General features: G+C 70.5%; 35 protein-coding genes, 4 tRNA genes and 1 pseudogene (1 of these 40 running past the window's edge). 18 read left to right on the forward strand and 22 right to left on the reverse strand.

The window, feature by feature from the left end:
* Positions 1-147: 147 nt before the first annotated feature.
* A pseudogene (locus AB0I54_RS07590) lies at positions 148-1,168 on the forward strand (tyrosine-type recombinase/integrase); the annotation flags it as partial.
* Positions 1,169-1,276: 108 nt separating this feature from the next.
* Here the strand turns inward: AB0I54_RS07590 and AB0I54_RS07595 are convergent.
* Positions 1,277-1,861 (reverse strand): suppressor of fused domain protein, encoded by a 585-nt coding sequence (locus AB0I54_RS07595; protein ID WP_363294998.1) that lies wholly within the window; start codon positions 1,859-1,861, stop codon positions 1,277-1,279.
* A gap of 65 nt (positions 1,862-1,926) precedes the next feature.
* Entirely contained in the window at positions 1,927-10,533 is an 8,607-nt protein-coding gene (locus AB0I54_RS07600; protein WP_363294999.1) for a ricin-type beta-trefoil lectin domain protein, read from the reverse strand.
* A gap of 333 nt (positions 10,534-10,866) precedes the next feature.
* On the opposite strand from AB0I54_RS07600, the gene AB0I54_RS07605 reads away from it, so the two are divergent.
* On the forward strand, positions 10,867-14,787 hold the full coding sequence (locus AB0I54_RS07605) for a LamG domain-containing protein (RefSeq protein WP_363295000.1): 3,921 nt from the start codon (positions 10,867-10,869) through the stop codon (positions 14,785-14,787).
* Positions 14,788-15,209: 422 nt separating this feature from the next.
* Here the strand turns inward: AB0I54_RS07605 and AB0I54_RS07610 are convergent.
* Positions 15,210-15,281, reverse strand: a tRNA-Ile gene (locus AB0I54_RS07610).
* A 368-nt stretch (positions 15,282-15,649) separates the two neighbouring features.
* Here AB0I54_RS07610 and AB0I54_RS07615 point away from each other — a divergent pair.
* Positions 15,650-18,067, forward strand: coding sequence for a helicase C-terminal domain-containing protein (locus tag AB0I54_RS07615; protein ID WP_363295001.1), 2,418 nt, complete (start codon positions 15,650-15,652; stop codon positions 18,065-18,067).
* 117 nt (positions 18,068-18,184) lie between these two features.
* Here the strand turns inward: AB0I54_RS07615 and AB0I54_RS07620 are convergent, their stop codons facing one another.
* The 5 genes from AB0I54_RS07620 to AB0I54_RS07640 all read right to left on the reverse strand — a co-directional run bounded on the left by AB0I54_RS07620 (position 18,185) and on the right by AB0I54_RS07640 (position 19,513).
* Positions 18,185-18,592 (reverse strand): PIN domain nuclease, encoded by a 408-nt coding sequence (locus AB0I54_RS07620; protein WP_363295002.1) that lies wholly within the window; start codon positions 18,590-18,592, stop codon positions 18,185-18,187.
* Positions 18,589-18,822 (reverse strand): type II toxin-antitoxin system VapB family antitoxin, encoded by a 234-nt coding sequence (locus AB0I54_RS07625; RefSeq protein WP_363295003.1) that lies wholly within the window; start codon positions 18,820-18,822, stop codon positions 18,589-18,591. Before AB0I54_RS07625 ends, AB0I54_RS07620 begins: the two co-directional genes overlap by 4 nt.
* 298 nt (positions 18,823-19,120) lie before the next feature.
* A tRNA-Ile gene (locus AB0I54_RS07630) sits at positions 19,121-19,194 on the reverse strand.
* A 168-nt stretch (positions 19,195-19,362) separates the two neighbouring features.
* Positions 19,363-19,435: transfer RNA gene (locus AB0I54_RS07635), tRNA-Asn, on the reverse strand.
* A 5-nt stretch (positions 19,436-19,440) separates the two neighbouring features.
* Positions 19,441-19,513: transfer RNA gene (locus tag AB0I54_RS07640), tRNA-Asn, on the reverse strand.
* Between the two features lie 156 nt (positions 19,514-19,669).
* Between AB0I54_RS07640 and AB0I54_RS07645 the strand changes: the two genes are divergently transcribed.
* The 4 genes from AB0I54_RS07645 to AB0I54_RS07660 all read left to right on the forward strand — a co-directional run bounded on the left by AB0I54_RS07645 (position 19,670) and on the right by AB0I54_RS07660 (position 25,375).
* Positions 19,670-19,975 (forward strand): YtxH domain-containing protein, encoded by a 306-nt coding sequence (locus tag AB0I54_RS07645; RefSeq protein WP_263208446.1) that lies wholly within the window; start codon positions 19,670-19,672, stop codon positions 19,973-19,975.
* A 147-nt stretch (positions 19,976-20,122) separates the two neighbouring features.
* Positions 20,123-21,574, forward strand: coding sequence for an FGGY family carbohydrate kinase (locus tag AB0I54_RS07650; RefSeq protein ID WP_363295004.1), 1,452 nt, complete (start codon positions 20,123-20,125; stop codon positions 21,572-21,574).
* Between the two features lie 139 nt (positions 21,575-21,713).
* On the forward strand, positions 21,714-23,447 hold the full coding sequence (locus AB0I54_RS07655; protein ID WP_363295005.1) for an ABC transporter ATP-binding protein: 1,734 nt from the start codon (positions 21,714-21,716) through the stop codon (positions 23,445-23,447).
* Positions 23,447-25,375: an ABC transporter ATP-binding protein gene (locus tag AB0I54_RS07660; protein WP_363295006.1), complete on the forward strand. Its 1,929-nt coding sequence runs from the start codon at positions 23,447-23,449 to the stop codon at positions 25,373-25,375. The genes AB0I54_RS07655 and AB0I54_RS07660 overlap by 1 nt, the downstream gene beginning before the upstream one ends.
* A 49-nt stretch (positions 25,376-25,424) precedes the next feature.
* On the opposite strand, the gene AB0I54_RS07665 is transcribed toward AB0I54_RS07660, so the two are convergent.
* From AB0I54_RS07665 to AB0I54_RS07685, 5 genes are all read right to left on the reverse strand, one after another.
* Positions 25,425-26,729, reverse strand: coding sequence for an RNA polymerase sigma factor (locus AB0I54_RS07665; RefSeq protein ID WP_363295007.1), 1,305 nt, complete (start codon positions 26,727-26,729; stop codon positions 25,425-25,427).
* A gap of 104 nt (positions 26,730-26,833) precedes the next feature.
* Entirely contained in the window at positions 26,834-28,747 is a 1,914-nt protein-coding gene (dnaG, locus tag AB0I54_RS07670; RefSeq protein ID WP_363295008.1) for a DNA primase, read from the reverse strand.
* 61 nt (positions 28,748-28,808) lie between these two features.
* Positions 28,809-30,074: an FAD-dependent oxidoreductase gene (locus tag AB0I54_RS07675; RefSeq protein ID WP_363295009.1), complete on the reverse strand. Its 1,266-nt coding sequence runs from the start codon at positions 30,072-30,074 to the stop codon at positions 28,809-28,811.
* A gap of 135 nt (positions 30,075-30,209) precedes the next feature.
* Positions 30,210-31,493, reverse strand: coding sequence for a deoxyguanosinetriphosphate triphosphohydrolase (locus AB0I54_RS07680; protein WP_363295010.1), 1,284 nt, complete (start codon positions 31,491-31,493; stop codon positions 30,210-30,212).
* Positions 31,494-31,637: 144 nt separating this feature from the next.
* Positions 31,638-32,495 (reverse strand): sirohydrochlorin chelatase, encoded by an 858-nt coding sequence (locus AB0I54_RS07685; RefSeq protein WP_363295011.1) that lies wholly within the window; start codon positions 32,493-32,495, stop codon positions 31,638-31,640.
* A 159-nt stretch (positions 32,496-32,654) separates the two neighbouring features.
* Between AB0I54_RS07685 and AB0I54_RS07690 the strand changes: the two genes are divergently transcribed.
* Both AB0I54_RS07690 and AB0I54_RS07695 read left to right on the forward strand, forming a co-directional pair.
* A complete protein-coding gene (locus AB0I54_RS07690; protein ID WP_363295012.1) occupies positions 32,655-33,335 on the forward strand; it encodes an ElyC/SanA/YdcF family protein in 681 nt (226 codons plus the stop codon).
* A 123-nt stretch (positions 33,336-33,458) separates the two neighbouring features.
* Entirely contained in the window at positions 33,459-35,633 is a 2,175-nt protein-coding gene (locus AB0I54_RS07695; protein WP_363295013.1) for a molybdopterin oxidoreductase family protein, read from the forward strand.
* Positions 35,634-35,689: 56 nt separating this feature from the next.
* Here the strand turns inward: AB0I54_RS07695 and AB0I54_RS07700 are convergent, their stop codons facing one another.
* From AB0I54_RS07700 to AB0I54_RS07720, 5 genes are all read right to left on the reverse strand, one after another.
* Positions 35,690-37,519 carry an SPFH domain-containing protein gene (locus tag AB0I54_RS07700; protein WP_363295015.1) on the reverse strand — a complete coding sequence of 610 codons (1,830 nt, stop codon included), beginning with the start codon at positions 37,517-37,519 and terminating at the stop codon, positions 35,690-35,692.
* Positions 37,516-38,949, reverse strand: coding sequence for a TIR domain-containing protein (locus AB0I54_RS07705; RefSeq protein ID WP_363295016.1), 1,434 nt, complete (start codon positions 38,947-38,949; stop codon positions 37,516-37,518). Before AB0I54_RS07705 ends, AB0I54_RS07700 begins: the two co-directional genes overlap by 4 nt.
* 142 nt (positions 38,950-39,091) lie before the next feature.
* Complete coding sequence (locus AB0I54_RS07710; protein WP_363295017.1) at positions 39,092-40,156, reverse strand: hypothetical protein; 1,065 nt, start codon at positions 40,154-40,156, stop codon at positions 39,092-39,094.
* Between the two features lies 1 nt (position 40,157).
* Positions 40,158-40,745 carry a toll/interleukin-1 receptor domain-containing protein gene (locus tag AB0I54_RS07715; RefSeq protein WP_363295018.1) on the reverse strand — a complete coding sequence of 196 codons (588 nt, stop codon included), beginning with the start codon at positions 40,743-40,745 and terminating at the stop codon, positions 40,158-40,160.
* A 46-nt stretch (positions 40,746-40,791) separates the two neighbouring features.
* The gene (locus AB0I54_RS07720) at positions 40,792-41,205 is read right to left on the reverse strand and encodes a gamma-glutamylcyclotransferase family protein (RefSeq protein ID WP_363295019.1); all 414 of its coding nucleotides are present in this window, start codon (positions 41,203-41,205) and stop codon (positions 40,792-40,794) included.
* Positions 41,206-41,344: 139 nt separating this feature from the next.
* Between AB0I54_RS07720 and AB0I54_RS07725 the strand changes: the two genes are divergently transcribed.
* Together AB0I54_RS07725 and AB0I54_RS07730 are read left to right on the forward strand one after the other, a co-directional pair.
* A complete protein-coding gene (locus AB0I54_RS07725; RefSeq protein WP_363295020.1) occupies positions 41,345-42,988 on the forward strand; it encodes a M4 family metallopeptidase in 1,644 nt (547 codons plus the stop codon).
* A 39-nt stretch (positions 42,989-43,027) separates the two neighbouring features.
* The gene (locus AB0I54_RS07730) at positions 43,028-43,273 is read left to right on the forward strand and encodes a hypothetical protein (RefSeq protein WP_363295021.1); all 246 of its coding nucleotides are present in this window, start codon (positions 43,028-43,030) and stop codon (positions 43,271-43,273) included.
* A gap of 100 nt (positions 43,274-43,373) precedes the next feature.
* Here the strand turns inward: AB0I54_RS07730 and AB0I54_RS07735 are convergent, their stop codons facing one another.
* On the reverse strand, positions 43,374-44,870 hold the full coding sequence (locus AB0I54_RS07735; protein ID WP_363295022.1) for an MFS transporter: 1,497 nt from the start codon (positions 44,868-44,870) through the stop codon (positions 43,374-43,376).
* A 203-nt stretch (positions 44,871-45,073) separates the two neighbouring features.
* On the opposite strand from AB0I54_RS07735, the gene AB0I54_RS07740 reads away from it, so the two are divergent.
* The 6 genes from AB0I54_RS07740 (at position 45,074) to nirD (ending at position 51,728) form a co-directional block, all read left to right on the forward strand.
* A complete protein-coding gene (locus AB0I54_RS07740; RefSeq protein WP_363295023.1) occupies positions 45,074-45,805 on the forward strand; it encodes a TetR/AcrR family transcriptional regulator C-terminal domain-containing protein in 732 nt (243 codons plus the stop codon).
* 289 nt (positions 45,806-46,094) lie between these two features.
* Positions 46,095-46,631, forward strand: a complete 537-nt coding sequence (locus AB0I54_RS07745) for a hypothetical protein (protein WP_363295024.1) — start codon at positions 46,095-46,097, stop codon at positions 46,629-46,631.
* A 110-nt stretch (positions 46,632-46,741) separates the two neighbouring features.
* Positions 46,742-47,362, forward strand: a complete 621-nt coding sequence (locus tag AB0I54_RS07750) for a class F sortase (protein WP_363295025.1) — start codon at positions 46,742-46,744, stop codon at positions 47,360-47,362.
* 189 nt (positions 47,363-47,551) lie between these two features.
* A complete protein-coding gene (locus AB0I54_RS07755; RefSeq protein ID WP_363295026.1) occupies positions 47,552-48,772 on the forward strand; it encodes an FAD-dependent oxidoreductase in 1,221 nt (406 codons plus the stop codon).
* A complete protein-coding gene (nirB, locus tag AB0I54_RS07760) occupies positions 48,772-51,381 on the forward strand; it encodes a nitrite reductase large subunit NirB (protein WP_363295027.1) in 2,610 nt (869 codons plus the stop codon). Before AB0I54_RS07755 ends, nirB begins: the two co-directional genes overlap by 1 nt.
* Complete coding sequence (gene nirD / locus AB0I54_RS07765; RefSeq protein WP_363295028.1) at positions 51,378-51,728, forward strand: nitrite reductase small subunit NirD; 351 nt, start codon at positions 51,378-51,380, stop codon at positions 51,726-51,728. The genes nirB and nirD overlap by 4 nt, the downstream gene beginning before the upstream one ends.
* A gap of 25 nt (positions 51,729-51,753) precedes the next feature.
* On the opposite strand, the gene AB0I54_RS07770 is transcribed toward nirD, so the two are convergent.
* Positions 51,754-52,680 (reverse strand): oxidoreductase, encoded by a 927-nt coding sequence (locus AB0I54_RS07770; protein ID WP_363295029.1) that lies wholly within the window; start codon positions 52,678-52,680, stop codon positions 51,754-51,756.
* Between the two features lie 215 nt (positions 52,681-52,895).
* Between AB0I54_RS07770 and AB0I54_RS07775 the strand changes: the two genes are divergently transcribed.
* Positions 52,896-53,438, forward strand: coding sequence for a DUF4232 domain-containing protein (locus AB0I54_RS07775; RefSeq protein WP_363295030.1), 543 nt, complete (start codon positions 52,896-52,898; stop codon positions 53,436-53,438).
* Between the two features lie 126 nt (positions 53,439-53,564).
* On the opposite strand, the gene ppdK is transcribed toward AB0I54_RS07775, so the two are convergent.
* The gene (gene ppdK / locus AB0I54_RS07780) at positions 53,565-56,285 is read right to left on the reverse strand and encodes a pyruvate, phosphate dikinase (protein WP_363295031.1); all 2,721 of its coding nucleotides are present in this window, start codon (positions 56,283-56,285) and stop codon (positions 53,565-53,567) included.
* Between the two features lie 448 nt (positions 56,286-56,733).
* Positions 56,734-57,671, reverse strand: the 3' portion of a protein-coding gene (locus AB0I54_RS07785; protein ID WP_363295033.1) for an ROK family protein. It continues 283 nt past the right edge of the window; the window shows 938 of its 1,221 coding nt (coding positions 284-1,221); its start codon lies beyond the right edge, outside the window — the gene reads right to left on this strand; it ends in the stop codon at positions 56,734-56,736.

The raw sequence follows: 57,671 nt of genomic DNA on the forward strand, positions 1-57,671 counted from the left end.
AAGCGAACAAGCCCCACGGGGCTCCGTATGTTGTCTAGGCCCACCGTCAAGCATCACCTGGGACCGGAACGTCAAGCATCAGCTGGGATCCGACAACCCTGACCAGCGTCCCGGCGCGGCGGGTCAGCGGCCCCGCCCGCCGCCGCCCACACCCGCTACACCGCCGTCGTGCACCAGTACCTCGTACCGGGCCTGGGCAGGAAGAAGCTCGCCAAGCTCACCGCCAAGGACATCCGCACCTGGCTCAACGAACTGCGGACCGTCTGCCAGTGCTGCGCACGCGGCATCGACGCCGGACGCGACCCGCAGGCCCAGGCCAACCGGCGTCCGCGCTGCTGCGCGATCGGCAAGTGCTGCCGCAAGCACCTCTCCCCGGTCACGCTCGCCTACATCCACTCCGTGCTCAAATCCGCGCTGGAGCACGCCGTGCGTGAGGAGGAGATCCCTCGCAATGTCGCTCGCAACGTCCGCACCGGAACCCCTCGCCCCCGCCGCTTCAACCCACTCACCGCCCACGAAGCGCGGCAGTTCCTCGCCGCCACCCAAGGCCACCGACACGCCGCCCTGTTCGAACTCGCCCTACGCACCGGCCTGCGCAAGGGCGAACTCCTCGGCCTGCGCTGGGAAGACCTCGACCTCGACAGCGGCACCGCCACCATCCGCCGCACCCTCCAACGCACCACCAGCCGGGGCCTGACCACCCTGCCGACCAAGACCATCAGCTCCGAACGCCGCATAGCACTGCCGGCCTCCTGCGTCACCTCGCTTCGCGCACACCGCGAGCATCAGGCCCAGGAGCGGGACCGGGCGGGCTCGGTGCGGCAGGTCAGCGGGCACGTCTTCACGCGGCCGGACGGGCACCCGATCGAGCCCGCCACGCTCACCCGGCACTTCAACACCCTGCTCCGCGAAGCCCACCTGCGGCCGATCCGGTTTCACGACCTCCGCCACTCGACGGCGACGCTCCTTCTGGAGCAGGGCATCGAACTCGTCGTCATCAAGGAGTTGCTGGGACATGCCCACATCGGGGTGACCGCGACGGTCTACGCCCACGTCCGACTCCGCCTCCAGCGCCAGGCCATCGACCTCCTCAACCATGCGCTGGGCAACCTCGCCCGAGCCCGACGACGGCGACGATCCGCCGGTTTGCGCAGCACCCGTCCGCTGACGTTGCCGTCAACTACTGCCGTCAGACACCCCAGAGGCCTCACCGGAATTACATCCGGTGAGGCCTTCTCTACAGCTTCCAGGAATCTAACAAATAGACCGCACCCACTCAAGCAATCGGTTCACGCAATGGATCAAATCGATCCCATTCGAGTTCCCAGAATGCTTTAAATCCATTCTTCTTCACAAACTCTCGCTCGGATGAGTAGATTGGATAGACGCCCACAAAGTCCACCACACCCTCACCCTTGCCCCCCGACTCGACCGGGCCCACGCTAAACGGGACGAGCCCCAGGGTACTCGCCGGATCTCCCAAGAGAAGGCTCGACATCCCCGACTCTTCGACAAATCGCTGCGCATAGCCAATCGCGCGACCAGGATCAAACGGCGAAAGTCCGCGCAGCGCACCGACAGCCCTAGCCGGAACACTAGCCCAAGACAAATCCCGGCTTCGCAGTGTAATGACCATTTCGTGACGACTGGCCACCCCGCCTCCGGGGCTTGAAAGCGAGAGCCCGTACGTAATCCCAGTCAGGAGACCGGGGCCCGGCACGTCCCTGTATCCGAGGGATAGAACGCGGCCATCGCTCGGGTCACGCGGCTCGACCTCCTCAATGATCGGGTCTTCACCCGTCACGGCACGCAGGTGCGCCAGGTACAGGGCAAGCCGCTCAGCGGTGTCACGACCAGTCACTTCAGACGCTCCGCAAGGAATAGACAGTGTGGCGAATGATAGCCGCTCCGATCCCTTCTATGGAGCTAGCCGAGATCACCCTCATCCCACCACCCCTGATAGGAAGGCACCCATTTGGTTCGAGAATGATCAATAAATGAATTGAACTCGTCAGCCCGCCCCGCTGGAATCCTGAACTCAGTTACACCCTGGAGGCCATTCTTGTTCTCAAGGGGGAATTCAAGATCTCCGAATGTCTTTTCCATAGTTCCTCCTGCATTCGAATCCAGGAATGCAGAATCCATATAGAATACATGGAATCCGGGATCGTGCCCATTCCCCGCATACTGCGCCGCGCCCTCCGGCATGTTGGAGAGGTAAATAGTCGCATGATTTCCGCTGTGATTAGCAGGGTTCAAACCATTGGCTTCACTCGCTTGATTTCCCACTCCAGGAGATCGGTAGAGTGGGATCGTACATCTCTCACCGCCACCCCCTTCGGTATTATGCACCAATATCGGCGTGCCGCCTGCCAGCACATAGTACGTGTGGAGTTGCTGGACGGTGAGGTTCCAGCGATCGGCAGTACCGGGAGTGGGCCGGGTGACGACGACAGGGGCGTGGTGGCCGGTGGAAGTGTTGAGCCTGTCGCCGGGGTGGAGTTTGCCGGCAGGGACCCAGGTGTGTGTGGTGTCGTCCCAGAAGGGGTGGTTGGCGGTGGTGTGGATGGTGGCGCTGCGGCCGTCCTTGGTGCGGATGGTGACGTCGAGCAGGTCGTGGTCGTGGTTGATCCACACGTGTTGGACCGCGCGCGAACCAGCGTGCTTGCCGGTCTTCTGATCGGCTGATTCGACCTTGTCGCCGACCTTGATCTTGCCGATCGCCTTGGTCTTGCCGCCGGCCATGAGGACGGGCGTGTCAGGGGAGAAGCTGCACCGGGCTGCCGATTCCGCGGGCTTCGTGCCCGCGTTACCCGCTTCCGGCTTGCTCGGCCTGGTCGCCTTCGCGCTCGCCTCCGAGGCATGCTCCTGTGCGTTCGCCCGCTTCAGCGCCGCCAGGTCCGCCGCGTCGGTCGCGGCCTCGTCGACGGCCTTGGCGCTCGCGCCGGCTGCTGCCGCCGCGTCGGCGTCCGCTCCGGCTCTGGCCGTGTTGACCAGCGCGCTATCACCTTCGCCCACGGCACCGCGCTCGAGAGCTCCGACGCCGCCACTGTCCATGCCTCCGGAGTAGACGCCGCCGGCTATCTTGCAGGCCTGCTCGTGGTCCGCTCCCCCTCCCGTGAGCCAGAACTCGCAGACGGATAGGGAGCGGATCGCCACACCGAAATCCAAGAAGATGCTGTAGATGGAGTCGCCGCCGGCGTTCGGGTCGGGCGGTGTCGCGGGCGGCGTGACCCCGGGAGAGGGCTGCGGGGTGGAGCTGCCGTTGCCGCTGCCGCTGGAGGTGCTGGTGGCCGCGGGCGCCGGTGACGGGGAAGGCTCCGGATCGCAGTCGATGACGCACTTGTTCATCGACGGGTCGTTGTACCAGTCGTCGTAACCCGTGGGGTCGCTGCTGCTGGCGGGGTTGTCGGCGGCGTAGGTGTAGCCGCCCATCTGGTTGGGGTCACCGGCCTGGAAGAGCGGGTCGGGGGTGAGGAAGCGGCCGATGACGGGGTCGTAGTTGCGGGCGCCGAGCAGGTTGAGGCCGGTGACGGGATCGGCGGGCTGGCCGAGGAAGCCGTGGTTCTCGTCGGGTGACACCCAGGAACTGGGCTTGGTGCCGCGCGGGTTGCCCCAGGGGTCGAAGGAGCGGCGGGTGGCGACCAGCGTGGCGGCGTTGACGGCGGTCAGGGCGGTGCCCTGGCCGTTGGCGACCTGGTAGGTGACCGTGCCGCTGCTGGAGCGGGTCACGGTGGTGCCGTCCGGGCCGGTGATCTTGCGCAGGCCGGTCCAGGTCTTGGCGGCGACGTTGAGGGTGATCTGCTCGGTGCCGCCGAAGAGGTAGAGGATGCGGGTCTTGTCCACGCCGTCGACCGCGGCGGTCTGCTCCAGCAGACCGCCCTTGGCGTCGTACAGGTACTTGCTGGTGTTGGTGTGGGTGCCGGAGGTCGTGGCGACCGTGGCGGTGCGGCCCTCGGCGTCGTAGGTGAAGGTCTGGGTCTGGCCGGCCGGTACGGCACCGGTCGCGGCGTTGGTCCAGGTCTGGCCGCTGCCGCCGCAGGTGGCGATGGTCAGCTGGGTGCCGTTGGTGGCGGAGGCTGCCGGGTCGGTCAGGCACATCGCGCTGTTGGCGGTGTTGACCAGGGTGCCGGTGGTGGTGACCTTCCATTTCTGGGTGGCGGTGGTGCTGCTGCAGGTGTCGATCACCACGAGGGTGCCCGAGGCGGTCGCGTTGGCGGAGGTGTCCAGGCACATGCCGAGGACCTTCACCGTGCCGTCGGTGCCGATCGTCCACTTCTGGCTGGTGGACCCGTTGCAGGTGTAGATCTGCACCTTTGTGCCGGCGGTGGTCGACCCGCCCGCGTCGTCGACGCACCGCTTCCCGCCGCCGGAGATCGTGAAAGCGGTGGACAGCGGGCCGGTGGTCGTCACCTTCCGGCTCATGGTGTCGCCCGCGTTCACGTTGCCGTGGGCGGGGTCGGTGTACGTCGACGTGATGGTCGCGGTACCGGCCGGGTTGGTGAGGGTGGCCGCCCCGGCCTGGTCGGGCAGCGTCGCGCTCGCCGTGCCGTTGACGCCGGGGTAGGCGATGCTCTGGGTGGTGTCGTTGAGCGCGTTGCCGGTGGTGTCGTGGCCCACCATGCCGGTGCGGTCGCCGAGCTGGTCGTAGGTGTAGGTCTGCCAGTACGGGGCCGGACCGCCGATGGTGCCGGCCGTGATAGGGGCCGTGGTGGTGGTCTGTACCCGCGCGGTGGTGCAGCCGCCGACGGCGCCGACCGTGGCCGCCGTGGGGTCGGTGATGCCCGCGGTGTCCGTCCAGGCGGCGGTCAGCCGCTGGAAGGAGTCGTAGGTGAAGCACTGGGTGTCGTGCGTGGTGTTGTTCTGCAGGTCGTCGGTCGCGGTGAGTTCGCCGGCCTGGTTGTAGCGCATGCTGACGACGTCCAGGGCCGTGGCCGAGGTCTGCACCATGCTGCTGGTCTGGGTGACGCGTCCGGTGGTGGTGTCGTACTGGGCGAAGGTCGCCAGTTCCTTGCCGGTGGGGCCGTAGTTGGCCTGCAGCACGCGGCCGAACGCGTCGTGGACGGCGGTGTCCAGGTAGGCGGGCGTGTTGGCGGAGTTGATGAAGCCGCCGATGCCGTCGAGGTTGCCCTGCTGGGTGTAGCCGTAGTCGATGTCCTCGGCCGGGAGGTTGCCGTCCGCCTGGTAGTGCGCGGTGGAGAGCAGCCCGACGTTCGGGGTGTAGCGGGCGGTGGAGGTGTAGGTGACGGTGCCGCTCGTGGGCGCGCTGCTCTGTCCGGCGGCGGCGAAGCCGTCCGCGGCCGGGATCGTCAGTGTGGTTCCCAGCGGCTGGTAGGCCGTGTTGTAACCGGTGACGGCCTGGGTGTACACGGACCCCGAGGCGCCCCCGACATAACGGGTGGCCGAGGTCTCGTAGCCCTTCTCCAGCGTGTCGTACACATGGGACGCCACCAGCTTGGACGGGTCCGGGGTGGCGGACCAGGCGGCGGCGTACTCGGCGGTGGGGCGGTTGTCCCAGTCGTAGGTGTAGGACAGCGCCTGGCCGCGCGGGTCGGTGGTCTGCAGCAGGTTGCCGGCCACGTCGTACTTGTCGTACGTGGTCCTGCCGGCGTTGGGGTCGGTCTGGGTCAGCTTCTGGCCGAGCAGGTTGTAGGTGTACGACCAGGTGTTGCCCGCGTTGTCCTTGATCGACTCGACCTGGCCCGCGGGGGTGTAGGTGTAGCGGGTGGTGGCGTCGGCGGCCGGGACGGCGTTCGCGGTGCCCTGCTTCCACAGCACGGAGCCGCCCGAGGAGACGACTACCGCGGTGGAGTCGTTGCGCACCCGGAAGGTGGAACCGGTGGTGGCCGCCAGGCCGGTGGTCCACAGCTGGGCCGCGGCCGTGCTGTAGACGACCAGGTTGCCGTCGGTGCCGAACTTGGCCCAGGCGCCGGGGTGACCGCCGGTGCCGGAGGACCAGATGGTCGCGCCGGTCGCCAGGGCGGAGAGCACGAGGTTGCCGTCCGCCTGCATCGTCAGACGCACGCTGTTGGAGGTCAGCGAGGTTCCCGAGGGGATCACCGAGCCGCCGGGCAGGGTGACCGTGGAGCCGGTGTTCTTCACCACGGTGCTGGTGGTCTGGCCGATGGCGTTGGTGTAGGAGGCGGTGGAACGGCCGCCGACGGGTGCCGTGTTGTCGACCTCGTCGGCTCCCGGGTAGCTGACGGAGGTGTGCCACTGCTCGACGGCCTGGTGCCAGAGGGTCCCCTTGAGGGGGCGGCCCTGGCCGTCGTAGGTGGTGGTGGTCTCCGAGGGGATCTGGTTCTCGTTCGCCGCGTAGAGCGTGGTCGAGGGGAAGTTGTTCGGCTCGGAGTACGGCGCGTAGGACGCGACCTGCCAGCCGTGCGAGTCGTAGAAGGTGTCCGAGATGACGCGGCCGGAGTTGGAGTCGCCCATCGCGGTGGACTGGGTCTGCCGCGGTTGCAGCATGCCGTCGTAGATCGTGATCGAGGTGGCGTATGTGCCGTCCTCGCGCAGTGTCTTCGAGGTGACCGACGTCGGTGCGCCGGGCTGGGTGATCGTGTCTCCGGGCGCGGGTACGGCGCCGGGGTTGATGGAGTACTCGAAGGTGCGGTCCGCGCTCTGGCCGGCCGCCTTGTCCCGGCCGGGCAGCCACACCGCGGTGCGCCTGCCGAGCGCATCGTAGGTCATGTCGGTCTTGCGGCCGTTGGCGTCGACGTTCTCGGTAGGCAGTCCGCGCAGCGGTTCGAGGGTGGACGTGACCGTCCAGTTCTGGGAGTTGGTGGTGGTGATGTCGGTCGGGTTGGTGTTGCCGCCTGCCGAGGTCCAGGGCGGGGTGAAGGCCGTGTGGGTGTTCTGCCCGGTGACGTCCAGCGTGTCGGTGACGCGCCCGGCGCCGTCGTACTTCATCGCCGAACTGGTCTGCCAGTTCTCCGTGGTGCCGGTGTAGCCGGTGGCCGTGCGCACGGCGGTGACCCGGCCGATCGCCGTGCTGCCGGTCTGGTCGAGCTGCCCGAAGGTGCCCAGGTCGGTGAGGCTGCCGTCGCCGTCGTAGTAGAACTTCCTGTCGGCCAGGAGCGTGCTCGCGCTCGGCGCGGTGTCGCACGGGCCGTTGACGCTGGTGACCTGGTCCGGGTAACCGAGGGTCATCGCATTGCCGGACGCCGGCGCCGCGTAGGTCGTGGTGGTGCACTTCTCCTGGTTCGGGTCGACGCCGTCACCGTGCTCGTTGACGGTGGACAGGCGGCCCTGGCTGTCGTACGCCGTGTCGGTCTTGGTGTGCCGCCAGGTCCCGTTGGACAGGAGTACGTACTTCAGGGAGCTGCTCGACTTGATCCGGTGGGCGGTGAGGTCGGGCAGGGTGGACAGGGCCGGCTCGGTCTCGCCGGGGTTGTCCTCCTGGGTCCAGTCCGTCCAGGGTGTCCGGTTGGCGGAGGCGGTGGTGGTGAAGGCGAACGGGCCGTTGACGTTGACGGCGTCGGCCGTGCCGCCGGCCTGGGTGTAGGTGGCGTCCTGGAGCGCGGTGCCGGACAGCTGGTCCGAGTCGGTGACGCTCAGCACGGTGTTGCCGCCGACCTTGGCGTCGACGGTGACGGAGCGACGGCTGCCGTCGGCCTTGTAGTCGCCGTCCATGCCCTGCAGATAGGTGGTGGTCCGCTGGGTGACCGGTTCCGGAGCCTGGCCGGTCTGCACGGTGACGGTGCGGAAGCCGCGGAACTGGTCCCAGGTGCGGTACTGGTCGTCGGTCTGGGCCGAGTCGTCGCGGTGCCAGGCCGGGCCGGTGTAGCTGTAGCGGGAGATCTGGGTCTCGGAGCCCGCCGGGTTGTTCTGGGCATCCGGCTGGTACTGCCCGGCGATCGTCAGGTCGGAGACGGCCACGCTGTTGACCGTGACCTTGTTGAACCAGTCCGCGATCGGCTCGGAGGCGCCGGGGACGGTCCAGTAGACGGGATAGCAGGAGTTGGTGTTGCCGTCCGCCTGGGAGATCGAGAGGGTCTTACCCGCGCACGGGGCCGGGTTGTACTCGACCGCGATCGACTCGCCGGTCTCGGTCTGCACGCTGGAGATGCGCGGCCGGTACAGCGGCGGTGCGGACGGGGAGTCGTCGTTGACCCGGTTGTCGATCTCGGTGCCGGTGAACGACACCTGGTTCAGCGTGATGTCGCTGTTGCCGTTGTCGTAGGTGTCCTTGCCGGTGTGCTTGATGGACTGCAGCCACATCACGGCCTGCAGCATTCCGGCGTCCTTGGGGTCCACCGTGGTGCCGGTGACCGGGTCGACGGTGCCACCTGCGTCCGAGTAGATCTGGCCCAGCTTGTAGGAGTCGACCGCGGTGAGCTGGTCGGTCGCCTTCACATGGACCTTGGTGGTGATGGAGTCCAGCCTGGTGGTGGTCCAGAAGCTGGGTCCCGACGTGATGCACACGTCGTCGGGGACGGTCGTGGCGCCGTCCGGCAGTTTGGTCTTGTCCGTCGAGTCGCAGTGCAGGTCCCACGGCACGTCCGGCCAGTGCGTGGCGGTGCTGTCCTTCAGGTTCGACGCCGAGCAGTCGGTGAACGTGTCGGTCGTCTGGCACCGCTGGGCGAGGCCGAAGTCCACCTGGGCCGCCGGGGTCCGCCCGGCCTGCTCGTCCGCCAGCGTGTATCCGTACGAGATCAGCGTCAGCGCGCCGCCCCGGGTGTACGAGGTGAGGGTGCCGGTGTCGTCGGGGTCGTCGGTGGCCGCCGTCTGGCCGCCGCCGAGGTCGTAGTAATTGGATTCGGTGGTGTAGTCGTAACGCTGCACGAATCCGGCCGGCGACACCACGAAGTCGAGGTTCCAGCGCCAGCCCTCCGGCTTGTCGCACTGGGATGCCTTGCCCTTGGTGTCGTCGTGGCAGGGGTCCGTCGAGCGCGGGTGCAGGACGGGGACGCCCCAGGCGGAGTGCGTGGAGGAGTCGGCGGGGTTCGCGGGCATGGTGGCACCGGTGCCCGCACCGCTCGGGGAGTGGTCGGCGCCGAAGTAGGCGGCGGTGCCGTCCGTGGTCAGGACCCGGTAGTAGACACCGTCGTGCAGGCCGTTGTCGGCGCCGGACAGCTCCTGCACGAGGGTGCCGTCGTCACCCTGCAGCCGCCACTGCCTGATCTCCCCGGGCACGTTCGAGTCCACCCCGTCGGGCACCAGCACGCCGGAGTGCGAGCCGAAGGACAGCGTGGCGTTGTCCCCGCCCCAGCACTCGTCGCCGGAGCCCTTGAGGATCTTGTTGTCGTTGGCATCGAGGAGGGAGCCGCACCTGCGGTAGGCCCGTTCCACGGAACCGACCTGATAGGTCCAGCCGTCTCCGACCCACGAGGTCTGGGAGTTGCGGGCGGTGGTCTCGCCGTCGACGGTCTGCGAGTCGTAACTCAGGCCGACGGACGGCGCGTTGCCACCGATCCCGGCCGGCACCGAGATCGGGTAGGAGTAGGTGAAGGAGCCGGTTGCGGAGGCCTGCCAGGTGCCGGCGGCCGACAACTCCGTTGCCCCGTAGTCGCCTTGGGAGCCCGAGGTGCCCGAGGTCACGGCGAGCGCCGTGGTGCCGGCGGCAGCGGTCGCGCTCAGCGGCGCGGTGCGGGCCGACATCGCCTCCGGCCCGTTCGCGCTCTCGGACGGCTTCGGGGATCCGCTGCTCCGGGCCGGCTCGGGAGACTGCACACTCGGGGTCGGCGTGGCGGCGGCGTTCGGGGACTGGGACGGGGAGGCGCTCGCGGTCGGCTTGGAACTGGCCATGCCATCAGTCGACTTGGAGTCGGACGCGTCATCGACGGAGGCGGATCTCATGGTGACGGTCGCCGTCAGTTGCTCGGCGGAGGCACGGTTGGTGAACTTCAGCGGGGTGGCCTTCTGGCACTCCGCCTTCTGCGGGGTGGTCAGCGCGCATCCGGGCAGCTGAACCAACCGCAGGCGGGAGCCGTAACCGCCGCCGTAAGCGCGGGCGATCGCCGAGTAGTCGATGACCACCTTGACCCGGCCGTGGGCGGACGTCGTGCTGGAGGGGGTGATGCCCAGGAGCATGCCGTTGGCGCCGGTGCGCAGCGTCTGGGTGTGGGACGCGGCCTGCACTCGCACGGCGTCGACGCCGTGACTGGTGCCGGCGGGCGCCACCCAGACAGGCAGTGAACCCGCCTTGACCGGCTTGGACTTGTTCTGCGGGCTGAGGTCGACGACGGCGGTGCCGGCCTTGGGCCACCGGGCCGTCGTCGCCCGGTACGTGCCCAGCGGCTTGTAGCCCTTGGGGTGCCGTTGCGTCTTCGGCTGCAGGAGGTGCGCCCCTACGGCCTTGGCGGCGGGCAGTTTCTTGGGGCGCCACACCTCGCCGTCGAACCTGAAGCCACCGTGGTGACCGAAGCCGTCACCGCCGTCGTGGCCGGCGAGGAAGCCTGGCATGCCGAAGCCCGAGGCGATCGCCACCGGCAGCAGCAGCGCGAGCAGAGCGACCGGAATGGTCCACAGCCCGAGTACGCCGAAGAATCTCCGGTGCCACGTTCCCGCGAACCAGCGCCGTCTGCCATTCACGTGTAACCCCCCACAGAACAGCCCACTTGAGGGGCCGTCACACAGTCAGATCACAGGTGAGTGATCGACCGGAGGCTAGGTAGGGCCGTGATCACTACTCAAGACGCTTTGCAATTTCCAGAGGAAGACCATGCGTGTCCATGACAGATGCTGTGTAGGTTCTGTGCCGAAATTGATCACTTCTCAGATCTCTGTGGCAACCGGGCTTCCCCCACCCCGCTGCCCGCGACCCGAAGGAAGCCCGCCCACGTGCCCAGACCACCGATACGCACCGGCCACAGACGCGCCGCTCCGGGGCGGAGACTGGCCCTATTCGCCGCCGCTGTCGGCCTGTTGACGGTTCTTCCGGCACTGCCCGCCGTGGCCGACGACTTCAGTGCCACCCCGAGCGATCCGCTCCTAGCAGCCCAGGCGCAGGCCGAGTCCACCGGTAAGTCCGTCCCGGTGGACGCGCTGACCACGGAGGTCTCCACCACCGAGGCGCTGCCGGACGGCACCTTCACCAACACCACCAGCGTGCTGCCGACCCGGGTGTTCAAGGACGGCGAGTGGACCCCGCTGGACGCCACCCTGGTCTCCGACGGCCATGGCGGCTACGCGCCGAAATCCACCCCGAACGGGGTCACTCTCTCCGGTGGCGGCGACGGCCCGCTGGTCACCCTCACCCACGCCGACGGCCCAAGCATGGCTCTGACCCTGCCGTTCACGCTGCCGAAGCCGGACGTCAGCGGCGACACCGCGGTGTACCCATCGGTGCTGCCCGGCGTCGATCTGTCGGTGTCCGTCACCGACCAGGGCGGCTTCAGCGACGTCCTGGTCGTGCACGACGCGGACGCGGCGGCGAACCCTCAGCTGAAGAAGCTCACGCTCGCCGCCGACACGCACGGCCTCTCTCTGTCCACCGCTGACGGCGACACCATGACCGCCACCGCGGCCGACGGCGATCTGGCCTACACCAGCCCGCAGCCGGTGATGTGGGACTCCGGCACCACACCCCCGAAGACCGACGGTCCGGCCGCCGGCACGGCCTCCTCCGTGGACGGCCCGGGCCCCGGAGCCGACACCGAGCCGGTCGCCATGACCGCCACGAGCAAGGCCGTGACGCTGACCCCGGACGCGGGCATGCTCACCGACTCGGACACCACCTATCCGGTGTACATCGACCCATACACCAACCCGGTCTCCTCCACCGCCGGCCACTACACCGAGGTCTACTCCAGCTCGGCCTGCGACAACTCACCGCAGTACGACAAGGCGCAGACCAACGGCCAGGGCGTGGGCTACCAACGGTGGGGCGGCGCCTGCGGCGTCGGCCTGGAACGCTCCTACTGGGCGATCAACACCAGCGGACTGCACTCCTCGTTCGTCGTCTACGACGCCTACGTGAAGATCTCCACCACCTTCGCGGCGAGCTACAACTGCAGCCAGAACCAGCCGCTCACCCTCCACACCACCAACGCGATCAGCTCCAGCACCGACTGGCTGTCCCGGCCCGGCGTCCACGACACCGCCTTCCCGCCGGTGACGGACACCGTGCCCAGCGGCGCCAACTCCGGCAGCTCCTGCAGCAACAGCACCGCCACCTTCCACGTCAAGGACCAGGCACAGAAGATCGCCGACCAGGACGGCAACGGCTACGACGCGAACGGCACCTTCGGTGACGGCACCAACACCTGGACCATCGGCCTGTACGGCAACGAGTCGCAGACCTCAGGCAACGACGACTACCTGCGCATGTCGACCACGCTGACCCTCACCACCAAGTTCGACATCCCACCGGGCATACCGAGCAACCTGCACACCACCCCGCCGGCCACCGGCGCCTCGGCCGCCTGCACCACCAGCGGCGTGGGCTGGATCGGCGCCACCACCTACTCGGACGCCGGCAGCGACATCACCCTGCACTCCACCGTCACCTCCCAGATCTCCGGCGAGAACGTCAGGGCGCACTACTACGTCTGGGACCGCACGGTCGACCCCGACGGCGACGGCAACGGCGCCTCCGTCTCGACCCCGGACAGCGGGTGGCTGGCCTCCGGCACAGACGCGGCGATGCAGATCGGCGCCACTCTGAAGGACGGCCACCAGTACGGCTGGGACGTCTACGCCGAGGACGACTCGCCCGACCAGAACCTGACCTCGGGCAAGTCCGACCACTGCTGGTTCAACACCGACTTCACCGCGCCGCCCACCCCGGACATCTCCGGCAACCCCGCCTTCCCGCAGGTCGGAACCGCGCGTGAGGGCGACCCCGTCTACGCGGGCCCGGGCAAGACCACCGACTTCACCGTGGCGGGCACCGACGCCCCCTCCAGCGACGACACCTGCGACCCAGGCGCCTGCAAGTCCAGCGGCATGGGGTCCTTCATGTGGCAGCTCGACTCGCCGCCCACCGCCGCCGACGGCCAGACCGCCGCGGTCTCCGGCACCGACAGCCAGGGCCGCTCGACCGCCACCATCCCCGTCCCGATCCGTGACTGGGGCGTGCACACCCTCTACGTCGCCGGCGTCGACAAGGCCGGGAACATCTCCACCAGTCCCGCCGGCTACACCTTCACGGTGCCGTGGGATCCGGCGACCAAGATCAAGCCGGGTGACATCTCCGGCGACGGCGTGCCCGACCTGCTCGCCACCACCAAGACCGGCGACCTCGACCTCGTCCCCGGCAACCAGGACCCCGCCCAGGCCACCGCCCCGGTCCACAGCGACCCCGTCTCCGGCACCCCGCCGGCCGTCACGGGCCCGGTCACCGTGTCCACCAAGGAGGACTCCCCCGACGGCACCGGCTGGAACAACTACGTCATCGCCCACCGCGGCAACCTGCACGGAGCGAACGGCGACGACCTGTGGGCGTACAACAAGACCAGCAAGAACCTCTACATCGTCAAGAACGACCTGGACCCCATCGACGACGCGTCCTTCCCGGCATCGCCCTGGTCCACCTTCGGCGGCTTCGCAGGCAAGCGGTTCGACCTCGTCGTCAAGGACACCTGCGCACTGCCTGACGTCGTCGCGGACGACACCCGCTGCCGCAGCACCGACTACGACAGCAAGAACTGGAACGTCAGCCAGCTCATCGCACCGGGCAACGTCTTCGGCAACACGAACGACTACCCCGCCGTCATCACCGTCGAGAACAAGGAGCTCTGGATCTACCAGTCCGACGGCGGCTACCACCTGAAAAACCCGATCCTGCTCGGCGACGGCGACTGGACGACCCAGACCCTCATCGCCGCGGGCACCTTCAACAACAAGCCGGTCCTGTGGTCCCGCGACAACGCCACCGGACAGTTGTACAGCTACCCGATCACCATCGACCCGACCACCCTGGTCCCGACCCTCCTCCACCCGGGCACGCACACCAGCCTCGGGCTCACCCTGTCGCCGGCCCTCTACCCCATGGTCGCCTCCCCGGGCGACGTCAACAGCCCGGTCCAGACCGGCGACACCAATCCCGGCGCCCCGGACGGCAACCCCGACCTGTACGCCGTCGGCCCGTTCGGCCAGCTCGTCGAATACAACTACCGCCAGAGCCCGGTCCTGACCTCCCCGCCCACCTACGGCTTCGCCCCGCCGGTCTCGCTGGGCTCGGTCACCGACACCGCCACCCACTGGTGGAAGCTCACCGAAGGCAGCGGTACCGCCACTGCCGACAGCACCGGCACACTGAACGCCACTCTGTCCGGCGGCTACTCCTGGACCACCGACACCACCCGCGGAAACGCCGTGACCCTGAACGGCACCACCGGGTACGCCGCCACGACCGGCCCGGCCGTGGACACCTCCAAGAGCTTCACCGTCTCCGCCTGGGTCAAGCTCAACTCAACGACCGCCAACAGCACCTTCCTCTCCCAGAACGGCACCACCAACAACGGCTTCCAGCTGTACTACTCCTCCGGCGCCCAAGCCTGGGCGTTCGGCCGGCACAGCACCGACGCCTCTGGCGCCGTGTGGCGAGCCGCCTACGGCAGCAAGGCCACTACCGGTCAGTGGACCCACCTGGTGGGCGTCTACGACGCCAACGCCAAGGAGCTCCGCCTGTACGTCAACGGCAAGCTCACCGCCACCAGGGACTGGACCTACACCCCCTGGAACGCCACCGGCCCCGTCCAGATCGGCCGCAAGCTCTCCTCTGGCACCTACGGCGAGTACGCCAACGCGGCGATCAGCAACATCCGCGTCTATCCCACCGCCCTGCCCCCCGCCGACGCAGCGACCACCGGTGACAACCCCAAGGTCGTCCAGCTCGACTGAGCACCACGGTCGGCGCTCGCCCAGGGCCCGTCCCGGCTTGACCGGGGCGGGCCCGCGCGTCACGCCAGGACATCCGCTGCGGCCGGACTCCGCTCGAGCGGAGGTGATCCAGATTCCCCAGCAACCCTGTCCCAGGTCGCAGCACCGTCGCCCCGGCAGCCGGATCTGCCGAGCTGGCCTCGCAGGCAGCTCCTCGCCAGACCTGCGTCCTCACAGCGTCCCCAATGGCGCCTTCGGCTCCTCGTTGAGGCCGCGAGTGCCGCTCGCTCACCGTGATCCAACGTATTCACGCAGGTCAGCCTGGTGTCGACCCACCGTGAGTGGAGGTGCCGTTGAACTCGAGCAGCGGATTCGGTCCGCTGGGCCGGAGTTGATGCTCCAGCACACGACGAGGAACGTTTCCGCAGGTCAGGGCACGTTACTGGTGGGGCGGGTGGGACTCGAACCCACGGCCGACGGATTATGAGTCCTTGCAGGTGTTTCGCTCCCGCCCCGATTCCTTCCCTGATCTTCCTGTTTGTTCAGGTCAAAGGGGTGACGACCGCCGCTTCCCGCTGCGGTCCTCCTGATCGTTGCCGATCCTTCCGTCCACTGCGTGTCCACTACGGGCCCACCGTGCGGCCCTCCGCACAGCTACGGTCCATCTGGCCCTTCGGAGAAGGGTCCCCCTCCGGCCCCTCCAACTGTCACACGGCGGCGACTTCGTGGGGGAGAACCAGTGCGGCCCCGTCCACGAATCTCTGGCGACGGCGCATACGGCACCCGCCGGATGCGCCATGCTTGGAGGCCGTACGGCACACCACGTGTTGCCCGGCCTGCCGGCGCGAAGCGTGGCGTTTCCCTCAACGAGGTGCACTGATCAGTGAAGTCCGGTAAGTCGACCCTCGCAGGGTGGCTACACCTCCTCGACGCCGAACACCTGAAGCAGGTACTCGCGGCACGGCCGGACGCGGTGGCCCCGCCGGAGCTCCGCTCGGTGAGCGAACTGGCCGAACGCCTGCAACGCCCGGGCTCGGTCGCCCTCGCGCTGCCCCGGCTCGCGCTGCCCGCCCTGCAGGCAGCCGAAGCACTGGCGGCGCTGAGCGCGTCGGCCTCTCGGGACGTCCTGGCGAACCTGCTGGACGCGACGGAGGACGAGGCCGCACGCGGCCTGGAAGCGGCGCTCCAGACGCTGTCCACGCATGCGCTGGTCTGGCCGGACAGCGAGGGAACACTGCGCATGGCCGCGCCCCTGCGGCAGGCGTGGGACACGCCGCTCGGGCTGGACCAGCCGCTGGCGACGCTGTTGAAGGACACGACCTCCGACGAGTTGCGCCGCATGCTCACGGCTCTGGGCGTGCGGCCTCCCGGCACCAAACCCCAGCGTCTCGCGACGCTCGTGGAGCACCACAGCGACCCGGCACGTGTCGCCGCGGTGGTCGCACATGCGCCGACCGACGCCCGGAAACTGCTGGAACGCCGGGCGGACCCCGCATACCGACCGCAGGCATTCATCACCTTCGGGGGCCAGTCCGCCCCCGAACCCGGTGCGCGCTGGGCGCTGGAGCGGGGACTGCTGGTCCAGGGTCGACACAGCTACGGCCCCGTACGGTTGCCCGCCGAGGTGGCGCTCGCGCTGCGCGGGCCAGGCTGGCACGCTCCGTTCGACCCCGCGCCGCCCGTCACACTGCTGGTGCCCGTCAGCCCGGCAGAGGTCGACAGTGAGGCGTCCGCCGCGGCCACGGCGTTCGCCGCCCACGCCGCCTCGGTCCTGTCGGTGTGCGCGACGACTCCACCCGCCCGGCTGAAGTCCGGCGGCGTCGGTACGCGCGAACTGGCCAGGATCGGCAAGGCGGCACGCTGCGAGGAGGCCGTCGTACGCCTCACCCTTGAGACGGCGTACGAGGCCGGTCTCATGGCCCGTGACGGTGACCGGGTAGCGACGACGGACGCCTACGACACCTGGGCCGAGTCGGAGCCCGCAGAACGGCTCCCGGTATTGCTGCACGCTTGGTGGGTACTTGGGCTCACCCCCTCGCAGGCCCGTGACGAGGACGACAAGGCGCTGCCCGCCCTGGCCGGGACCCCGTCCTGCATCGGCTGCCTCCAGGCCCGGCAGGGGCTGCTTACCGCCGCTTCCCGGCTCCCGGCCGGGCAGGGCGCGAAGAACGCGGCCGAACTGGGTCCTCTTACCCACTGGTCACGGCCGCTCGCCGAGGTGCTGCCGCAGGACGCGACGCCGTTCGCCACCGTGATCCGGGAGGCGGAACTGCTCGGTGTCCTGGCACGCGGCACCCTGTCCTCGATCGGCGCCGCTCTGCCGGCCGACAGCACCGAGGGACTGGCCGCCGCCTGCCATCGCCTGCTTCCCGCCGCCACCGCGACGGCCCGCTTCGGCGGCGACCTGACCGCCGTCGTCACCGGCACACCGGCCGCGCGGCTGGTCACGCTGCTGGACTCGGTCGCCGATCGGGAGACCAGCGGCACGGCCTCGGTATGGCGGTTCAGCCCGGCGAGCGTCCGCCGCGCCCTGGACGCCGGCCGTGGCCCGGACTGCATCGAGGCCGACTTGGCTGCCGCCGCCGTCAACCCGCTGCCCCAGCCTCTGTCGTACCTGATCATGGACACGGCGCGCAGCCATGGGCGGATCCGCATCGCCTCGGCCGCCTGCGTCGTCCACGGCGAGGAACCCGCCCTCCTCACCGAGATCGCCGCCCACCGCAAACTCTCCAAGTTGGGCCTCCGGCACCTCGCCCCGACCGTCCTCGTCAGCCGCACCCCGCTGGAGAAAACCCTCGCCGCACTGCGGACCGAGGGATACGCGCCGGTCGCAGAAACAGCCGACGGAGCCGTGCGGATCGAACGGCCCCGCAGCCACCGGGTGACCACGCCGGTACCGCCTCCGCGCAGAGCGGTCGGCGGGCCCGGTGTCCGGTCCCGTACGACCGCTGCCCCGGAGCAGGCCGAGCTGACCGCGCTGGCCGCCCGACTCGCGGACGCCCCGCTCGCCCGTCCCGGCCCCGACCCGCACAACGGCGTCCCCTTAGCCACCGATACCGAAGAAATCATCGCCGGATACGCGACCCAGCTCCCCCACGCAGATGTCCGTCAACTCGCCCACGCCGTCGACGACGGCACGGCGGTCACCATCGACTACGTCGCCACCACGGGCAGCCGCACGATCCGCACCATCAGCGGCCTCGAGCTCGACCCCCCGTATCTGTACGGGTGGTGTCATCTACGCAACGCGGAGCGGGTGTTCACACTGTCACGGATCCACGGCGTGATGCCCCCGGCGTAGCGCCGGGGCGGCGGGCCAGGTTGCGCGAGGCGCCGTACACATCCCGAAGGATTGCCAGCAGGAGCACGATCTCGCGCTGCTGGTGGCCTGTGGGGCCCTGTCGCAGCGTCGCCGACGTCAGGCGCGTGCGTCCCGCTGCTGCACTTCCTTCAGGACCGCCGCCACGGTGGTGAAGTCGTTGTCCACATGGAGCACCGTGTGACCGCGGTGTACCGCAGTGGCGCACACCAGGAGATCGATGGCCCCCGCGGAGCGGTGCTGCCCCCGCTGCGTGAGCTTGTACTGCGCGGTGTCCACCCAGCGCCATGCGTTCTTCGGCACGGGCGAGAGCCGGCACAGCGCATCCAACTCCTCGGCAAGCTCGTCGCGGTGAGCCGGGCCGGTGGCGGAGTAGAGGAACTCCGTCCTCGTGGGCTCACAGATATGGAACACGCCGGCGGCGATGTGCCCTTCCCACGGGCGGATTGCTCCGGGAGTACGGAACAGATGCCACAGGGCAGAGGTGTCGAGCAGATACGTGATCACTCGAAGGCTGCCTGCCGTGCGCGCTTGGCGGCGTCATGCGCGGCCGCCGCAGCCTCGAACTCACCCCGCTCGCCGCGCGCAGCCAGCTTCTCGGCCGCCTCAAGCCGCTTGATGCGCGCCACGTAGTCCCGGAGAGCCGCGTTGACTGTGTCCTTCTTCGTAGTGGAGCCCATGAGACGCATCGCCTCGGCGAGTGCGTCATCGTCCAGGTCGATCTGCGTTACAGACATCTCCGCCACCACCCTGAAGTACCTGATGTACAAAAGAATGATACATCACCAACATCAGCCCGGCGCGACATGCTCGACGGGCAGTACCACCGTCAAAGCAGGACGACACCATTGACGCCACGCCCGACTGGCTGATGCGGCAAATTTCGGTCATGACTCACATGTCGCCCGCACCGCGTCCACTACGTGTCCACTGGATCTTGGTCTGATCGAATGAACGAGGGTCGCCACCCTGGAGTGGCGACCCTCGTTCTCACGCTTATGCAGGTAGAAACGCTTCTGCGCGTGTAACGCCCAGTGGGGCGGGTGGGACTCGAACCCACGGCCGACGGATTATGAGTCCGCTGCTCTAACCGGCTGAGCTACCGCCCCATAGCGGCGTGTCGCGTACATGTGTGCGCGCCGTCTGCCGCAGCATAGCCGCTCATACGATCTCCTGCTTCGCATGGTCGGCTTCACATGACCTTGAGGACTCCGCACCGGGCCGGGTGGTTCCCTCGGACATGAAAAAGGACCCCGGCGGGGTCCTCGTTCAGCATGCTCCCCCGACTGGACTCGAACCAGTAACCTGCCGGTTAACAGCCGGCTGCTCTGCCAATTGAGCTACGGAGGACCGAGCTCCCCCGACTGGACTCGAACCAGTAACCTGCCGGTTAACAGCCGGCTGCTCTGCCAATTGAGCTACGGAGGAATGCCTCGTTGCATCGAACGTACCTACCTGGGTATTCGCCAGGGGGCGCCCGCTCGCTGCGACACATACATTAGCGCAAGCAGGGGGGTGCTCCGCCAATCGGTTCCCCCGCGCCAACGCCGCACCGCAGACCTACGCAAGGGAAGGGTGGCCGCCATGCGCTACCGGCTCACGTTCATCGCCGGACTCGCCCTGGGTTACGTCCTCGGCACGAGGGCCGGGCGCGAGCGCTACGAGCAGCTGAAGAAGTCCGCACGGCAGGTCGCGCAGAACCCGGCGGTCCGCAACACCGCGGAGTCGGCCGCCCAGCAGGGGCGGGTCCTGGCGGGCCGGGCGGCTCACGCGGTGGGCGAGAAGGTCAGCGATCACGTACCCGACGCGGTGACCCAGCGCATGCGCGCCATGCGGGCCCACCACCCGAACGGCGCAGGCACGGACGACTGGGGCACGAGCAACACGTAGCGGGACTTCTCGACCCCGTTCGGCGCCACCCACCACGGGCGCCGGGAACCGCGCGACCGGCCCGGGACGGCCCGCACCCGCGATACGACGTCACCCCAACGGCGCCCAGCGGCCAAACCCGGCGCCGCGGTACGGCAGAATTTTCCCATGGGGATAGTCGCCGGGTTGGACAGCTCGCCCGATTTCACTCGCATCGTCGTCTGCGACACGGACACCGGAGCCGTGCTGCGGCAGGGCTATGCGCCGCACCCGGTGGACAACCCCGAGAGCGGCCGGCCCTCCGACATCGATCCGCAGGCCTGGCTGCTCTCCCTCGGCGAGGCCGCCGGCGGCGGGCTCCTGGAGGGTGTGCAGGCCATCGGGGTCTCCGCCCAGCAGAACGCACTCGTACCGCTGGACGCGCAGGGCAACACCGTGCGGCCCGCCATGGTCGGCGGCGACAAGCGGGCGCAGGTCGCGGCGGCCGACCTGGTCGACGCGCTCGGCGGCCGCGAGGCGTGGGCGCAGGCGGTGGGCTCGGTGCCGCAGGCGGCGCAGTCGGTGACCAAGCTGCGCTGGCTCGCCAAGAGCGAGCCCGAGAACGCCCGGCGGACGGCGATCCTGCTCCAGGCGCACGACTGGCTCGTCTGGCAGCTGCTCGGGCGGCCGGTGCGAAGGACCACCGACCGCGGCGGGGCCTCCGGCACCGGGTACTGGTCGGCGGCCATCGGTGGCTACCGGCCCGAACTGGTCGAGCTGGCGCTCGGTCACCAGGCCATGCTGCCGGAGGTGATCGGTCCCTCCGACGCGGCCGGTACGACCCCGGAGGGGCTGCTGATCTCCGCCGGGACCGGCGAGACGATGGCCGCCGCGTTCGGGCTCGGCCTCGGGCTCGGCGACGCGGTGGTGTCGCTCGGCGCCTCCGGGTCCGTGATGGCGGTGCACCCCGAGGCCCTCGTCGACCAGACCGGCATGATCACCTCGCTGGCCGACGCGACCGGCATGCACCTGCCGGTGGTGACCACGCTGAACGCCGTGCGGACCCTGCGCGGCACCGCCGAACTCCTCGGGGTGCCCGACCTGGAGAGCCTGTCCGACCTGGCGATGAAGTCCACGCCCGGGTCCCACGGACTGGTCCTGCTGCCCTATCTGGAGGGCGAGCGGACGCCGAACCTGCCGCACACGGCGGGCACCCTGGCGGGCCTCAGACGCGAGTCCATGAGGCCCGAGCACCTGGCGCGGGCCGCCTTCGAGGGCATGCTCTGCGGGCTCGCGGACGCGCTCGACGTGCTGCGCGGGCGAGGCGTCGACGTGCGGCGGGTCTTCCTGCTGGGGCAGGCCGCCGAGCTGGCAGCGGTGCAGTCCGCCGCACCCTCGCTGTTCGGTGCGCAGGTCGTCGTACCACAGCCCGCCGACTACGCGGCGATCGGCGCCGCCCGCCAGGCGGCCTGGGCGCTCGGCGTCTCCCAGGGCGCGCTCGATCCGCGCACCCCGCCGGCCTGGCAGGGCGCGGCGGCGCAGGTCCTGGACCCCGGTGACCAGCTGGCGGTGGGACAGGCGGTGCGGCAGCAGTTCATGTCGGTGCGCGAGCAGACCCATCCCGGGGCGTTTCGGTCGTAAGGTCCGCAAAGGAGTCGCAAGAGGCCCACTGGAGCCCGGCTTTCGGATTAATCGGTTGAGGTAACGCGGGTGGAGTGTCCGACGATAGGGGCCACGGGCAACCACCTCGCCCCCCACCGCCGACTCCGAGAGACGTAGCGTGCTCATACGACTTCTGCGGACCTATCTCAGGCCCTACAGGAAACCCATCTCCATCCTGGTGCTGCTGCAGTTCCTGCAGACCTGCGCCACCCTCTATCTGCCCACCCTCAACGCGGACATCATCGACAACGGTGTCGTGAAGGGTGACACCGGTTACATTCTGTCCTTCGGTGTCCTGATGATCGGCATCTCGCTGGCGCAGGTCGTGTGCAACATCGGCGCCGTGTACTACGGCGCGAAGACCGCGTCGGCGCTCGGCCGGGACGTCCGGGCCGCCGTGTTCGACAAGGTGCAGTCCTTCTCCGCACGTGAGGTCGGTCACTTCGGCGCCCCCTCCCTCATCACCCGTACGACCAATGACGTCCAGCAGGTCCAGATGCTGGCCCTGATGACGTTCACGCTGATGGTGTCGGCGCCCATCATGTGCGTGGGCGGCATCGTCCTGGCCCTCGGCCTGGACGTACCGCTGTCCGGGGTCCTGGTGGCGGTCGTACCGGTGCTGGGCATCTGTGTGACGCTGATCGTGCGCCGGCTGCGCCCGCTGTTCCGGTCCATGCAGGTGCGCCTGGACACGGTGAACCGGGTGCTGCGCGAGCAGATCACCGGCAACCGGGTGATCCGCGCCTTCGTCCGCGACGGGTACGAGCAGGGCCGCTTCGGGAAGGCGAACGGCGAGCTCACCGACATGCAGCTGGCGACCGGCCGGATGCTCGCGCTGATGTTCCCGATCGTGATGACGGTGGTGAACCTGTCGTCGATCGCGGTCGTGTGGTTCGGCGCGCACCGCATCGACAGCGGCGGGATGGCGATCGGCGATCTGACCGCGTTCCTCGCCTATCTGATGCAGATCGTGATGTCCGTGATGATGGCCACCTTCATGTTCATGATGGTGCCGCGCGCGGAGGTGTGCGCCGAGCGCATCCAGGAGGTCCTGGAGACCGAGTCCAGCGTGGTGCCGCCACTCGCGCCGGTCGGCGAGCTGAGCCGGCACGGCCATCTGGAGATCCGCGGGGCCGGGTTCCGCTACCCGGGTGCCGAGGAGCCGGTGCTGAAGTCCGTCGACCTGGTGGCCCGGCCGGGTGAGACGACCGCCGTGATCGGCTCCACCGGCAGCGGCAAGTCGACCCTGCTCGGACTGGTCCCGCGGCTCTTCGACGCCACCGACGGCGAGGTGCTCGTCGACGGCGTCGACGTGTCGAGCCTCGACCCGGTGCTGCTCGCCAAGACCGTCGGGCTCGTCCCGCAGAAGCCGTACCTGTTCGCCGGCACGGTGGCCACCAATCTGCGCTACGGCAATCCGGACGCGACCGACGAGGAGCTCTGGCACGCGCTGGAGGTCGCGCAGGCCAAGGACTTCGTGCGGAAGCTGGAGGGCGGGCTGAACGCCCCCATCTCCCAGGGCGGCACCAATGTCTCCGGCGGCCAGCGCCAGCGCCTGGCCATCGCCCGCACCCTCGTGCAGCGCCCGGAGATCTATCTGTTCGACGACTCCTTCTCCGCGCTCGACTACGCCACCGACGCGGCCCTGCGCGCCGCGCTCGCCCGGGAGACCGCCGAGGCGACCGTGGTGATCGTGGCCCAGCGCGTGGCCACCATCCGGGACGCGGACCGGATCGTGGTCCTGGACGAGGGGCTGGTCGTCGGCACCGGCCGGCACCACGAGCTGATGGCCGACAACGAGACCTACCGGGAGATCGTGCTCTCCCAGCTGACGGAAGCGGAGGCCGCCTGATGGCAGGGCCCATGGGACGCATGATGGCCGGGGGCGGCCCCGACCAGCGCTCGATGGACTTCAAGGAGTCGGGCAAACGGCTCGTCGCCCGGTTCAAACCCGAACGGCTGACCATCTACGCACTGCTGCTGTGCGTCGTCGTCAGCGTGACCCTGAGCGTCATCGGGCCGAAGATCCTCGGCAAGGCCACCGACCTGGTCTTCGCGGGCATCATCGGCCGGCAGATGCCGGCCGGGGCCACCAAGGAGCAGGTCCTCGACTCCATGCGCGAGCGGGGCCGGGGCTCCGTCGCGGACATGCTGCAGAGCACCGACTTCACCCCCGGCAAGGGCATCGACTTCGACGCCGTCGGGAACGTGCTGCTGTTCGCGCTCGGCACCTTCCTCGTCGCCGGTCTGCTGATGGCGGTGGCCACACGGCTGGTCAACCGGGCCGTGAACCGCACGATGTACCGGATGCGCGAGGACGTGCAGGGGAAGCTGTCGCGGCTGCCGCTGTCGTACTTCGACAAGCGCCAGCGCGGCGAGGTGCTCTCCCGGGCCACCAACGACATCGACAACATCGGCCAGACGCTCCAGCAGTCGATGGGCCAGCTCATCAACTCGGTGCTCACCATCATCGGTGTGCTGGTGATGATGTTCTGGGTGTCGTGGTTGCTGGCCCTGGTCGCGCTGGTCACCGTGCCGCTGTCGTTCGTGGTGGCGACCCGTGTCGGCAAGCGCTCGCAGCCGCACTTCGTGCAGCAGTGGCGCTCCACCGGCAAGCTGAACGCGCACATCGAGGAGATGTACACCGGGCACACCCTGGTGAAGGTGTTCGGCCGGCAGCAGGAGTCGGCGCAGCAGTTCGCCGAGCAGAACGACGCGCTGTACGAGGCCGGGTTCAAGGCGCAGTTCAACAGCGGTGTGATGCAGCCGCTGATGATGTTCGTGTCGAACCTGAACTATGTGCTCGTCGCCGTGGTCGGCGGTCTGCGGGTGGCGTCCGGCGCGCTGTCGATCGGTGACGTGCAGGCCTTCATCCAGTACTCGCGGCAGTTCTCGATGCCGCTGACCCAGGTCGCCTCGATGGCCAACCTGGTGCAGTCGGGCGTCGCTTCGGCCGAGCGGATCTTCGAACTCCTGGACGCGGAGGAGCAGGAGGCGGACCCGGTGCCGGGCGAGCGGCCGACGGAACTGGCCGGGCGCGTGGCGCTGGAGCATGTGTCGTTCCAGTACGAGCCCGACAAGCCGCTGATCGAGGATCTGTCGCTGAAGGTGGAGCCGGGGCACACGGTCGCGATCGTCGGCCCGACGGGCGCGGGCAAGACCACGCTGGTCAATCTGCTGATGCGGTTCTACGACGTGTCCGGCGGGCGGATCACCCTCGACGGCGTCGACATCCGCAGGATGTCCCGGGACGAACTGCGGGCCGGGATCGGCATGGTGCTGCAGGACACCTGGCTGTTCGGCGGCACGATCGCGGAGAACATCGCGTACGGCGCCTCCCGCGAGGTCACCCGGGGCGAGATCGAGGAGGCGGCGCGGGCGGCCCACGCCGACCGTTTCGTCCGTACTCTGCCCGACGGCTACGACACCGTGATCGACGACGAGGGCACGGGCGTCAGCGCCGGTGAGAAGCAGCTCATCACCATCGCGCGGGCGTTCCTGTCCGACCCGGTGATCCTGGTGCTCGACGAGGCGACCAGCTCCGTCGACACCCGTACCGAGGTGCTGATCCAGAAGGCGATGGCCAAGCTGGCGCACGGGCGGACGTCGTTCGTCATCGCGCACCGGCTGTCCACGATCCGGGACGCCGACACGATCCTGGTGATGGAGAACGGCTCGATCGTCGAACAGGGCGCGCACGCGGAGCTGCTGGCCGCGGACGGTGCCTATGCGCGGCTGTACAAGGCGCAGTTCGCGCAGGCGGTCGCGGAGGTGGACTGAGCGGGTTCGTACCGCCGGGGGCCGCTCGCCGTGGGGCGAGCGGCCCCTTTCAGTCCAGATAGCCCCGCAGTTGGTCGGCGAATGCGTGGTCGCGGAGCTTGTTGAGGGTCTTCGACTCGATCTGGCGGATCCGCTCGCGGGTGACGCCGAAGATGCGTCCGATCTCCTCCAGGGTGCGGGGGCGGCCGTCGGCGAGTCCGTAGCGCAGTTGTACGACCTTGCGCTCGCGCTCCCCCAGGGTCGACAGCACGGCCTCCAGATGCTCCCTGAGCAGCAGGAAGGCGGCCGACTCCACGGGGCTGGTGGCGTCGCCGTCCTCGATGAGGTCACCGAGGGCGACGTCGTCCTCCTCGCCCACGGGCGCGTGCAGCGAGACGGGCTCCTGGGCGAGCCGCAGCACCTCGCTGACCCGCTCGGGCGCCAGGTCGAGGTGGGCGGCGACCTCGTCGGGGGTGGGTTCGTAGCCGCGCTCCTGGAGCATCCGGCGCTGCACCCGCACGACCCGGTTGATGAGCTCGACGACGTGCACGGGCACGCGGATGGTGCGGGCCTGGTCGGCGAGGGCACGGGACATGGCCTGCCGGATCCACCAGGTGGCGTAGGTGGAGAACTTGTAGCCGCGGGCGTAGTCGAACTTCTCGACGGCCCGGATGAGCCCGAGGTTCCCCTCCTGGACCAGGTCCAGCATGGTCAGCCCGCGCCCGATGTACCGCTTGGCGACGGAGACCACGAGCCGGAGGTTGGCCTCGATGAGCCGGCGTTTGGCCATCCGCCCCATGACGACCAGCTTGTCCAGGTCGAGGGCGAGCCGGTCGTCCAGGTCGGGGGTGCTGCCGAGCTTCTCCTCGGCGAACAGCCCTGCCTCGACCCGGCGGGCGAGCTCGACCTCCTCGGCCGCGGTGAGCAGCGGGATACGGCCGATCTCGCGCAGGTACTGGCGGAACAGGTCCGAGGAGGGGCCGCCGGTGTCGGGGCGGGGAGCGGGCGGTTCGGCGGGCTCGAGGGCCTGTGCGACCAGTGCCTCGGCGGGTGGCTCCGCCGGTTCGGACGGGGCCTGCGGCTCCGTCTCGGGGTGCAGCGCTACACGGCCCTGCGGGGGCACGGCCGCGAAGACGTCGGTCTCGTCGTCAGCACCGACGGCCGGCTCCTCGGTCGTGCCGACGCCGGTCTGTGTGAGGGTCTGGGTCTGCACGGGGGCGACCTCCAGGATGATCGCTGCCAAGGAGTACGGCAGCGGTACTTCGGGGACGGAGTCGACGGCCTCGCCGCTGTCCGTCCCGTACACGATGAGAGGAACCGCGGGGGTGTGGGACCCGTGGGGGACGGATCGGCCGCGCTCCGAGGACTCAGGCACCGCAACCCAGTGTGGGGTAAGACACATCGCCGCCACGAGGGGCGTGCGGTGACTTTTTGCGTCCGAGTCGTGACCGCGTGGTAATCCTGGCGTATGCGAACCGCTCAGAGAGCGGCCGCACCCTGCTCTCGAAGCGCCTGGCCGTACTGCTGCAACACCCACAACTCGTTCTGTACGGCGGCCAGATGGGCCGGGTCGGCGTTGCTGCCGAGGCGGGTGAGGGTGATCTGGATGTCGTGGATGCGGCGGTCCACGGCTCTGCGGCGGACCGTCACGAGTTGGTCGCCCGCGTACGCCTCGTCGACCGTGCGGCGCATGATCGCCTCGACCGCCAGCTCCGTGACCATCGCACGGACCGTGTCGTCGGGGGCCGCCTCACGGACCCGGACCAGATACTCCTGCGGGTCCTGTACGCCGTACTCCGCGCCGCCCGCGTCCAGGACGGCCTGGCGTACGGCGGCGTAGGGCGGGGCGGTGAACTCGTCCACGCCGTACGCGTCGAACGCCGGGGAGACCAACTCCGGGCGCTGGAGGGCCAGTTTGAGCAGCTCGCGTTCGGTGGCGTACACCGGGTTGCGCAGGTTCAGGGCCGGGCCGGGGCCGGCGGGACGGGCGGAGGCCGCCGCCTCGTACTGCTGAGGGGCGCGGGAGGCCGGGGCCTGGCCCCTGCCGCCGCCGCCCCGTTCGCGGGCCCAGCGGGCCAGCTGGGCGACCCGCTTGACCACGAACTGGGTGTCCAGGATGCCCAGCATCCCGGCCAGCTCCACGGCGACCTCGTGCTGCGCGCCGCTGTTCTTGATGCGGGCGACGATCGGGGCCGCCTCGTCCAGCGCGGCCGCCCGGGCCGCCGGGGTGTCCAGGTCGTAGCGGTTCACGATCTGGCGGAGGGCGAACTCGAAGAGCGGGGTGCGCGGTTCGACCAGGTCGGCGACCGCCTCGTCGCCCTTGGCCAGGCGCAGCTCGCAGGGGTCCATGCCGTCGGGCGCGATCGCGATGTACGTCTCGGCGGCGAACTTCTGGTCGTCCTCGAAGGCACGCAGGGCCGCCTTCTGGCCGGCCGCGTCGCCGTCGAAGGTGAAGATCACCCGGGCGCTGCCGTTGTCCATCAGGAGGCGGCGGAGGATCTTGATGTGGTCGCCGCCGAACGCCGTGCCGCACGTGGCGATCGCGGTCGTCACTCCGGCGAGGTGGCACGCCATGACGTCCGTGTAGCCCTCGACGACGACCGCGCGGCTGGCCTTCGCGATGTCCTTCTTCGCGAGGTCGATGCCGTACAGGACCTGGGACTTCTTGTAGATCGCGGTCTCGGGCGTGTTGAGGTACTTGGGGCCGTTGTCCGCCTCGTACAGCTTGCGGGCGCCGAAGCCCACCACCTCGCCGCCGATGTCGCGGATCGGCCACATCAGCCGGCCGCGGAAGCGGTCGATGGGGCCGCGGCGGCCCTCCTGGGAGAGGCCGGACAGGAGCAGTTCCTTGTCGGTGAAGCCCTTGCCGCGCAGATAGCGGGTGAGGTGGTCCCAGCCCTGGGGGCTGTAGCCGACGCCGAAGTGGACGGCGGCGGCCTGGTCGAAGCCGCGCTCGGCGAGGAAGACCCGGCCGGTCTCGGCCTCGGGGCCGGTGGCGAGCTGTTCGGCGTACCACTGCGCGGCGATCTTGTGCGCCTCGACCAGGCGGATGCGCTCGCCTCGCTGGTGGGACGGGTTGTATCCGCCTTCCTCGTAGCGCAGGGTGATGCCGGCCTGGGCCGCGAGGCGCTCGACCGCCTCCGAGAAGGAGAGGTGGTCGACCTTCATCACGAACGTGATGGTGTCGCCGCCCTCCTGGCAGCCGAAGCAGTGGAACAGTCCCTTGCTCGGGCTGACCTGGAAGGACGGCGACTTCTCGTCGTGGAACGGGCACAGCCCCTTGAGGTTGCCGCCGCCCGCGTTGCGCAGCTGGAGGTACTCGGACACCACGGCGTCGATCGGGACCGCGTCCCGTACCGCCTTCACGTCCTCGTCGTTGATCCGTCCTGCCACGTGGTGATTCTACGGGGCCGAACTGACACTCCTGGGGCGTGACGTCCTCACGGACCGGCACTCACGGCACAAGGCTTTCGAGTGGGATGTGCGGGTCCGCCAGGGCCTCCGTGTTCACCCGGGTCGTGGAGCGGATCAGCCGCTGGATCGGCTCTGTGACGTCCCACACATTCACGTTCATCCCGGCCAGCACCCTCCCCTCCTTCACCCAGAACGCGATGAACTCGCGCTTGCCCGCGTCGCCCCGGATCACCACCTCGTCGTACGACCCCGGGGGCGCCCACCCGCTGTACTCCATCCCCAGGTCGTACTGGTCGGAGAAGAAGTAGGGCACGCGGTCGTAGAGGACGTCCTTGCCCAGCATCGCGCGTGCCGCCGCCGGGCCGCCGTTGAGCGCGTTGGCCCAGTGCTCCACGCGCAGCCGGGTGTCGAACAGGGCGTGCGGGAAGGACGCCACGTCGCCTGCCGCGTGGATGTCGGGGTCGGAGGTGCGCAGCCGCTCGTCGACCGCGACGCCGCCGCCGTGGGCACGGCCGGCGATCTCCAGCCCCGCGGCCTCCGCCAGACCGATGCGCGGCGCCGCGCCGATGGCGGCCAGCACGTCGTGCGCCGGGTACTCCTCGCCGTCGTCGGTCCGCGCGGCCAGCACCATGCCGTCCTGGCCGACGATCTCCGTCAGCCGGACACCGAAGTGGAAGCGGACGCCGCGCTCGCGGTGCAGTTCCTCGAAGAGATTGCCGAGCTCGGGGCCGAGGACGCTGTGCAGCGGGGTCGGCAGCGGCTCGATGACGGTCACCTCCGCGCCGTACTCGCGGGCCGCCGCCGCGACCTCCAGGCCGATCCAGCCGGCGCCCGCGATCACCAGATGGCCGTTGTCCCGGCCGAGGGCGGTGAGGACGCCCTTGAGGCGCTCGGCGTGCGCGAGACGGCGCAGATGGTGGACGCCCACCAGGTCGGTGCCGGGGATGTCGAGGCGGCGGGGCTCGGCGCCCGTGGTGAGGAGCAGCTTGTCGTAGTGGACGAGGGTGCCGTCGTCGCCGAAGCGCACGGTCTTCGCGGTGCGGTCGATCGCGTCGACGGTCTGGCCGAGGTGCAGCTCGATGTCGTTCTGCGCGTACCAGGCGGGTTCGTGCACGAAGACGCTGTCGCGCTCCTCCTTGCCGAGCAGATAGCCCTTGGACAGGGGCGGGCGTTCGTACGGGTGGTCGCGTTCGTCGCTGATCAGTATCACCCGGCCGGTGAAGCCCTCAGCACGCAGCGTCTCGGCCGCCTTCGCGCCGGCCAGACCTCCTCCGACGATGACGAATGTCTGATCCGCGTCGACCACTTGATGCCTCCTCGTAAGGGTGCCGCCACATGCGAGCGTCCCGCACGCAGCGTGATGCGGGAAGAGGGAGTGCCCCGATCAGGCCACGGAGGGTCACTTCCTTGTCACACGTACCTCGTCAGTCTCACGTGTCGGTCACACGCGCCCCGTCAGGCGCGCGTGGAGCGAGCGGGCCGAGGCGTCGGTGAGGGAGGCGATCTGGTCGACGATCACGCGTTTGCGGGCGTGATCGTCGGGTGCCCCGTCGAACAGGGCGCGAAACTGCGGATCCAGTCCGTCCGGGGCGCGGGCGGTCAGCGCCTCGGCGAGTTCGGCGACGACGACCCGCTGGTCGGCACGGAGCCGCTCCTGTTCGGCGCGCTGCATGACATACCGGTCGGCGACCGCCTTGAGGACCGCGCACTCCATACGGGTCGGTCTCGGTACGACGAGTTCGGCGCCGTAGCGGGTGAGGCCGCCACTGCCGTACGCGGCGCGCGTGGCGCCCTCGGCGGCCAGGCAGAAGCGGCCGATGAGCTGGCTGGTGGCGTCCTTGAGGCGGGCCTGGGCGACCGCCGTGCCGTCGTACCCGTGCGGCCACCACTCCTGCTCCTGGAGCCGGTCGAGGGCCTCGGCGAGTTCGGCCGGGTCGGTGTCCGCCGGGACGTACCGGCCGACGGCGACCGCGAAGACCGCCTGCCGCTCGGGCTCGGCGTGCAGGCAGTTGGGGTCGATGTGGCCGGCGTGCAGGCCGTCCTCGACGTCGTGCACCGAGTACGCCACGTCGTCGGCCCAGTCCATCACCTGGGCCTCGAAGCACGTGCGCGTGCCGGGGGCCTCCTTGCGGACCCAGTCGAAGACGGGCCGGTCGTCCTCGTAGACCCCGAACTTGCGGGACTTGGGGTCGGTGGGGTGGGCGCCGCGCGGCCAGGGGTACTTGGTGGCGGCGTCCAGCGCGGCGCGGGTGAGGTTGAGGCCGACGGAGCCCTGCGCGGTGAAGCGCTTGGGCTCGATGCGGGTGAGGAGCCTGAGCGACTGGGCGTTGCCCTCGAAGCCGCCGCAGTCCTCGGCGAACTCGTTGAGCGCCTGTTCGCCGTTGTGACCGAAGGGCGGGTGGCCGAGGTCGTGGGAGAGGCAGGCCGCCTCGACGAGGTCGGGGTCGCAGCCGAGGGCCGCGCCCAGCTCGCGGCCGACCTGGGCGCACTCCAGGGAGTGGGTCAGCCGGGTCCTGGGACTGGCGTCCCACGCATGGAGCGTTCCCGGGGTGACCACCTGCGTCTTGCCCGCGAGGCGGCGCAGGGCCGCGCTGTGGAGGATGCGGGCGCGGTCGCGTTGGAAGGCGGTGCGGCCTGGGCGTTTGTCCGGCTCGGGCGCCCAGCGGTCGGTTGACGCCGGGTCGTAGCCGGGGAGGGGTTCGGGTTCGGTGCCTGTGCCTTCCATGGTTCGACAGTAAGCGTCGGCAGTGACAATTGGGTGTTGATGTGCCTGCTCGTCTGCCGCGTTGTGTTGATTTGCGGCTGCGGGTCGTATGTGGCTTGTCGCGCCCACGCGGCGGAGCCGCATATCGACACAGCCCCGCGCCCCTCAAGCGGCTGTCGTGGCCGGGGTTGCCAAAGCCTGGTCGTAGCGGTGCAGTACCAGGCGGGTCATCGCCTCGTGGGCGCCCAAAGGAGCCGAGGCTATCCACGGGGCCTCTTCCGCGCACTGTGTAGCGAAGCGGCCCGGGGCCGTGAAGCAGGAGGCCACCGCTATGCGGTGGCGGCCTCGGGCGGTCAGGGAGCGTACGGCCGCTTCGACGGTCGGTGTCGCCGCGGAGGCGTAGGCGGGCACCACGGGCACGCCCAGGCGCTCGGCGAGGAGGCGGGCGGTGCGACGGGTGTCGGCCGCGGAGTCGGGGTCGCGGGAACCGGCCGCGGCGAGGACCACGGCGCCGTTGCGGCGCACGGGGTCGTCGGCGCCGGTGCGCCAGCCGGCCTCGACGAGGCGGGCGTACAGGGTCTCCACGAGGAGCGGGTGCGGGCCGAGCGGGGCGGCCACGCGCGTGCGTGCCGCGGCGGCGGCCGCCATCTCGGGGATGTCCCGCTTGACGTGATAACCGCGGCTGAGCAGGAGCGGTACGAGCACGGCGGGCGTGTCGCCGAGGGCGGCGAGGGTGTCGGGGAGCAGGGGCTCGTTCAGCTCGATGTGCCCGAGGCGCACCGGCACGCCGGGGCGCAGTTCCCGTACCCGTTCCATGAGCAGACGGACGGTGTTCAGCGCGCGCGGGTCCCGGCTGCCGTGCGCCACGAGCACGAGGGCGGGCGGGGCGGGGCGGCGGCGCCTGCCCCGGAGCGAGACGAGGCTGAGCCGGCCGGCCAGCTCGCTGCCGATGCTGCTCATGATGTCCGCCGTGCTGTCGAGGTGGATGCGCGACTCGTCGCGAGGAGGGTTCGACGCCGTCATGGAAGGATCCTGGCGGCCGGAGATTGCACCCCCGTTGCGCCGCGGTGACAGGTATTTTCCGTGGGTTCACGGCACGGGCCCCGGCGGTGTGAGGCGAACCGGATCACCGCGGGCCGCGTCTTCCATGGTCGAAGGGGACCGGGGAGCTGAGGGGACCGCATGAAGATCCGTCGACCGCGCCTGCCGCGCACCCGTGCCGGGCGGCGGCGGCTGGTGCAGGGTGTCATGGCCGGCTGCGTGCTCGCGCTGCTGCCGGCGACCTGGCTGTACGTGTCCACGGCCGACCGGCTGCGCACGACGGCCGACGCGCCCCGTACCGAGGTCGCCATGGTCTTCGGGGCGGGACTGTGGGGGGACGGCAAGCCGTCGCCGTACCTCGCGCACCGGCTGGACGCGGCGGCGAAGCTGTACCGCGCGGGCCGTATCGAGGTCGTGCTGGTCACCGGGGACAACAGCCGCAAGGACTACGACGAGCCCGACGCGATGCGGACCTACCTCACCGGGCACGGCGTGCCGGACGCCCGCATCGTCAGCGACTACGCCGGCTTCGACACCTGGGACTCCTGTGTCCGGGCGAAGAAGATCTTCGGCGTCGACCGGGCCGTGCTGATCAGCCAGGGCTTCCACATCCGCCGCGCGGTCGCCCTGTGCGAGGCGGCCGGGGTCGACTCGTACGGCATCGGGGTCGACGCCAAGCACGACGTCACCTGGTACTACGGCGGCACCCGCGAGATCTTCGCGGCGGGCAAGGCGGCCCTGGACGCGGTGTTCGAGCCGGATCCGACCTTCCTGGGCCCGAAGGAGCCGGGGGTGGCACGGGCGCTGGGCGCCGGACGCTGAGCCGGGGCCGGGCTCGCCCCGCCGCGCCTCACGGTGGCGGGGGCGCGGCGGGGAGGCCGGGTTCGCGTCCGTGTAACAAAGGGCCGTCACGGGACGTAACACGCCCGAAGCACGCTGAGCGGTATGCAGACCGCCTCGACGCCCACCCACTGCCCGTACTGCGCCCTGCAGTGCGGGATGAATCTGTCGCCCCTGCCGCAGGGGGGCGTCGAGGTGACCGAGCGGGCGGACTTCCCGGTGAACCGGGGAGCGCTGTGCGGCAAGGGGCGTACGGCTCCGGCGGTGCTCTCGTCAGGGGTGCGGCTGACCTCGCCGTTGGTGCGCTCCGGCGGCGCGCTCGTGCCCGCGAGCTGGGACGAGGCGCTCGACCGTGTCGCCGCGGGACTGTCGTCGGCGCGGACCGGGTACGGTCCCGACGCCTGCGGGGTGTTCGGCGGGGGCGGGCTCACGAACGAGAAGGCGTACTCGCTCGGCAAGTTCGCTCGGGTGGTCCTCGGCACCTCGCAGATCGACTACAACGGCCGCTTCTGCATGTCGTCCGCGGCGGCCGCCGGGACCAGGGCCTTCGGCCTGGACCGGGGGCTGCCCTTCCCGCTGGAGGACATCCCGCGGACGGGGTGCGTGATCCTGGTCGGCTCCAATCTCGCGGAGACGATGCCGCCGTCGCTGCGGTTCTTCGGCGAACTGCGGGAGAACGGCGGCACGTTGATCGTCGTCGACCCGCGCCGCACGAAGACCGCCGAACAGGCCGACCTGCACCTGGCCCCGCGCCCGGGGACCGATCTCGCGCTGGCGCTTGGGCTGTTGCACCTGGTGGTGGCGGAGGGCCGGACGGACGAGGCCTTCATCCAGGAGCGCACGGCCGGCTGGGAGGACGCCCGGTCCGCGGCGATGGCGCACTGGCCGGAGTACGTGGAGCGGATCACGGGGGTGTCCGTTCCACAACTCCGTGAGGCCGTACGGCTGTTCTGTGAACCGGAGACCGCGATGGTGCTCACGGCGCGCGGGCCGGAGCAGCAGTCCAAGGGCACCGACACGGTCGGCGCATGGATCAACCTGTGCCTGGCGACGGGCCGGGCGGGCCGTCCGCTGTCCGGGTACGGCTGTCTGACCGGGCAGGGCAACGGGCAGGGCGGGCGTGAACACGGCCAGAAGGCCGACCAGTTGCCCGGCTACCGCAAGCTCACCGACCCGGCCGCGCGGCGGCATGTCGCCGAGGTGTGGGGCGTGGACCCCGACAGCCTGCCCGGGCCGGGGCGCAGCGCCTACGAGCTGCTGGACGCGCTGGGCACCGACATCCGCGCGCTGCTGCTGATGGGTTCCAACCCGGTGGTGTCGGCGCCGCACGCGGCGCATGTGGAGGAGCGGCTGCGGTCGCTGGACTTCCTGGCGGTGGCGGACGTGGTGCTCTCGGAGACGGCTGAGCTGGCCGATGTCGTCCTGCCGGTCACCCAGTGGGCGGAGGAGACGGGCACCACGACCAGCCTGGAGGGCCGTGTGCTGCTGCGCCGCCGGGCGATCACACCGCCCGCCGGGATCCGCAGCGACCTGGAGATCCTGCACGGGCTCGCGGCCCGCCTGGGCGTGGAGAAGGGCTTCCCGACCGACCCCGAGGAGGTCTTCGACGAGCTGCGCCGGGCCAGTGCCGGGGGCCCCGCGGACTACTCGGGGATCACCTACCGGCGGCTGGCCGAGGAGAACGGGGTGTTCTGGCCGTGCCCGTCCGTCCTCGGTGGCGAACCGGACGACGGCGAGGACGCGGCGCTGGACGCGGCGGAGGCCGACCCGGTCGGAGAGGCCACGGAACCGGACGACCTCATGGGCCCCACCGTTCACCCCGGCACCCCGCGCCTCTTCCTCGACGGCTTCGCCACGGAGGACGGACGGGCCCGCTTCGCCGCCGTCTCGCACCGCGACTCGGCCGAGGAGCCGGACGCCGAGTACCCGCTGCTGCTGACGACCGGCAGGGTCGTGTCCCAGTACCAGTCGGGCGCCCAGACGCGCCGCGTGGACGAGCTGAACGCGGCCGCCCCCGGCCCGTTCGTGGAACTCCACCCACGGCTGGCGGCCCGGCTCGGAGCGGCCGACGGCGACCCGCTGGCCGTCGTCTCCCGCCGGGGCCGCGCGGTGGCCCCGGCCCGCGTCACCACCAGCATCCGCCCCGACACGGTCTTCATGCCGTTCCACTGGCCGGGCGAGGGCCGCGCCAACACCCTCACCAACCCGGCCCTCGACCCCACCTCCCGCATGCCGGAGTTCAAGACGTGCGCGGTACGCGTGGAGATGGTGCGGCCCTGACCCCACGAGCGCCGCCCGCGCCACCCGGTCCGACGTCTCAGCGCGGATCGTCCGGCTTACGTGCCCCCCGGCAACCCGTCGTCGTCCCCGGGCATCGACTCCGTTCCCGTGTCCTGCGTGTCCATGGTCAGTTCCTGGCGTCCCGGGCCCGTGGAGAGCTGCTGGTCGGTGCGGAGTTGGCGCAGGCGGGCCAGGAGGTCCTGCATCGCGGGCAGGGGCAGGGTCTGGATGTAGGCCGAGATGTCGCCACCCCCGCCGATGTACTGCGGGACGTCGAAGCCGGCGAACTCGCGGACGATGCGGATCATCGCCACGTTGTCCTTGCCCAACGCCTCCACCTCGGCCTTGAGCTCGAGGCCGGCGCGGCGGGCCTCCGCGCGCGCCCGGTAGGCGTCGATGAGGTCGTCCAGCTTGGCGTTCTCGACGGCCACGCCGAGCTTTTCGCCCCGGCCCTCCTCGATGAACTTGGCCTTGAGCGTGTCGAGCAGGGCCGGATCGGTCGGCGTGAACCGGCCGAGGCTGGTGTCCAGCGTCTCCACGCCCCACTTCTCCAGCGCGTGCCTGACCCGGTCGGTGAGGTCCTTGCGGACGTGCTCGTAGCTGGCGAGGAACTCCAGCACGGAGTTGGTCATCACGATCTCGTTGAAGTACCCCGCCACCGCCGCGCCGAGGACGTCCCGCACGAACCGCTTCATCGGCGCGGGGTCGTCGACCAGCCCGCCCAGTCCCGCGGTGCTCACGCCACCGAACCGGCTGACCAGCTTCGGCGCCACGTCCGGCGGGATCTGCAGGTTCTGCCAGAGGTCCACGGACAGGTCGAAGCCCTGGACGTTCACGGTGATCCGGCCGAGGTCGGCGTCGTAGTTCTCGGCCTCGGACGCCCGTTTGTCGTGCCACTTGAGGATCAGCACCCGCGTGGGGATCACCATCACCCGTACGAACCACGGGTTGAGCGCACACGTCGTGCCCTTGCCCAGGGTCTCCTCCTGGACACCCCGCTGTCCGCCCTTCTCCAGGAAGACCCAGGGCAGCCGGAAGCTGCTGTGCCCCGTCACCCTCGGCGCCACGGCACCGTCCACGTCCTGGCCGGGCTCGGCGCCGTCCAGGGTGATGACCACTCCGGTGTAGTCCTCCCCGATGGAGATCTCCCTCAGATGCGCCTCGGTCAGCCCGTCGCGGGCGGCGGCCACATTGTCGACCGTGACGACGTCGAAGAGCTCCGGATTGATGTCGTAGTACGCCCCGCCACCGAGGATGGCCAGTTGCCTGCCCTGCTCGCCGCCGCCCGCGAGGAAGGCCTCCCCGTCCTGGAAGCTGTCGCACTCCATGTGCCGGCCGAACCTACGGTCCGGCGGCCGCACGGCACCCTCCTTCGCCTGCACCAGGCCGATCGTGCCCGGCGGCACAAAGGTGCGCGGCCTCATCTCGACGCGGAACAGCCGGGGATTGATGTAGTACGACTGACCGCCGCTCAAGGTCGTGACCTGGACGCCCTGTTCGCCCTTGCGCCTGCCGTCGCCGAGCAGGAACTTCTCGCCGTCCTGGAAGTCGTCGCAGTCCACGTGCCGGGCGAGCCTGCCGCGGTCGGACCGGTTGTGCCCCTCCAGGGCCGTCACCACGCCGATCATGTCGGTCGGCACATGCACCCTGGGCACGAGGTCCACCGAGTTGACCACCGGCCACATCCAGTGGGTCCCGGGGAGCAGCGTGCGGGCCAGGACTCCGCGCGCGTCGGCCGGGTTGACCTGCTTGAACGTACGGTCCGGATGCGGGGCCACATAGCGCCGGGTGATGATCCCGACGTGGTCGGCGGGCACCACGACCCGCCCCCTCAGGGCCACCGCCCCGGCGATGGCCAGCAGGATTAAGAACACCAGAACGATCACGGGTCGATCCCCCATTCCCGTAGCCGCGCGTGCAGCGCCAGCACGGTCGAACTCCAACGGTCGTACCAGTCCGGGTCGTTCTCATGACCCGGGTCGCGCAGCGTGGGGTAGAAGCCGGCCCGTCGGCCGGGTCCCGCCCGCCGTGCGAAGTCGCGGTAGCGCCGGGGCACGGCGTCCTCGGCCGTGTCGCGCCAGCCCAGTGCGGCGCCCAGCTCGGGGAAGCGCGGCCCGCGCGGTCCCCCTGCGGGGGCGAGCGCGAGCTGGCGCCGGAAGCCCTGCCGGCCGTGGGAGTGCTGGGCCCACAACGCGTCGATGCCGGCCAGCAGTTCCCGGGGCACGGTGGCGGCGTGCCGCGCGCTCAGCCAGCCCTCGGTGAGCCGGCCCGCCGACTCCATGACGAGCCGGGTGGTGAGCAGGTCGGCATGCTCGTACTCGTCCTCCGTGAGGTGGGCGCGCACCCGTTCCAGACCGGCGGCGGCCGTCAGCCGCACCGGGGACGGGCCTCGCCCGCCGCGGGCCCGGCGCGGTTCGGGCAGCCGCGGCGGCCGGCCGCGGGCCGCGTCCTCGTGCAGCCGGCGCAGCAGGTCGAGGTGGGCGTCGTCGAGCGGCGCGCCGTCGCGGGCGTCGATGTGCCAGGCGGCGGCGAGGTGGTAGTTGACCTCTCCGTCGAGCAGGACGGGGACGAACGGCCGCCCGTGCACCTGGCCTTCGAGGATCATGCGGGTGATGTCGTCGGAGTCCTGCGACCGGGGCGTCATCACGACGACGACGGCGACGGCGTGCCGCAGTTGCTGCCGGATCGTCCAGAAGTGGGCGTCCCCGGGCCGCAGATCGCCGATCGACCAGACCGGCAGCCCGGCCTCGCGCAGCCGGCCGGCCAGCGCGCGGCCGTACACGGCGTCGGCGGGGGCGTAGCAGACGACGAAGGACGGTCGGTCGGGTGCGGTGAGCGGGCGGGGCGGGGAGGGGTTGGCGACGTCTTCGTTGTCCCGGGCGGCCGCGGCACCGGGCGCGGCGGGCCGGCCCGCGACGACGGCGGCGAGTTCGGCGGCCTTCTCCGTGAACTCCTCGTCGGTCACGTCGCTGAAGTCCCGCCAGACGCGGTTGGCGGCGAACGGCGGTACGGCGACATGGCCGAGCAGCACCGGGATGAAGCGCAGTCCGCGCTCGGCCGACGCGGTGGCCAGCGCCGCGTACTCGTCCATGGCGCGGCCGGAGCGCACGGACGCCGGGCTGATCACGGCGATGCCATGGGCGGAGGCCAGCAGTTCGGCGTCCAGGCGGTGGACGACGACCTCGCTCGGCTCGATGCTCCACTCGGCGAAGAAGGGCCGTAGTCCGTGCGCGGCGAGCTCCTCGGCCAGCCGTTCGGTCCAGGCGGCGTCGTCGGCCGCGTAGGAGAGGAACACGTCGCTCGACCGGTCGTTCAACAGCGTGGACCTCCTGGGCGCGGCCGCCCGGGGCCGTACGGCCACCGGAGCGGGCCGCCGGTTGCGAGGGGGACCAGGCTAGGGCTGGAACCACCCCCTCCACCCAGGCATTGAGCAAGTCGCACCAATCCGGTTCCCTTGCCTACGGGACTTTGCGGCGCGAGGGCGGGCCGAGGGCCGCCGTGGGCCGGGCGGGCCTGGCGGGTCGGATGGGCCGGAGCGGCGGACGCGGTGCCGGGGGCGTGCGCGGCGGGGTGCTCGGCAGCGGTTCGACCAGCGGTGCGGCGAGCGCGCCCAGCGCCGCCCTGCCCGTCTCCTCCCAGTCGCTCTTTGCCGACCGCCGCATCTCGGCCAGCAGGGCGGCTGCGCGCGGGCGCGGTTCCGGGTCCTTCGTCAGACCGGCGGCCAGCAGCTCGCGCAGGGGGCGGGGTATCCCCGTCAGCGGTACCGGTGCTGTGGTGTGCCGGGCCATCAGGCTGAACAACTGCGGTACGGGAAAGGGCGGCCGCCCGGTCAGGCAGCGGTACAGGACGCATGCGGCCGCGTACACGTCGGCCTGGTGGGTCGCGTCCCCGGTGCCCTGCCACAGCTCGGGGGCGCGCAGCTCCGGTGCGCCGGTGGTGAGCGCCGCGAGTCCCAGGCCGGTCACCGTGACCGTCCCGGCGGCGCCGACCAGCACCTTGCCGGGCCGCAGGTCGCCGTGGGCCGTGCCCCGCTCGTGCGCGGCCGCCAACGCGCGCAGGACGTCCCGGAAGAGCACCGCCGCGGCGGGCCCGGACAGGGCTCCGTGCCGGTCCAGCAGGCGCGCGAGGGTGACGCCCTCGACCGCGTCGCTGATCAGTGCCCCGCCGGCGGCCACGGCCGACCGCTCGTACGCCGTCCGGAACGCGGGGGCCTGCACGAACCGGTACGGCGCGGCCGCCTCGGGGATCCGCAGCCCGGCCAGCCGCCGGACGTCCGCCAGGAACGCGGCCTCGCGCGGCCGGTGGATCAGCGGCCGGGCGGGCACGTACCGCACCACGGCCGGGCGCGCGGGCCCCTGGGCGGGGCCGGGCGCACGGGGCACGGCCGGGGACCCGGCCGACGCGCCCGCCTCGTCCCCGGAATCGTGGGCGGGCCACGCCAGTACGACGCGCCCGCACCGCCCCGTGTGCAGTTCACGCACCTCCGTCCACCGTGGCAGTCGCCACGGCCGGGTGACCACCATCTCAGGCTCCCGCCGTGCGCCGCGGTGTGCGGAGGACCCGGACCAGGCGGGCGACCTCGCGGTCGTAGTGGGCGGTGCGGGGACGGGTGAGGTCGAGCGGCTGGTGGATGGCGGCGAGCGGGGGCAGCGGGACGTCCGCGATCCGCGCCGGTACGAACCGCAGGCCGCCCTCGTACTTGCGGTGCAGCAGCGCGGCGTACTCGTCCCGGGCGCGGGGGTCGGCCGTCGTGCCGGAGCCGAACAGCAGGACTCCCAACCCGGCCTCGGTGAGCGCCCGTTCGGTCTCCAGGAGCGAGACCAGTCCCGGCGCGACCCAGCACACCAGGAACACATCCAGATCCGCCGCGCGCAGCCGCCCGGCCAGCAGCTCCGCCGCCTCCGCGTCCCCGTCCGCGTACGACACGAAGACGTCGTACGGGCCCTGTCGCTCGGGCGGCTCGGACGCCGCGCCGCTGCCGGCGCCGCCGTCGTCGGCACGGGCGCCGGCTCGCCGTTGGCGGTATTCGTGGAATCCGAAGTACGTGCCCGCCACCGTGAGCAGCAGACCGGCGACCGCGATCGCCAGGTTGACCCCGTCAAGCCCCGTCATGGCTGGAGTGTAGGGGCGATACCCGTACAAGGGACGGGGTTTGCCCTCAGTGGACCCGGTTCAGCCAGTCGCCGCCCGCGATGCGCGTGCCGCGTGCGCGCAGGAGGGCGGCGACGTGCGGCGCGGCCACGTACACCCAGGCGCGCACGGTGGTGCCGTCGCCGCGTACGACATTCCGGTCGACCCGTTCGTAAAGGCTGCGCGGGTCGCCCGGAACGTACTCCTCCAGCCGGTCGAGTTCGGCGAGCAGTTCGGGGTACGCCTCGGGCAGCGCGGCGACGAGTTCCCCGCTGACGACTCCCCCGGGTTCCTCGACGGCGTAGGGATATCCGGGGCCGTCGTACAGCACCGCGTCCGTCAGCCGGCCGGGCTCCTCGGAGCGCGTACGGCCGCGAAGGAACAGGTCGTGGTTGGGCTCGCCAGGGCGGAGCGTGCCGTAGACGAAGAACGGAAGGGTCACAGGAACGATTCTGCATCCCCTCCGACCCCTCACACATCTCCTTGAAGGCGCTATGGACATGACATGTCATGGCCCTTTAAATCGTCTGTCGACATCAGCGCCACCCCCACGCCTTCGAGGCGCCTTCCCAAGGAGACCGATGAGTCGGACACGGCACATCCGAGGATCCCGTCTCACCACGGCCGGCATAGCCGTCACCACGGCGACCCTGCTGGCCGCCGCTCTCTCCCCCGCCGCCCACGCCGACGGCAGACCGACCCGGGCCACCGCGATCGAGAACGCGGCCTCGGCACTCGTACAGCACGCCACCAGCCTGGGCCTGACCTCCACACAGGACACCAGCGTCCGGGACGTGATCGTCGACAAGGACGGCACCCAGCACGTCCGCTACGACCGCACCTACCGTCAACTGCCCGTTCTCGGCGGTGACTTCGTGGTCCACCTGGCCCCGAACGGCACGTTCCGCAACGCGAACCGCGCCACGCGGAGCCATATTTCCCTCTCCTCGATCACCCCGAAGCTGTCCGCCCCCAAGGCCGCCGACCTCGCGGTGAACGCGCTGCGCGCGGCGAACCTCGGCGACACCCTGAAGCGCGTCAAGGCCAAGCCGGAGCTGGTCGTCGACGCGCTGCACGGCGCCCCGAAGCTGGCCTGGCGCACCAACGCGGTCGGCCTGGACTCGCTCGGCAACCCGGTGGCCCGCACGGTCCTCACCGACGCCCGCACCGGCGCCCAGATCGACGCCTGGGACAGCATCGAGACGGCGACGGGCGACGGTCAGTCGCTGTACAGCGGCACGGTGCCGCTGGAGACGACGCAGTCGGGGTCGACGTACCAGCTCAAGGACCCGACCCGCGGCAACACGTACACCGGCGACGCCGCCAACAAGACCGACCTGTGCATCTTCGGCATCTGCTTCGTCCGCGCCCCCGCGACGCTGTTCACGGACGCCGACAACCACTGGGGCACGGGGGCGAACACCGACCGCTCCTCGGCGGCGGTGGACGCGCAGTACGGCACCAACGAGACCTGGGACTACTACAAGAACGTCCACGGCCGCAATGGCATCGCGGGCGACGGCAAGGGCTCGTACAACCGCGTCCACTACGGCAACAACTACAACAACGCCTTCTGGGACGACAGTTGCTTCTGCATGACGTACGGCGACGGTGACGGCTCGGTCTTCGGTCCGCTGGTGGCGCTGGACGTCGCGGGCCACGAGATGTCGCACGGCGTGACGTCCAAGACGGCGGCGCTGACCTACTCGGGCGAGTCCGGCGGCCTGAACGAGGCCACCTCCGACATCATGGGCACCCTCGTCGAGTGGTACGCCAACAACCCCTCCGACCAGGGCGACTACCTCATCGGCGAGGAGATCGTCCGCCCCGGCTTCGGCAAGCCCGCCCTGCGCTTCATGGACCAGCCGTCCAAGGACGGCAACTCCGCGGACTACTGGAGCTCCTCGGTCGGCAACCTCGACGTCCACTACTCGTCCGGCGTCGCCAACCACTTCGCCTACCTCCTCGCGGAGGGCAGCGGCGCGAAGGTCATCAACGGCGTCAGCTACAACTCGCCCACGTACAACGGCTCGACGGTGACCGGCATCGGCCGCGACAAGCTCGGCAAGATCTGGTACCGGGCGCTGACGGTCTACATGACGTCCTCCACCAACTACAAGGCCGCCCGCACGGCCACCCTGAACGCGGCCAAGGACCTCTACGGCGCGGGCAGCACGGAGTACAACGCGGTGGCGGCGGCGTGGAGCGCGGTCAACGTGAACTGACCTGATGAAGACCGGGTTTCCGCTGTTACAGTGCGCGCCATGTCGAACCGTCTGAAGCGCACCCTGGCATCCGCCGCCAGAGGGGCTGCGATCACCTCCGTGCTCGTCGTGTACTGGGCGAGCCGGGGTGCTTCACCGGCCGGGCTGGCGCCGTGGGCGACCGGCGTCGCCGCGCTCTTCGCCGGGATCACCTGGTACACGTGGTGGTTCTACGGTGAGTCCCCGAAGGCGCTCGCGCTGCAGGCGAAGGCGGAAGCGAAGGCGGCGGCGAAGAAGATCGGCTGACACAGGAACGTACGCGGCGAAGTCACTGTGGTGGAACTGCCGCAACACCACGAGAAGGCCGGTGCCCGTCGGGGCACCGGCCTTCTTGTGTGGGGTGGGGTCAGGCGGCCAGTTCCGCCTGCTCGTTCGGGGACTCGGCGGGCTGTTCCTGCTTGTCGTCCCGCATCACCACCGTGGCCAGGACCGCCGCGGCGAGGACGCCGAGGGCGCTGAGGGTGAAGGTGGTGGACATCGAGGAGGTGAAGGCCTCCCGGGCCGAACGGAGGAGGGCCGGGTGGGCCGCGGCGACGGCTCCGGCGATGGAGTGGCGGGCCTGGTCGGGGGCGTCCGCGGGCATCCGGTCCGTGTAGCCGCTGGAGAGCAGCGAGCCGAGGATCGCGATGCCGAGGGCGGTGCCGGCCTGCTGGACGGTGTCGTTCAGGGCCGAGCCGACGCCCGCCTTGTCCGCCGGGATGGTGGCCATCAGCGCGCCGACCGCCGCCGGCATGGCCGCACCGGCACCGAGGCCGAGGAGCCCCAGGGCGATCGCCGGGACGGTGAAGCCGGAGCCGGCGTCGACGGTGGTGAGCAGGGCGAAGCAGGCCACCATGATCAGCATGCCGGTCAGGATCACCAAGCGGTTGCCGATCTTCGCGGCCAGCTTCACACCCGCCGCGTTGCCGACGATCGCGGTCACGGCCAGTGGCAGGAAGGCCAGGCCCGCCTTGATGGCCGAGTAGCCGAGGACGAACTGCAGGTACTGGGTGAGGACCAGCAGCAGACCGCCGTTGCCGATCTGGACCAGGGCCAGGGAGAGCGAACCTCCGCTGAAGTTGCGGTGCTTGAAGAGGACCAGCGGGACCATCGGGGAGGAGGTCACGTTCTCCCAGATCACGAAGGCCGCGAGGGCGAGGACCGCGACGGTCAGGCTGATCAGGGAACGGCCCTCGAACGCGCCGTGCTGCGGGATCTCGATGATCCACCAGACGAGCGCGGTCATCCCGGCCGCGGACAGCACCGCACCCAGCGGATCGGCCTTCTGCCAGGGCGCCTTCGACTCCGGCATCAGGGTCACACCGGCGAGGACGGCCAGGACGACCACGGGGACGTTGAGGAAGAAGATCGAGTGCCAGGAGAAGTGGTCGACCAGGACACCGCCCAGCACCGGGCTGCCGACCAGGCCGAGCATCGACACCGAGCCCCATGCCGCCATCGCCCTGCCGCGCTCCTCCTCGTCGAAGACCGTGATGAGGATGGAGAGGGTGGACGGCATGATCAGCGCCCCGCCGACCCCCATCGCCACCCGCACGGCGACGACCTGTCCGGGGTCGGCGGCGAACGAGCCGGCCAGTGAGGCCGCGCCGAACAGCAGCAGGCCGATCAGCATCACCCTACGGCGGCCGAAGCGGTCACCGAGGCTGCCCGAGGTGAGCAGCAGACCGGCGAAGACCAGGACGTAGGAGTCGAGGATCCACTGGACGTCCTGGGCGCTCGCGCCGAGGTCCTCGGTCATCGCGGGCACCGCGACGGTCAGCGCCATGCTGTCGACCACCAGGACCAGCGTGCTCAGGCACAGCACGACGAGGATCCACCAGCGACGTGGGTTGCGGGTTTCCATCGGGGTTCTTCCTTTCGGGCTTCACCGTCCGCGCACAGACCGACCAGACTGCGCACACTGTTCCTGTGCTGCGAACACTGTTCCTAGCGATGCGAACACTGTACGCAGACCGGAACAGTGTGCGCAACCCCGTCCGCTGTACGCTGGTTGCGCACGTCGTACGCAGGAACGCACACCCGCCCCTGAGCACCCCGAGGAGCGCCATGGCAGCCAAGGCGAAGCCGAACCCGATCCCCTCCGTCTGGGCCCGGCAGCAGTCCGAGCCCGACCAGCCCACGCTCAGCCGGGCCGTGATCGTCCGCGAGGCGATCGCCATGCTCGACGCGGAGGGCATCGAGGCGCTCAGCATGCGCAAGCTCGGCGCCCGCCTGAACGCGGGCGCGACCTCCCTCTACCGGCACGTCGCCACCAAGGACGAGCTGATGGAGCTGGCCGTGGACGAGGTCGCCGCCGAGATCCACGTACCGCCCTCCGACAGCCCGGACTGGCGGGCCGCGGTCACCGAGGCCGCGGCCTCCTTCCGCGCCACCGCCCTGCGGCACCCCTGGCTGTCCTCGGTCCTCGGCCAGGCCGGCCTCGCCTATCTCGGCCCCAACCTGATGGCCTTCACCGAGCGGCTCGCCGCGCTGTTCACGGCGATCGGCTTCCCCGAGCCCAGCGGGGCGATCGACGCCGTGCTGTCGTACACGATCGGCATGAGCAGCACGGAGGCCGCCTGGCTCACCACGGTCGCCCGCTCCGGGGAGACCGAGGCCGAGTTCATCAACCGGCTGCTGCCCGCCGCCCAGCAGGCCGCGGCCGGCCACGACCATCTCTCCGGCGCCTACACCGACGCCGTCGCGGCGACCACGGACCCGGCCGCGGTCCGCGACGACAAGTTCGCGTACGCCCTGGAGATCGTGCTCGACGGCCTGGCGATGAAGCTGTCCGACTAGCCGCGCCGCCCCAGGCGGCCCCGCGCGTCCCGGTCACCCGTTCACCCCCGCCGCCCGAGCCGTTCGTGTTCTCTTCCACGGCGGCCCCGCCCACGCCCATGACCTGCCGGAACGCCCTCCTGGCAGCATTTGCGCACCCGACCGTGGACACCCGTTCATCCTATTTCTGACGCTTTGTCAGGAAGCGGGCTCGACCGACTCCCACTTACCTCGGAAGAGCAGGGACGCGACCGACTCGGCGGCACATGGGGGTGCCGCGGGCGTGCCCCCGTGAACTCGAGGGAGCACCATGCGCCGCACCGCCCGCATGCTGACCGGTACCGCGCTCGCCGTCGCCGCGGCGGGGCTCGCCGCCGCCCCCGCCCACGGTGGCGTCCGGGTGTCTTCGGTGGCCGAGAGCCTGGAGGTGTACCCCTCCACGGTGGTGCCCGGCGGTCAGGTGACGGTGAACACGAAGGCGTGCGGCGACAAGGGGACGGCGGCCGGTGACGCGAGCGCGGTGGGCGCCGGCGCGTTCATGCTGGCGCCCAGCGCGCACGAGGGCGATGCGATCGGCCAGTTCCGGGTGCCGCCGAGCGCACAGCCGGGGACGTACGAGATCGTCGCGCGGTGCGCCGTGGGCGGTCGGCAGGTGGCGGGCGACCTGATGGTGGCGCTGAGCACGGCGCGCGAAGGGGCGCAGCCGCGCGGAAGTGTGAAGACGGGGGTCGGCGGCGCGTTGGGCCCCGACCCCGTGCAGACCGCGGCGGGCGTGGCGGCTCTGGCCGTCGCCGCCGCGGGCGGTACCTGGCTCCTGCATCGCCGGGCGAGAGGCGACGGGATCTGACGGACACCCTCCGCTGTCCGTCCGCCGGTACCGCAAGTCCCGCCCCCTCCGGGTCCGACGCCCCTCGCGGCCCGGAGGGGGAGGGGGTCAGTTCCGGGAGAGGGGTTCGCATGCGCAGGATCGGCGACACCGCCATAGCCGCCGTCACCGTGGTCGCCCTTGGCTCCGGTGTGTTCCTGCTGGGAGGCGGCGCCGGCACGCACGCCCCGCCCCAGCCGTCCGTCGCGGAAGGCCGCCCGGACCCCGCCGAGGAGCGGCTCGCGTCCGCGGCGCTGCCGCCCTCACCGCCCACCCGCATCCGCATCCCCGCCATCCGTGTGAACGCACCGCTGATGGGTCTCGCCCTGACGAAGTCCGGCAGCCTCGACGTCCCGCCGGCCGGGCAGAAGAACCTCGCCGGCTGGTACGAGTCCGGCACCACCCCCGGCGAGAGAGGCACCGCGATCGTCGCGGGGCACGTCGACAACACCGAGGGACCGGCCGTCTTCTACGACCTCGGTGCCCTCAAGCGAGGTGCCACCATCGAGGTGGACCGGCGCGACGGCGGTGTCGCGGTGTTCACGGTGGACGCGGTCGAGGTCTACCAGGCGCGGAACTTCCCCGACGAGAAGGTGTACGGCGCGGCCGAGCGTCCCGAGCTACGGGTGATCACCTGCGGCGGCACCTACTCGAAGGCCACCGGCTACCAGGCGAACGTGGTCGTGTTCGCGCACCTGACCGGGAGCCGCTGAGCCACCGAGCGGCTGAGCTGCCGTGAGCGGCTGAGCTGCCGGGCAGACTCGGTCGCGCCCGCCTCACAGCCCGCACCGGCCCGCCCCCAGCACCCTCACACCCCGTCGCCGCTCCCGCTGAGGGCAGCGTTCCTCGCGGGAAACAACGGTGATGCTGCCGGGTAACGTCGGCACCGCACGCTGCGTTGCATGACCTCGAATACGCGTGTGGTGGTGATCGGCGCCGGCCTCGCGGGCGTACGTCTCGCCCGCCGGCTCGGTGAGCTCGGCACGCCCGCGCTGCTCGTCGGCGAGGAGGAGCACCGCCCGTACAACCGGGTCCTGCTCGCCGAGGTGCTGGCCGGCCGGTACAGCCCGGAGGTGATCGCCCTCCCGGCACCCGCCGAGCTGACCCGCGCCCGGGTCACCGGCATCGACCGCGCCCGGCGCACCGTCGAGTGCGCGGACGGCTCGGTGATCGCATACGACCGGCTGGTCCTGGCCACCGGCTCCAACCCGGTGCTTCCGCCCCTGCGCGGTCTGTTCAGTGCGGGCGGGCACGAACTCCCCGAGGGCGTGCACGCGTTCCGTACCATGGACGACTGTCTGGGCCTGTCCAAGGCAGTGCGGCCGGGCGTGCGGGCGGTCGTCATCGGCGGCGGGCTGCTCGGTGTGTCCGCGGCCCGCGCGCTCGCCGTGCGCGGCGCCCAGGTGGTCCTCGCCCAGCAGGCCGAGCGGCTCATGGAACGCCAGCTCGACCCGAACGCCTCGAAGCTCGTGCTGCGGCACCTGAAGGACCTGGGCGTCGAGGTGCACACCGAGTGCCGGGTGCGGGACGTGCGCTGTGTGGGCGGCGCGGTCCGTTCGGTGGAGATGGCCGACGGGTACGCGCTCGACGCCGACCTGGTGGTCCTCGCCTGCGGCATCCATCCGCGCGCCGGCCTGGCCCAGGACGCGGGACTCGCCGTCCACAAGGGCATCGTCGTCGACGACGAACTCCGTACGTCCGACCCGTACATCCACGCCATCGGCGACTGCGCCCAGCACGACGGCACGGTCTACGGCCTGGCGGCACCGGCGCTCGAACAGGCCGACGTACTGGCCGAGTTGCTGGCTGGGAGGGCCGACTCCCGCTACACCGGCACCCGTTCCCTGACCCGGCTCACCCTGACCGGGCCGCACTCCCCCTTCGACCTCGCCGCGTTCGGCGAGACCGAGCCCCGCCCCGGCGACGACGTCGTCCAGCTCACGGACGCCACCCGGGGCACGTACCGCAAGGTCGTCGTCCGCGACGACCGCCTGGTCGGCGGGGTCCTCGTCGGCGAACTCGGCACTGTCGGCGCGCTCGCCCGTGCCTGGGAGGGAGCAGAGCCGCTCCCGTCCGACGGCGGCCCCTTGCTCCACCTGCTCACCAACGATGGAGGCTCCTGATGTCCACGACCGCACTCGGTGGGGACCGGTCCCACCCCACGATCGTGCTCGTCGGCCATGGCATGGTCGGCCAGCGCTTCCTCGAAGCGCTGGCCGAGCGCGGCCTGACCGCCACGCACCGCGTGGTCGTGCTGTGCGAGGAGCCGCGTCCGGCGTACGACCGGGTGCAGCTCACGTCGTACTTCTCGGGCCGGACCCCCGACGAACTGTCCATGACCGACATGCGGTTCATCGAGGACCACGGCATCGAGCTGCACGTGGGCGACCCGGCGGAGACGGTCGACCGTGAGGCGCGCAGGGTGACCGCACGCTCGGGTCTGGTCGTCGAGTACGACACCCTCGTGCTGGCCACCGGCTCCTACCCCTTCGTACCGCCGGTCCCGGGCAAGGACGCCGAGGGCTGCTTCGTCTACCGGACCATCGAAGACCTGCTGGCGATCGAAGAGTACGCCGGGTCGCGGGCGACGACGGGTGCGGTGGTCGGTGGCGGCCTGCTCGGTCTGGAGGCCGCGGGCGCGCTGAAGGGCCTCGGACTGACCAGCCACATCGTGGAGTTCGCGCCGCGCCTGATGCCGGTGCAGGTGGACGAGGGCGGTGGCGCGGCGCTGCTGCGCACGATCGAGGACATGGGCCTGGCCGTGCACACCGGCGTGGGCACGCAGGAGGTCATCGTCGGCCCCGACGGCGCCGTGACCGGCATGAAGCTGTCGGACGGTTCCGAACTGGCCACCGACATGGTGGTGTTCAGCGCCGGTGTGCGCCCCCGCGACCAACTGGCCCGGGACTGCGGCCTCACGGTCGGCGAGCGCGGTGGCATCTCCGTCGACGAGCAGTGCCGTACGGTCACCGACCCGCATGTGTTCGCGATCGGCGAGTGCGCGCTTGCGGCGGACGGCCGGGTGTACGGCCTGGTGGCGCCGGGTTACGAGCAGGCGGAGACGGCCGCGGCGACCATCGCGAAGGACGAGGCGGCGTTCACGGGCGCCGACCTGTCCACCAAGCTCAAGCTCCTCGGTGTCGACGTGGCGTCGTTCGGCGACGCGCACGGCACGGCCGAGGACTGCCTGGACGTCGTCTACTCCGACTCCCGCGCGGGCCTGTACAAGAAGCTGGTCATCGGCCGGGACGGCACGCTGCTCGGCGGCATCCTGGTCGGTGACGCGGAGGCGTACGGCACGCTGCGCGCCTTCACCGGCTCCGTCCCGCCCGTCTCTCCGGAGTCACTGGTGCTGCCCGCCGGCGCGGGCGCCCCGGCGCAGCTCGGCCCCTCCGCCCTGCCCGACGAGGCGGTCGTCTGCTCCTGCCACAACGTGTCCAAGGGCACGATCCGCGGCGCGGTGACCGAGCACTCCTGCACCACCGTGCCCGAGGTGAAGAAGTGCACCAAGGCCGGTACAGGCTGCGGCAGTTGCGTCAAGGTGCTCGGCCAGCTGGTCACCGCCGAGCTGGAGGCGAGCGGCGTCGAGGTCGACAAGGGCCTGTGCGGCTGCTTCTCCCAGACCCGCGAGGAGCTGTACGAGATCGTCCTCGCGCTGCGCATCAACACCTACCGGGACCTCCTGGACCGCTACGGCCGTGAGGGCGCCCGGGGCGGTGACGGCTGCGAGGTCTGCAAGCCGGCGGTGGGGTCGATCATCGCGTCCCTCGCCCCGACGATCGGCGCGAGCGGCTATGTCCTGGACGGCGAGCAGGCGGCGCTGCAGGACAGCAACGACCACTTTCTCGCCAACCTCCAGAAGAACGGCTCGTATTCGGTCGTCCCGCGCATTCCCGGCGGTGAGATCACCCCGGAGGGGCTCATCGTGATCGGGGAGATCGCCCGCGACTTCGGCCTCTACACAAAGATCACGGGCGGTCAGCGGATCGACATGTTCGGCGCACGCGTCGAGCAACTCCCGTTGATCTGGACACGGTTGGTGGATGCCGGCTTCGAGTCCGGGCACGCGTACGGCAAGGCACTGCGCACGGTGAAGTCCTGTGTGGGCCAGACCTGGTGCCGCTACGGCGTCCAGGACTCCGTGCGCATGGCGATCGACCTGGAGCTGCGCTACCGGGGACTCAGGTCGCCCCACAAGCTCAAGTCGGCGGTCTCCGGCTGCGCCCGCGAGTGCGCGGAGGCCCAGTCGAAGGACTTCGGCGTCATCGCCACCTCCAACGGCTGGAACCTGTACGTCGGCGGCAACGGCGGCGCCACTCCGCGCCACGCGGACCTGCTGGCCCAGGATCTGTCGGACGCCGAACTGATCCGCCTGATCGACCGTTTCCTGATGTTCTACATCCGCACCGCGGACCGTCTGGAGCGCACCTCGACCTGGCTGGAGCGGATCCCGGGCGGCCTGGACCATGTGCGTGACGTGGTCGTGGAGGACTCCCTCGGCATCTGCGAGGAGCTGGAGTCCCTGATGAAGGACCATGTGGCGCACTACGCCGACGAGTGGGCGACCACCATCAACGACCCCGAGAAGCTCGCCCGGTTCGTGTCCTTCGTGAACGCGCCCGACACCCCCGACCCGGTCGTCGGCTTCGTCCCCGAGCGCGACCAGATGAAGCCCGACCTCCCCCTGCTGACCATCGGCCACCGTCCCCTGGAAGGAAGCGCCCAGCGATGACCCTGGCACCCGAGACGACCGCCCTGAAGATCCGGCTGCGGCTGGACGAGGACTGGTTGACCATCTGTGACCTGACCACGCTGACGCCGGGCCGCGGGGTCGCGGCGCTGCTGCCCGACGGGCGCCAGGCCGCGATCTTCCTGGACCGCGAGGGCCGGGTCTACGCGATCGACAACCGCGATCCGTTCGGCGGCGCGGCGGTCCTCTCCCGCGGCCTGACCGGCACCCACCAGGGCCGCCCGTTCGTCGCCTCCCCGCTGCTCAAGCAGCGCTTCGACCTGACCTCCGGGCAGTGCCTGGACGACGAGGCGGTGCGGGTGGAGACGTACGAGGTGCGCGCGGCCTGACGCAACGGGGCTCAACCCAACGGGGTCACCCCTTGAGCGCGTCGTAGTGCACGCCCGTCAGCCGCTCCGAGGCGTCCCAGAGCCGCGTCCCCGCTTCGTCGTCGCGGGTCCACGGCGCCCGCCAGGACGGCTCCGGGGCGCCGCGCCACATCGCGAACGAGGGGCCGACGAAGGAGTCGGGCCGGACATCGGGGGCGGTCGCCGCGTACAGCGTGGGCAGGGCGCCCGCCTCCGCCGGCTGGGCGAAGAGGCGGTTGCCGAGCTCCATGAGCCGCTCGGCACCCCGGCGTCCCTCGGCCCGGGGGCCCGCGGTCTGGAGATTGGTGGCGGCGTAACCGGGATGGGCGGCGGCCGCGACCACGTCCGCACCGGTGGCCGCCAGCCTGCGCGCCAGCTCGTGCGTGAAGAGCAGGTTGGCGGTCTTGGAGCGGGCGTAGGCGATCCAACGCCGATACCGGCGCTCGCTGTTGAGATCACGGATGTCGATGTTGGCGAGCGCGTGCATCATGCTCGACACGGTCACCACGCGAGCGCCGGGCGCGGCGAGCAGCGCGGGCATCAGCAGTCCGGTGAGAGCGAAGTGCCCGAGGTGGTTGACCCCGAACTGGGTCTCGAACCCGTCCGCCGTGGTCCCGTACGGCGGCGCCATCACCCCGGCGTTGTCGACGAGCAGATCGAGACGGTCGTACGACAGCCCGCCCGCGAAGTCCCGCACCGACGCCAGGTCCCCCAGATCCAGCCGCCCGAACCGGGCCTCGGCCCCCGGCACCTCCGCCAGGACCCGGTCCACCGCCGCCCGCCCCCGCGCCTCGCTCCGGCACGCGAGCACCACCCGGGCCCCCTTACGGGCGAGCTCCCGCGCGGTGACGTACCCGAGCCCGCTGTTGGCACCGGTGACGACGGCGGTACGGCCGGCGAGGTCGGGGATGTCGTGCGCGTTCCAGCCTGCCATCAGGGCTCCTCCTCAACCGCTCGACACCGGGCCCGCCCCCGACCCAAGGGCTTCGCAGGGCTTCAGCCTAGGGGCGCCGACGACTCGGCCGCACTCGGCACGGCCCGTGCGCCCGGGCAGAACCACCCGGCCGCGCGCTACAACTTTTCCCGTCGAAGGTGCATCCAACATGATGACCTGCATCCACCCATTCGCCCGATGGAGGCGGATTGGCCATGTCTCTGCATACTCGACTCCTCTCCCGGCGCGGCCTGACGGCCGCCCTGACCGCCGTCGCGGCGGCGCTCGCGACCGCGGGCGTCGCAGGGAGCGCGACGGCAACGACGACGACAACGGCTCAGGCGTCGGCGGGTCCGCGCACCTGTGCCGTGAAGGATCTGTACCTGTCCCTGGACCGCGCGGGAGCCGCGGCCGGCTCCATCTACCAGCCCATCCGTTTCACCAACACCAGTACGAGCAAGTGCGCCCTGCGCGGCTACCCGGGCGTCAGCGTCCTCGACACCGCACACCGGCAGATCGGCCCGGCCGCCACCCGCTCCGGCTCGCATTACGGCACGGTCACGCTCACCCCGGGCCACTCCGCGTCGGCAATCGTCCGCACCACCAACGGCCCCATCGGCGGCCCCTGCCTGCGCACCGGCACCTATCTGCGGATCTACCCGCCGGGCTCGTACACCTCCACCCTCGTCCCCGCACACTGGACGACGTGCTCCCACCTCTTCCAGGTCGGCCCGATCAACACGGAGGGCACCATCTGACGATGCACGAAGGGGCGGCACCCCCGCACAGGGTGCCGCCCCTCCTTTTCGTGCGCCGGAGCCGCCGCCGATCGGTCTTGAGGGTCGGGGACCGACGACGGCTCCGGGGTCTGGTGGCCGTAAGGCCTAGCGGTGGTCGCTGCCCGTCGACTCGGTCGCCGCGCGGCCGGCCTCGAGACGGGCCACCGGGATGCGGAACGGGGAGCAGGAGACGTAGTCCAGACCCACCTCGTGGAAGAAGTGGACCGACTCGGGGTCGCCGCCGTGCTCGCCGCAGACGCCGAGCTTCAGGTCGGGGCGGGTCTCGCGGCCCGCCTTGGCCGCCGACTTCACCAGGGAGCCGACGCCGTCCTTGTCGATCGTCTCGAACGGGGAGACTCCGAAGATGCCCTTCTCCAGGTACGCCGTGAAGAAGGAGGCCTCGACGTCGTCGCGGGAGAAGCCCCACACCGTCTGGGTCAGGTCGTTGGTGCCGAAGGAGAAGAACTCGGCCGCCTCCGCGATCTGGCCGGCCGTGAGGGCGGCGCGCGGGAGTTCGATCATCGTGCCGATGGCGAGCTTGAGCTGCGTGCCCGTCGCCGCCTCCACCTCGGCGATGACCTGGTCGGCCTCCTCGCGGACGATCTCCAGCTCCTGGACCGTGCCGACGAGCGGGATCATGATCTCCGCGCGCGGGTCGCCCTTGGCGTTCTTGCGCTCGGCCGCGGCCTCGGCGATCGCCCGGACCTGCATGGTGAACAGACCGGGGATGACCAGGCCGAGGCGTACGCCGCGCAGGCCCAGCATCGGGTTCTGCTCGTGCAGGCGGTGGACGGCCTGGAGCAGTCGCAGGTCGTTCTCGTTGGAGTCCTTGCGGGACTCGGCGAGGGCGACGCGGACCGACAGCTCCGTGATGTCGGGCAGGAACTCGTGCAGCGGCGGGTCGAGGAGACGCACCGTCACCGGCAGCCCGTCCATCGCCGAGAACAGCTCGACGAAGTCCTTCTTCTGGAGCGGGAGCAGCTGCTTGAGGGACTCCTCGCGCTCCTCCTCCGTGTCGGCCAGGATCAGCCGCTCCACCAGCTCACGCCGGTCGCCCAGGAACATGTGCTCCGTACGGCACAGGCCGATGCCCTGCGCGCCGAAGCGACGGGCGCGCAGCGCGTCCTCGGCGTTGTCCGCGTTGGCCCGCACCCGCAGCCGGCGCTTGCGGTCGGCGAAGGCCATGATGCGGTGCACGGCCTCGACCAGTTCGTCGGCGTCGTGGGCGCCCGCGTGCATCCGGCCCTCGAAGTACTCGACGACCGGGGAGGGGACCACCGGGACCTCGCCCAGGTAGACCTTGCCGGACGAGCCGTCGATGGAGATGAGGTCGCCCTCCTCCACCACATGACCGCCGGGCACCGTCATCCGGCGGCGCTTGGTGTCGACCTCCAGCTCCTCGGCGCCGCAGACACAGGTCTTGCCCATGCCGCGCGCGACGACGGCCGCGTGGGAGGTCTTGCCGCCGCGGGAGGTGAGGATGCCCTCGGCCGCGATCATGCCGTCCAGGTCGTCGGGGTTGGTCTCGCGGCGGACCAGGATGACCTTCTCGCCCGAGCGGGACCACTTGACGGCGGTGTACGAGTCGAAGACCGCCTTGCCGACCGCCGCGCCCGGCGAGGCCGCGATGCCCCGGCCGACCTGCTCGGTCTTGGCGGTGTCGTCGAAGCGCGGGAACATCAGCTGGGCCAGCTGGGCGCCGGTGACGCGCTGGAGCGCCTCGGTCTCGTCGATCAGGCCCTGGTCCACCAGCTGGGTCGCGATACGGAAGGCGGCACCGGCGGTGCGCTTGCCGACGCGGGTCTGGAGCATCCAGAGCTGGCCGCGCTCGATGGTGAACTCGATGTCGCAGAGATCCTTGTAGTGGTTCTCCAGGGTCTCCATGATCTGCATCAGCTGGTCGTACGACTTCTTGTCGATCTGCTCCAGCTCCGCGAGCGGGACCGTGTTGCGGATGCCCGCGACCACGTCCTCGCCCTGCGCGTTCTGCAGGTAGTCGCCGTAGACGCCCTGGTGGCCGGAGGCCGGGTCACGGGTGAAGGCGACGCCCGTGCCGGAGTCGGGGCCCAGGTTGCCGAAGACCATCGAGCAGACGTTGACGGCCGTGCCGAGGTCGTGCGGGATGCGCTCCTGGCGGCGGTACAGCTTGGCGCGGTCGGTGTTCCACGAGTTGAAGACCGCCTCGATGGCGAGGTCCATCTGCTCGCGCGGGTCCTGCGGGAAGTCCCGGCCGGCCTCGGTCTTGACGATCTTCTTGAACTTGGTGACGAGCTTCTTGAGGTCGGCCGCCTCCAGGTCCGTGTCGACCGTGACCTTCTTGGCCGCCTTGGCCCCGTCGAGGGCCTCCTCGAACAGCTCGCCGTCGACGCCGAGAACCGTCTTGCCGAACATCTGGATGAGGCGGCGGTAGGAGTCCCAGGCGAAGCGGTCGTCGCCTGCCTGCTTGGCCAGGCCCTGCACCGACTTGTCGGAGAGGCCGATGTTCAGGACGGTGTCCATCATGCCGGGCATGGAGAACTTCGCACCCGAGCGGACCGACACGAGCAGCGGGTCGTCGGCCTGGCCGAGCTTCTTGCCCATCCGCTGTTCCAGCGCGTCGAGGTGCGCACTCACCTCGTCACGCAGTGCCACCGGCTCCGAGCCACTGTCCAGGTAGACCTTGCAGGCCTCGGTGGTGATCGTGAAGCCGGGAGGGACCGGGAGACCCAGGTTGGTCATCTCCGCGAGGTTGGCACCCTTGCCGCCCAGGAGGTCCTTGAGGTCCTTGTTTCCCTCGGTGAAGTCGTAAACGAACTTCGCTACGTGGGGTTCTTTGTTTTCCGACACGGGTCTCGACTCCTTGAGGCCGCGGTGGCTGCCCTGACGGCGAGGAACATACCCAGATCGAAGGCGCCTGGGTACGTCTACTTGTGCGTCATGCGCCTGTAACCAGTCGTCCGCCAGTGGATCGAAAGTCAAAGCTTGGCAAGCGAAGACACGCTGATGTTTTCACTTCTTGAACACATCCACGCCCATAGGCGCGGTTTTCCGCTCACATGAGCGCCTCTTGGCACGTCTGTTTTCGATCGATGAACGATCAAGGGGTGGCACCGAGTGCCACCCCTTGGAGAAGTGCAGTCGCCCAAGATTCGCTCATCTGAGCGCAACCCTTATCAAGGGTGGCGAGAATCACGCTGTCACAGCGCGCCGGATTTCACCATGCGGACGTGACGTGGAACGGAAACGCGGACGTCACAGAGGTGCGAGGCGGAGCGCGGAACACCGAACGCGGCGCTCACACCCCCAGCGCCGTCAGCCGCTGCTCCACCCGCTCAGGTGCGTACAGGTGCTCCACGACCAGCGCACCCGCGCCGACCAGCCCGGCCCGCTCCCCGAGCCGCGAGGTGACGACGTCCAGATGGGCCGTCGAGCGGGGCAGCGCCCGCTGGTACAGCAGTTCCCGGACACCGGTGAGGAAGGGAGTTCCGGCCAGATCTCCGGCGATCATCAGCACGCCGGGGTTGAGCAGGGTCACGACCGTCGCCAGGACGTCCCCGACCCGGCGCCCGGCCTCCCGGGCGAGCGCGGCAGCCTCCGGGTGCCCCGAGGCCAGCAGGTCCCGTACGTCCGAGCCCGAGGCGGCCGGGACACCGGCCTCCGCGAGCCGCCGGGCCACGGCGCCACCGCTGGCGACGGCGGCGAGACAGCCGTACGAACCGCACCGGCACAGCGCCTCCGCGCCCACCCGTATGTGCCCGATGTCCCCGGCACCGCCGTCGACGCCCCGGAAGATCGAGCCGTCCACCACGACGCCGGCACCGATACCGGTCGACACCTTGATGAGCACGAAGGCCGAGCAGCCGGGGTGTCCGGTGCGCTGCTCGCCGTACGCCATGAGGTTCGCGTCGTTGTCCACGAGCACCGGCACGGCGGCGGCGCCGGTGTGCTCGGTGAAGGCGCGGGAGAGGCGGCCGCGTATGTCGTAGCCGTCCCAGCCCGGCATGATCGGCGGCTGTACGACCCGGCCGGTCTCGCTGTCGACCGGGCCCGGCACCGCGAGCCCGATCCCGCACACCTCGTCGGCCCGGTGCCCCGCCTTCTCCAGCAACTCGGCGAACCAGTGGCCGAGTTCGCCGAGCACGACCTCGGGGCCGTCCTCGATGACCAGCGTGCCGGAGTGCTCGGCGAGGATCTCGCCGGTCAGGGACAGGACGGCCGCACGGGCGTGCCGGG

It is taken from the genome of Streptomyces sp. NPDC050625 (assembly GCF_040654755.1).
Classification (GTDB): Bacteria; Actinomycetota; Actinomycetes; order Streptomycetales; family Streptomycetaceae; genus Streptomyces.

Bases quoted from the DNA above. Each gene is read 5' to 3' on its own strand.
- AB0I54_RS07625 (WP_363295003.1), bottom strand. From the start codon at position 18,822: ATGTCTGTAACGCAGATCGACCTGGACGATGACGCACTCGCCGAGGCG.
- AB0I54_RS07645 (WP_263208446.1), top strand. From the start codon at position 19,670: ATGCGCTACCGGCTCACGTTCATCGCCGGACTCGCCCTGGGTTACGTC.
- AB0I54_RS07650 (WP_363295004.1), top strand. From the start codon at position 20,123: ATGGGGATAGTCGCCGGGTTGGACAGCTCGCCCGATTTCACTCGCATC.
- AB0I54_RS07660 (WP_363295006.1), top strand. From the start codon at position 23,447: ATGGCAGGGCCCATGGGACGCATGATGGCCGGGGGCGGCCCCGACCAG.
- AB0I54_RS07680 (WP_363295010.1), bottom strand. From the start codon at position 31,493: ATGGAAGGCACAGGCACCGAACCCGAACCCCTCCCCGGCTACGACCCG.
- AB0I54_RS07685 (WP_363295011.1), bottom strand. From the start codon at position 32,495: ATGACGGCGTCGAACCCTCCTCGCGACGAGTCGCGCATCCACCTCGAC.
- AB0I54_RS07690 (WP_363295012.1), top strand. From the start codon at position 32,655: ATGAAGATCCGTCGACCGCGCCTGCCGCGCACCCGTGCCGGGCGGCGG.
- AB0I54_RS07695 (WP_363295013.1), top strand. From the start codon at position 33,459: ATGCAGACCGCCTCGACGCCCACCCACTGCCCGTACTGCGCCCTGCAG.
- AB0I54_RS07710 (WP_363295017.1), bottom strand. From the start codon at position 40,156: ATGGTGGTCACCCGGCCGTGGCGACTGCCACGGTGGACGGAGGTGCGT.
- AB0I54_RS07715 (WP_363295018.1), bottom strand. From the start codon at position 40,745: ATGACGGGGCTTGACGGGGTCAACCTGGCGATCGCGGTCGCCGGTCTG.
- AB0I54_RS07725 (WP_363295020.1), top strand. From the start codon at position 41,345: ATGAGTCGGACACGGCACATCCGAGGATCCCGTCTCACCACGGCCGGC.
- AB0I54_RS07730 (WP_363295021.1), top strand. From the start codon at position 43,028: ATGTCGAACCGTCTGAAGCGCACCCTGGCATCCGCCGCCAGAGGGGCT.
- AB0I54_RS07735 (WP_363295022.1), bottom strand. From the start codon at position 44,870: ATGGAAACCCGCAACCCACGTCGCTGGTGGATCCTCGTCGTGCTGTGC.
- AB0I54_RS07740 (WP_363295023.1), top strand. From the start codon at position 45,074: ATGGCAGCCAAGGCGAAGCCGAACCCGATCCCCTCCGTCTGGGCCCGG.
- AB0I54_RS07745 (WP_363295024.1), top strand. From the start codon at position 46,095: ATGCGCCGCACCGCCCGCATGCTGACCGGTACCGCGCTCGCCGTCGCC.
- AB0I54_RS07750 (WP_363295025.1), top strand. From the start codon at position 46,742: ATGCGCAGGATCGGCGACACCGCCATAGCCGCCGTCACCGTGGTCGCC.
- AB0I54_RS07755 (WP_363295026.1), top strand. From the start codon at position 47,552: ATGACCTCGAATACGCGTGTGGTGGTGATCGGCGCCGGCCTCGCGGGC.
- nirB (WP_363295027.1), top strand. From the start codon at position 48,772: ATGTCCACGACCGCACTCGGTGGGGACCGGTCCCACCCCACGATCGTG.
- nirD (WP_363295028.1), top strand. From the start codon at position 51,378: ATGACCCTGGCACCCGAGACGACCGCCCTGAAGATCCGGCTGCGGCTG.
- AB0I54_RS07770 (WP_363295029.1), bottom strand. From the start codon at position 52,680: ATGGCAGGCTGGAACGCGCACGACATCCCCGACCTCGCCGGCCGTACC.
- AB0I54_RS07775 (WP_363295030.1), top strand. From the start codon at position 52,896: ATGTCTCTGCATACTCGACTCCTCTCCCGGCGCGGCCTGACGGCCGCC.